Below are 52,725 nucleotides of genomic sequence, written 5' to 3'. Positions count from 1 at the left end.
GAACTCCCGGCTGCGTCTCCGTTCCGGGTCGATGGTCGCTCCGACCAGGTCGTCGAGCGAAATGCCGAGCTTGTCCAGCGCAAGCTTCTGTCAGTCAGATTTCTCTGCGTCGTCCTGGGACGGGACATCTGGCGGATCGGTCCTTTGCGGGCAATCCTCATAGCGGTGGTCGCGGCTGCCGCAGAAGGAACAGCACATGGCTTCGCGGCCTTCGTTTCCAGGCCACCATTGCGGTGTTTCGTAAGGTTTCCTGCTGTCCATGCCCAGCAATGCGCGACGCGTGATTTGGTTGCGCGGCGGCCCGCCGCGTCTGACCACGCGCATTCGACGCCCTGTCATGGAACCAGCGGTCAGGTGCCGGGTTTTGCAGGGCAATGCATGTCTTCTGGGAGCAGTTCCAGAAAAAGTGAATCGGTTTCCTCGGGAAAAACGCGTAGCGCTTCCCGGGGAATTGCGCCAAGACAACAAGACAGGGAGAATATGTGATGTCTGCTCGCCTTATCCTGTCGGTGACCTTGGGCACCGTGCTTGCGGCGACCGGGTTGGCCGAGGCGCGGCCCGACAGCCGCAGCATGAGCTGCGGCGAGATCCGGGCCATGATCCAGAGCCGTCGCGCCGTGGTGCTGACCACCGGCCCGAACACCTATGACCGCTATGTCCGGCAGTTCGGCAATGAATGCGACTGGCCTGAAATTCCGATGTCGGCCTATATCCCGGCGCGCGACGGGCACTGCCCGGTTTACCGCTGCAACGACCCGGGAATAGACTTCCCGGATTGACGGCCCGGCGTCCATTGAATTGAAAGCCCGCGCTCTCGGCCAGAGGGGCGCGGGCCGATCGGAGGCCCGATCTTCGGCAGGAGATGGAGGGCACCACCTGCCGCCAGGCAAAAACTTTTAGAGACGGCTAATGTTCCATCAAGCTGGTGGCCCAACACGATAATGTTGCGATTACATTAGCCTCCGTGCATATTATAAGTGCCGGGGGGCTCTCCATTTCCCGGCATGGCCCGGCTGCTATCTCCCCGAAGGAATGCGCAGCCGGGCCGCCTGGCCGTGGAAAGCCTTCCGCGTTCACACCCTATCAGCCCAAATTCAGTCTGCTATTGATCCTCCACGGAGCGGCCCTATGTCGTGCCGATCAACTCCGTTCTCAACTGGAGGAAGGCAGGACCAAGGTCTTGTGCCCTTGCTTTCTAAGGTCCGGCGTTACCGCTTTGGTTCCGGTAACATTCGTTGGACGTTCCGGTACTTTAGTCAATGCGCACATAGGGTTGTGACGCTGCGTCACCTCCATATTCGAGCCAAGAAACGCTGCGAAGCGTCGTCCGACAATTTCCCGAATTGACGGCACGCCGTGCCGGCTCCATAACCGTCCCCACTTCTCCCGCTTCGTCTAATGGTAGGACAGCGCCCTTTGAAGGCGTGAATCGTGGTTCGAGCCCATGAGCGGGAACCAGACAAAACCTCACCATTGGTTTTTTGTCGTCCCGGCCGTCGAGCGGCGGTCAGGAGTCTTGTCTCCGTTTGGATGGGTGCCGGCGCCTCTCGTACGTCTCGCGGTGGCTGATCGACGTGTCGGGGCTCTGGCGACGCTTCCTTGTCGGGACGACGGACAGGTGTCTTCTTCGGGTCGGGTCGCAGTGGGTCTTTGATCCTGTTTGGCATATCCATTTCCTCCCATCCTCAGAAACCGGCCCGCTCCTCTCTTGTTCCCGTCGGCCATTTAAGAGGGCCCGCCCCTGAAGCCAGCCGGCAGTCAGCCCGGTGCAACAAACATCGGCATAGCGCGTTGAAGCTTGTCCGAATGGAGCTTCAAAAATGGATCTGGCAACTTCCGCGGTGATGGTTCTGCTCTCTTGCAACCCTGGCGCCCCATCCGTCTGCAAGCCGGCTGAGATGGCTCCCACTAGTTTTGCATCGCTTGACGAATGCCATCTGGCATTGGCTGACAGGCTCGCGGCCGCCCCTGACGGGGAAATGGTCGGGCGGTGCCGTTCGGTCGACCCGGCCGCAACAGGTTCACTGCCTGCCGGCTACAGGACGGTTGTCGTCACACGGGGCAAAGGGGCGGATGCCGTGAGCAGCCGGTATATCGTCCTGCACAAAGACTGAAGCCCGCCACAGGCCCGCCGAGAAAACCCCAACGAAATCTCAGCGAGCCAGCCGCCCCGGTACAAGGGACAAAAGGGCGGCCAATTGATTTACGAGTCCGTCGTCCACAAAGTTGCCGGAAATCGTCATGCCGCCTCGAGGGCAAAGCTCGGCTTCCGCGATCACACCATAGGCTAAGGCGGTCATGTGGTTCACAGTACAACCACAAGCGGTCGATTCCTCAGGGATGTAGCCACTTAGAAAGCCCGCCGCAGGTCGCTCCTGTGGCGGGCTTTTCCTATGGGGACCAAGGTCCCAGCGCCCTCGGGCAAAGGTCCGACGTAACCGCTTTGGTTCCGGTATCGTCCATTGGACGTTCCGTTATTTTATCCAATTGCAATATAGGGTGATCAGGCTTTGCGGCAGAGACCCGCCGCCCCATTCACGGCGGCGGCGGGCGCCCCTAGGGATCGCGGGACTTGCCGGGGCGTTGGAACCCCCGCCGCAAAAGTAACTCTCAGCGCCGCCCGATGTTCCGGCGCTCATCCTTGGCGGACGCCTTCAACGCGTCTTTGGCTTCGGCGTGATCTCATTGACCCGCACCTTGTCGCCAATCTCTTTCGCCATCGCCAAGGCCTTGGTTTTGTCCTTCGTGGTCAACACCGTACGCCAGCTGGGCTTTTCAAAGACGCTCACGACGTAGGTTGTGGCCTGCTTTTCAGTCATCGACGGCCCTCCTCCTTCGTCTGCATGCTTCAAATATATTAGCATGTTCGCATATAATTGTCAGCCATCCGCCCAGGCCGGCCAGGCACGGCCAACTCCTTGCCCAACCAGCTCTTTGTGCGCGGCCGCCGCCCCTTTGCGCGAACTTTGAAGGCGTCAAGCGTGGTCGAGCCTATGAGCAGGGAGCAGCCCTCCCGCAGGCGTCCCCGGCGCCTTGAACCGGTCTTCCTGAAACCATTTCATCGACCCTGCGTTGACCAACGGGGCATGGCCAGCACAGGAGATATTCATGACCGTCAATTGCCGCATATCCATCGACAACCGGCCGGACGCCACCGACGCCATTTTCCAGGCGGTGCCGCGGATTGGCGAAAGCGTTTCGCTGACGGTCGACGGCAGCCCTCAGGATCTGCGGGTCTCACGTGTCGTGCATGTCCCCGGCGGCACGTCGGAAAACGCCGCCATCATCGTCGAGGTGACGACCAACATCCTCTGAGGCATCTGGGGAAAGTGTCTGATAAAAGTGGTTCGGCGTTCCCCGGTGAACCGCTCTAAATGCCGAAACCCAGCGCGGCGCCGTCATCGGGTTCGACGCCAGCTTGCGGCACGATGATCGATGCCAGCGGCGCGCTGAGGCGCCAGCTGAGATGGCCGGGCGAGCGCTCCAGTTCGGCCGAGCCGCCCAGCGACTGCGGCGCCACGCGCTGCAGGACGACGGTGCCGAACCCCTTGCGCGCGCTGTCGTCGCGGCTTTCGCCGGCGCGCGGCGTGGATGTCTCGGTCCAGAGCAGCTGAAACTCACGCCCGCCCGGAACGCCTGAGCCCTGGGCACTTGCGGCACCAGAGCCCAGACTACCCGAGTCTTGGGCGCCGGACTCGATTGTCCAGGTGATCTCGACCCGGCCGTCTTCGCTGCCCAGCGCGCCATATTTGGACGAGTTGGTGCCAAGCTCATGGAAAGCCATGCCGAGATTCTGGACCGCATTCGACTGCAGCGTCAGAACTGGGCCGGCGAGGAGGATCTGCTCCTCGCGGCCGAACGGCTTCAAATGCTCCTGGATCAGGTCGAACAGGCTGGCGCCGGCCCACTCCGAGGTGACAAGCAGATCGTGCGAACGCGACAGCGCCATGATGCGGGCACGGATCAGTTCCTCGAATTCGCGCGGATCGCTCGAGCGCTTGCTCGTTTCCCTGACCATCGAGAGGATGACCGCGAACTGGTTCTTGACGCGATGGTTGACCTCCCGCATCAAGAGCCTGATGCGGCGCTCGCTTTCCTTGGCGGCGGAAATATCGCGGGCGATTTTCGAGGCCCCGACGATCTCGCCAAGGGCGTTCTTGATCGGCGAAACCGTCAGCGAGACGGAAATAAGCGTTCCGTCTTTGCGCTTTCGTGTCGTCTCATAACTCGCCACGCGATCGCCGGCGCGAACCTTGCCGATGATCTCGGTCTCCTCGCTCTTGAGGTGATCGGGGATGAGCATGAGGATCGACTGGCCGACCGCTTCCGCGGCGCTATAGCCGAACATGCGTTCGGCCGCCAGGTTCCAGCTGGTGATGATGCTGGTCAAATCCTTGCTGATGATGGCATCGAACGAGGAATCGACGATGGCCGCGAGGCGTGCATCGGCGGTCGCGGTCTGTTGTGAGTTGCTTGTTGCGATGTCAGCTGTCGCCGCCACGATGTCGCTCATTTGCATGAGGTAGCGCGCAAGCGGATCAAGGCAATCTCTCCCGGCGCAATTCGCACAGGCGGCGCGTCACAACCGAAGCTGGATTCACTCCGCAGGCCGATCGTTGGTCTTGCCGTCACCCTCAGGCAGCACACCGAACTCCTGCGACTTGACGCCCTGCTCGGCCATCAGGAATCCGTCCGAGGCCAGGCCGCGCCGCAGCAGTTCCCTGACCGCGGCCGAGCGGCTTGGCATCCGCTTTTCGAAGCGCCAGTTTTCAAGGGCCGCCAATTCGTCCGCGGTGAGCATGATTTGCAGTCGTTCCGGGCGTTCCAGTTCAGCCATGTGCGCGCTCCTCGCTCAGGACTAAAAATACGGTGAGTTAGTATCTAACTCATTCGGCTTATAATTAAGGTAACTCTCATAAGGCGTCAAGACCTGCCAGTGAGCGCTCCACACGTCAAACTCATGATGCGCATACGACGCCGGATGCGCATTCCTGTAACTATCCTATCTAATTGATTTTATTTGGATATTATGATAATTTCGCTTGCCAGGCCACTACGCCCGGCGCATGCTCCAACCTGAACAGAAAACCGTTCCTTTGGGAGGTTTCGATGCGGTACGAATACTCCACGCGCCTGCGCGACGACGTCCATTCGGCGGTCCAGAGGGCATTCGCCATCGCTGGCATCGTCAACATCTCGGCGACGGCCGAACAGGTCAGGGTCAGAAACCTGGCCGAGAACGTCGCCCTCGAGGACATTGAATATCTGGTTCTCCAGGCTGCCCAACTGCTTGGCGCGGCAATCGAATTCGACGCCTTGGGCAATGGGTTGGCGCTGTCTGGAAATGACATTGTCGATGGTGAGGAGCCAGCGATCAGCACGCTCGCTTTTTCGCAGCCGGCCTCGATCCAGTAATATCGACCTGACGCGGTGCCTCCTGTCCCGGCGCCGCTTCCGGCATGTGAATCATCGTACGGCTTTCCGGCCTGGACCGCCCGGTGCCTCGCGCCACGGATCACAGTCGGTTGAGACCGCGCCGAACGGCTTTGGGAATCGAGCGCGCGCTCTATATGGTGCTGCAGAATCTCAACCGGAGCACCGCGGCCATGACCCTCGCCACACGCAAACTCGGCAGCCAGGGACTGCAGGTCTCTACCATCGGCCTCGGCTGCATGGGCATGAGTCAGGTCTACGGTCCTGCTGACGAAGCCGAATCCATAGCCACGCTGCATCGCGCCATCGAACTTGGCTGCACCTTCCTCGATACGGCGGAAGTCTATGGCCCATACACCAACGAGGCACTGCTCGGCCGGGCGCTCAAGGGCAAGCGCGACCAGGTGACGATCGCCACCAAATTCGGCTTCCGCATCGAAAACGACAAGCAGGCCGGGGTCGACAGCCGGCCGCAACATATTCGCGAAGTCGTCGAAGCCTCGCTCGGCCGGCTCGCCACCGACCATATCGACCTGCTCTACCAGCACCGCGTCGACCCTGACGTGCCGATGGAGGATGTTGCCGGCGCTGTCGGCAGGCTTGTCGCCGAGGGCAAGGTGCGCTTCTTCGGCCTATCGGAGGCGGGTGCCGCCAACATAAGCCGGGCGCATGCCGCCTTTCCGGTCTCCGCGGTGCAGAGCGAATACTCGCTGTGGGAGCGCAATCTGGAGCCCGAGATCATTCCGCTGCTCCAAAAACTCGGCATCGGCCTGGTGCCGTTCTCGCCGCTCGGCCGCGGCTTTCTTACCGGCGACGTCAAGCGCGCCGAGGAGTACCCCGAGAGCGACTACCGCCGCAACGACCCGCGCTACCTCGGCGAAAACTACGACGCCAATGTCGAAGCCGCCGCCAAGGTGCGCGACATCGCGACGGCCAAAGGCGTCAAGCCAGGCCAGATCGCGCTGGCCTGGCTGCTCGGCAAGGGCAGCGATTTCGCTATCGATATCGCGCCGATCCCCGGCACCAAGCGCAGAAAATATCTGGAGGAGAATATAGCGGCGGCGGCGCTGAAACTGGACGCCGCCGAAATGGCAGCGCTGGACGAAGCACTGGCGCCAGGAAAAATCGCCGGCCCGCGTTATGGTGAGCGTGGCATGGCGATGGTGGATCGGTAGGGTTTTCGTGTCCCGGACATCCGGCCCCGCCGATGGGTGACGGGATCAAGCGGGAATATAGGTCAACCTGATCACATCCCCGGCAATCCGATCATGAGCCATGAGGCGGAGCGGCGGCCGTGGTCCGGCGAAATACGGCTTGCCGCCACCAAGCACGACGGGATGCAGGTAGATCCGATACTCGTCGATCAGGCCAAGGTCCGTGAGGCTTTGCGCCAGGTCCGGGCCGGCAACTTCGATCTCCCCGTCGCGCCCGGACTTGAGCGCGCGGATCGCACTCTCCAGATCACCTTCGACAAGCCGCGCGTTAGGCCCGACCGATTTCAACGTGCGCGAGACGACCCATTTCGGCTGCTTGCGCCACGCCGCCGCGAAGGCGTGCTCATCCGCATTCCATTCGGGACGATCATCGTCCCAGTAACGCATGATCTCATACATTTGGCGACCGTACACACTGCCCGCCTGCCGCTCCGCCTCCTCGACAAAGTGTCGAAACAGCGCGGGGCCTGGCGCGAATCCCGTATGGTCGACGTAACCGTCCAGCGACTGGTTCATTCCGAACACAAGCCTGGCCATGCTCACTCCCTTTCCTTGTGCGCCGTAACTGAGCGAAATCTGATTGCATTATGCAATCGGTTATAAGCTATATCGTTGGATGTTCGCAATTGGTTTTTGGCGTCCATGAACGCCTTACGAGCCTGGTTGGCCGTTACCGTGTCCTGAAGATCGACCGCTCCCGGTGCACCCCGTCGCGACCGCCCCAGGCGACAAGCCAGGCCAGATTGATCCGACCTGGCTGCTCGGCAAATGCAGCGACTTCGCCATCGTGCCGATCCCCGGCACCAAGCGCAGGCAATATCTGGAGGAGAATGTCGCGGCGGTGGCGATCAAGCTCGATAGAGCCGAAATGGCCGCACTGGACGAGCCGCTGGCGCTGGGGAAGATCGCCGGGCCACGCTATGGTGAGCGTGGGATGGCGATGGTGGATCGGTAGCGTTCACCGGCTCGTTCCATTCATCGCAAGGGGCAATGGGACTGGAAGCGGGCGCTTTGCCGCAGAGTGCTCAACGTCTCGATCTGGGCAGGTAGCGAACGTCGGCCTTAGGGATGGCGGGGCTAGAAAGCCGACCTTAGCATCCTGGGTAGCGCCGACCGCTTTGCGCCAGAAGCGGGGCGCTCGCCACGGCGACAACGACCCCTACAGGCGATCGACGCGACGGGCGCTAAGGGCCATACCTGACTCTATGTTCCCTTCACGATTCTCGGTTTAGCCGGTCGGCGGGATTGCGTCTCGCTCTCGAGGGCCAAGGCCAACCGCTTCTCGTCTTCGATGGCGCGATCGACTGCCTCAATTTCCTCTTGGAGCGCCTTCAATTCGGCTCCGTAGCTGGCGCCATCGCTGTCCCCGATCTGAAAGCCACTGGCCCGCATTGCGTCACGAGTATGGTGCACGTTGCGGACTCCTTCGCGTCGAGTCGCGACCAGGATTTCCCTGAACTCTCCAAGACGTTCAACGTGATTACGAGTCATTGCGTTCTCCTATTTCGTCGTCATCGTCGCCGACGGCGATTCAAAACGGCTAAACTTACGGCGCAGACGGTTTAAGTGATTACAGGGGTACCCTCGACAAAGCATGAGTGCGGAAGCTCAAATTTGAACGTTTTGCAATAACGTGGAGCGCGGCAGGCGGACATTGGCTTGGGAGGAGCGCACAGCGACGTTGGTCTCAATGCTCGAGACAAACCCCGGCCGAGGCGCCCTACGATGGCACTTTGCCTGTGTTTCCTGAGCCTCGCAGGTGTGGCCTTAAGTCGCAAACTATTGGCCTAAGAAGCGGGGCGTCGGGCTTCATTGACGGCGCGACAAGCACCATATGCTGATCCAAAGCCCTCCAAAACGAGAGAAGCTCGCCCGACGTCGCACTGCGGTCGTCAGCCAGCAATGGCTATGAACCAAAGGAACCTGGAAACCATCATGCCTGAAAATATCAGACCAACGTCAAGAGACGTCCCCCTCATTCAGCTCGGCGTATACCAGTGCCGCTTCCCGGTGAGCGAAGACCCGTCAGTACCTGGCGGCTACCGTTTTTGTGCCGGGCCAACTTCGCCTGATCGCGTCTACTGCGATCACCACCACAGCATCGTGACTGCCGTCGACCCTCGTCGAGCCCGCTCTGGTCTCCATTTGCCCCAACGGCGCGCCGCGTAGATTACGTTTTGAGCCCTCCGCGCGCTGGCAGTCGGCGTCACCTCATCGGTATGATGTTGTCCTCAAATCTTTTTTGCAATTCGGCAACCCCATTTCAATCAACGAAGCGCGTCCTGTCAGACTTGAGGACGACGGTGGCGAACTCGGGCATTTCCAGACCTTGGCGCACCTTGGCATCAAGATCCTGCTCGGCCGCCTTGATGGCGGCGAGCCGCGCCAGCACGGTCCTGGCCTCCACGCGGGGCACCACGGCGACGCCATCGCGGTCGCCGATCAGTATGTCTCCCGGCGAGATAGTCACGCCTCCCAGCACCACCGGAAATCCGACTGTGCCTGGACCATTGCGCGCCGGCGAGTTCGCGATGACGCCAGCACAGTAAACCGGCAACCCGACCGCCTCGATCCCGATAACATCGCGTACGAGGCCGTCGGTGACGAAGCCGGCGACCCCCTTATTGCGCGCCATGCCAAGCACAAGATCCCCGGTGACCGCCGCCCCGGCAAAGCTGTCGGTGGCCGCAACGATGACATCGCCACCTAGGGCGGCATCCAGCGCCCCAAACAGCGCGAGATTGTCGGAAGGGCCGCACTGACAGGTCACGGCGACGCCGACCAGCGTAGCAGCAGCTGGCGATAACGGCTTGATCGCATGGTGCAAGGCTCCGCGCCCGCCCATGGCGTCGACGACCTGACTGACGGGCACGCCGGAAAAGGCACTGATGATGTCTGCCGCAGGCCGTTCGAAACGGCGCTTGATGGTGAGCAGCGGCGGGTCTTCAATCATGTGGCGGCCTCGTAGCTTGAACGAACGAAAGACAGTCTGGACCGAGGTCGCTAAGGCTCCGTGCCCCCATCAGCCCCATGACCCGGTCGATCTCCTTGCGGTAGAGTTCGAGCACGTGTCGCACCCCATCTTCGCCGGCGACCGCGAGCCCCCATAGCTGTGGCCGGCCGATCAGACAGCAGGACGCTCCGAGCGCCAACGCCTTGACGACGTCGGAGCCCCTCCTAACGCCGCCGTCAATCAGTACAGGTATGCGGCCATTGACAGCCGCGACCACCGCAGGCAGCGCGTCGAGCGACGCGACGGCACCGTCAAGTTGGCGTCCGCCGTGATTGGACACGATGACGCCGTCGATACCGCGCGCCACGGCCTCCGTGGCTTCTCCGGGATGCAGGATGCCCTTCAGCAACAACGGTCCGGACCAAACGGTGCGCAGCCAGTCGACGTCGGCCCAGGACAGCCCGGGGTCGAGCAGTGCGGCCATGCGGCCAGCCAGCGCGCCAACCGTCGCCGTCTCGCCGGGACGCAGGTAGTTGCCGAAGGTCAGTTTCGGAAGCCGGGTGCGCATGCGCAGCAGCCACGCCGCCTTGGTGGCGGCCGCCAGCGTCCCTGCCACACCGAAGCGCGGCGGGATGGAAAACCCGTTGCGGATGTCGCGTTCCCGGTTGCCGAGCAGCTGGTTGTCGACGGTGAGCACCAGCGCGCCGTATCCTGAGGCACTCGCCCGATCCACCATTTCCCGGGTGAAGCCGCGATCGGTGTAGACGAACACCTGCATCCATCGCGGGCTGGTCCCGGTGGCTGCTATGTCCTCCAGTGTGCAGGCCGAGCCGTGACTGGCGCAGTAGAAAGTGCCAGCGGATGCCGCTGCTCGGGCTGCCGCGCACTCGCCGTCGGGCCAGAACAGACCAGCCAGGCCAGTTGGCGCGATACCGAGCGGGATGGCGAGCTTTGCGCCGAAGAGATCAAGGGAGAGATCCCGTGTCGCTGCACCGTTGAGGGGCCGCGGCAGGATAGCAACGTCGTTGAACGCCTGTTCGTTGCGGCGCAGCGTTCGCTCATCCTCGGAGCCGCCGTCGGCGAAGTCGAACACCGGGCGCGGCAAAATCCGCCGCGCTGCGTCGCGGACCGCGGCCACGCTGTACAGGCGCTTCAGCGCTGCCGTCGAAGCAGGCGATGCCGCAAAGCCGGCACCGCCGTTGGCCCGAGGGCCTATGTTCGAGATAATCGAGGAACTACTCACGGTTTCTTACCGCCGATGCGACCGTAATGCGTCGGTCCTCCGCCCCCCGGAACACGCACACAGCAGAGCGTGCCCTCGAAGGAGGGGGCGCTGCCGGTCGCCAGCACGCCGGCATTTGTCACCCAAAGCATCTCGCCGGAGAAGACGCAGTTGGTCGTTGCCTTGCCGCAGATGAAGAAACCTTCCGCGGTACCGTCGGGCTTCAGCACATGAATACCATTGGCGGCAATATCCGTGACATAAAGGCGGCCATCGGCGCCGACCTTCAGCCCATCCGGGATCGGATTGGCCCCAGGCAAGCGGCCGAGGTCTTCGACGCAACCATCGGGACGCTGCCGCTTGACGTGCCCCGTGTAGGACTCAGCCCAGACGATCGAGCCGTCCGTCTCGATCGCCACTCCATTCGGGAAGGTCGGCTCGTCGAAGCCGACAGCAAGGTAGGCACTGCCATCGGGGTTGACGGCAAAGATGTAGCTGGGGTCCGGATTGCTGGGGTTGTATGTGCCGGGATCGCTGAAGATAAGCCGGCCATCAGCAGCAAACACGAGATCGTTTGGGCCATTGACCCGAATGCCCGCAACTTCCGTCAGCAGGATTTCCGGCTTTCCGCCTTCGGCAACTCGCTGGATCGATGGCGTTGTCATCTCCGCGGCCCGCCAAGGTCCGGTCGTGCCACCATTCTGGCAGACGTAGAGCAGGCCATCCGAACCGAGAACGCATGCATTCGGCGCTCCCGCAACATACGCGAACTGCCGAGCAGTTCCTTCACGATCGATGGCGGTCAGCTGGCTGCGATAGCTTTCGACGATGACAACGCGCCCATCAGAAAGCATCGTCGGACCCTCGGGCCAGCCGAGGCCAGTCGCGACCACCTCGACTGCGAGCTTTTCAACCTCCTTCATGGTGCGATCTCCAGACCGGCAGCCTATCAAGATTTGTCGGGTCTAATCCAGCCGTCTACGCGTTCGTTGAATACATTGTGCGGCGATTGCAGGCATCGACGCATGGCCGCTTTGGGGCGCGAAGTCGACAGGAGCGTCGGCACAAGCGATGTCCGCTTCTAGAAGCCGGACGGTGGTGCGGGAATGGCGGACATGCGGCGCAAAGCGGTATTGTCAGCTCCGCCCAGGCGTGAACTCGTCGGAGCCTAACCGGGGCCTCAGGTTCTAACCAGGTCGCTCGCGCTGATCGAGCTGTGCCCCTAGCCCGCCGCCGCTGCAACCTTCCTCGGCGCCGCCCTTTGCCGCCGCGCGCGCCGCTTGGCAACCAGCTTCAGCGCCACCGCCGGCTCGCTCGACAGCGCGCCCGTCACCGCATCCACCATGCCATGCGCGACGAAATCCGCGTTGATGTCATGGGCAAGCTTGGCGGCGGCTTCCTTGTCGTCGTTGCCGGTTTCCGACCAGAACACGATGCCCACCCGAAGTGCCGCCTTCGCCCGCTTCAGGCGGCGCACCAGGAAGCGGGCGTGCTTGACGGAATCACGGTTGAGGAAGCCGACCACCACGGTGTCGATGGTTTCGAGATCGAGGCCGCGGATGCTTGACGGTTCCATGTCGGCAAAGCCCACCTTCGATGCGGTCGCACCCTGGACTTCCAGGACCTGCGCCAGCATCGCGGCGGCGGCATCGTCGAGTTCCCCTCGCCCGCCGGCGCAAAGCACCGACAGGCCGGTGCCGTCGGGCAGGTCGGCCGCGTCCTCGCCGGCGGCATCGCCGGCCTCGCCCGCCTCCCCGGCCTGCGTATCCTCCTCACTCGCTTCCTCTTTCGCATCGTCGTCGAGATTGGCCACCAGCGTCAGGGCGCTGGCCGCGACTTGCCGCCTCTGCAGGTCGCCCATGACGCCGCGCACCCGGTCGCGCTCGCCCAGCAGCAGCGCCGGAATGGCGACCTTGTCGTAGAAGTCGACCAGATATTTTTCCTCAAGCATCTCCTCGGCATGGTCGGTGGCTTCTTCTGGATCGCCGGCCAGAAGCCGCTGATAGAGGCGCGCATGCGGTTCGAGCACCGGTTCGTTGCCGAACAGCACGTCGAGGAACTCGAACTGCGGCACGTGCCTGCCCAGCACCACCAGGCAGACGGTGAGCGGCGTCGACAGCACCAGCCCAAGCGGCCCCCACAGCCACGTCCAGAAGATCGCCGCGACGATGATCGCCAGCGGCGACAGTCCGGTTCGCGATCCGTAAAGCCAGGGCTCGACGACATTGCCGGTGACCAGTTCCATCACCACGAACAGGGCGGCCGTCCACGCGACGAGTTCCCAGCCGGGCGCCACGGCCAGCGCCAGGAACAACGGCAGCAGCGCCCCGATGACCGGGCCGATATAGGGAACGAAACGCAGCGCCAGCGCCAGCAGCCCCCACAGCAGGGCATTGGGAATGCCGAGGATCCACAGCCCGATCGCGATCGGTACGGCGTAGACGATGTTGACCACCAATTGCATGAGCAGATAGAGGCCGACGCGCTTGCCGGCATCGCGAAGCGCCTCTGTGGTGCGGTGAAGGTCGCCATAGCCGACAAGCCGGATGAAGCGGTCGCGCAGATCCTCCCGTTCGAGCAGCATGAAGATGACGACGACGATAATCAGCCCCGCCGATCCGAGCGGACTGATCAACGGGCCGACGATGTTCTGCAGGACTTCGAGCGGCCTTTCACGCGCAACGATCTCGACCGGCACCGGCTCGCGCGGCGGCTTGTCCGGCGTGGCGGCCGGCAGCGTGGCATCCTGCTTGTCGATCTCCTGGCCGACACGCTCGACCACCTTGCTCAACCTGGCGATGATCCCGCCCCCGACGCCGGTTTCCTTGAGCGAGCGGATCTTGGCCAGGATGTTGGTCTGGTAGACCGGGATATTCTGCGCCAGTTCGCTGACCTGCGTGGCGACGACGAAACTGAACAGGGCAAGGGCCGCGAAGGCGCCCAGCACGCTGGCGATGACGGCGGCGATCCGGGGAATGCCGACCCGCTTGAGCGCCGAGACCAGCGGCGCCAGCGCGAAGGTCAAAAGCAGCGCGATGGCGATCGGCAGGAAAACCTCACGCCCGAAATAGAGTGCGGCCACCGTCGTGACGGTGGTCGCCACATTGGGCAACGCGGTTCGCGGGTGGGGTGCTGCGGCCGCAAGAATGTCATCCAGCCCATGCGCCTCGGACGCCGTCCCGTTTCGACGATTGGCCACTCTTGATGTCTCCCTGCCGATTAGCATGGTCTGATATATTGAGCCGGCGCGCAACCTTGGCACACGGCAAGGCGCCGATACCCGGCACCAAGCGCATACAAAATCTGGAGGAGAACATCGCCGCCGCCTCACTGCAGCTCGACGGCCGCGCTCGACGAGGCACTCGCGCCAAGAAAAGTCTCCGACCCGCGCTATGGTGAGTGTGGGATGGCGATGGTCGGTCGGTGAGAAAATAGATACAAGGCATACCCTGTCAGGCGAAATTGGAAATATTAAGCGACGTATCGCTTATTTTAACCTGAAAGAATTGGCCGTTTTCTCAAGTTGCTCGTAGATCCTTGGGTTTGTAGTTCCATCAGGAAGGATTCTCTCTTCACCGATGAACATCTTGAATCGATCCACCCATGTAATTATGTTGTTCCTCATGCTCCGTATAAGCAGTTTTTCATCAAGATCGTTGGTCTGATATCCAGCGCAGATAAATTCATAGTAAGCCGATATGTAAGATATATCATGCTTTAGTACGAATTCGACATCCTTTGGAAGGCCTTTCTGCACTCCAGAAATGAGATTATTGGAGATATCTCCTGGATATTTATCCAAAATCAACCTACTTATTCTCATATACCTCGAAGTAAATTCCGAACTGTTTCTCATTTGCATAAGAATATTTAACGTATGAGCCTTCCTAGCATTGTCAACCGTAATATAGTGCCCAAGAAACCATCCAGCTACCGCGCACCAAGCGGAGAACATAATATAGAATCCAGTATTATTGTTAGAAATAAACGGTATGACAATGGCGGGACCAACAATTAAGAATGCCGACATCGCGCAAAACCCTATTGCGAATTTCACCCACAGCCGCATTCTCGCTTTCTTACCAACACGAATAAATCCGGCGACACTTAGCATAAGAAAAGGAATATACAGCAATGTTGATAGTGATGCGAAATCATTGTATTTAGTTATAAACAGTCCATTATGAAATACGTTCCAAACTATCACTGACGTATATACAGCAATTCCAAACAGTATATATATGGCAAGATTCATTTACCCCCCCGTCGCGTACCAAAGAATGTTGGAAGCAAGCCTCTTAGTTCCCACCCCTCAAGGCACCCAAGATACCTAACTATTGAATTTTTAAAAGTATTAGTAAAGTGATACGTGAAAAATTTGAGGGACTGCTGCCGCATATGCTGCCGCCAGCGTGTGCGGCGAGAGATGCAATCGTCTGGCTGCCGAAAGTGAAAACCGGCAGTTCCCGACATGCCCTTGACACTTTACGCACGCCTTCATAAGTGAGTGATCACTCACTCAACTCGGTTCCAGCATGGCCCGCCCCCTCAGCGAAGAAAAGCGCGACGCAATCCTGGCATCCGCCACCACCCTGGTGTCGACGCTGGGCACCGGCGCGGCCACGGCAAAGATCGCCAGGGATGCCGGCCTCTCCGAAGGCACGCTCTTCAACTACTTCGCCAACAAGGATGAGCTGCTCAACCAGCTCTACCTCGAGATCAAGGCCGACCTCGGCAAGGCCTTGCTGACGTCGTACCCGTCGCAAGCCAGCCTGCGCGAGCGCAGCCGCCACGTCTGGAACAACTTCATCGACTGGGGAGCGGAATATCAAATGAAGCGCAAGGCCATGCGCCAGCTCGGTGTTTCCGAGCGGATCACGGAGCAGAGCAGGCAGCAGGGCAACGCGGCCTTCGGCGACATCAATGAGATGATCGAGGAAAGCCTTGTCGACGGCGGGCTGAAGGACTGCTCGATGAGCTTTGCCGGAGGCATATTCGAAGCGCTCGCCGAGACGACGCTCGAATTCATCGCCCGCGATCCGGGGCGACGCGAACATTACAAGCAGTCCGGCTTCGCGTTCTTCTGGAACGGCATCTCGAAGTAACAACCGCCACCTCAGCCAGCGCGGATCACCGAAAACCAACCATCAATCCAACTTCAAAAATGAGTGCCTACTCACTCTTTTATTTACAACCCTCTGAAAGGACAAGACAATGCCAAAAATCTGGCTGATTACCGGCAGCGCCCGCGGACTCGGGCGCGATATTACCGAGGCGGCCCTTGCCGCCGGCGACAGCGTCGTGGCGACGGCCCGCGATATCGGCCGCCTCGCCGATCTCGAAAGCCGCCACCCCGGGCAACTGCACAGCTTTGCGCTCGACGTCACCGACGCCAGCGCCGCGCGGGCCGCGGTGGACTTTGCGGTGGAAACGTTCGGCCGCCTGGACGTTCTCGTCAACAATGCCGGCTTCGGCCATATCAGCCCCTTCGAGCAGACCGAAGAGGCCGATTTCCGGGCCCAGATCGACACCAATCTCTACGGCGTCGTCAACCTCACCCGCGCCGCGATCCCGGCCATGCGTTCGCAGCGTTCGGGCCACATCATCAACATCTCCTCGGTCGGCGGCCGCGTCGGCACGGCGGGGCTGAGCGCCTACCAGGCGGCCAAATGGGCGGTGGGCGGCTTCACCGAAGTGCTGGCGCTGGAACTCGCGCCTTTCGGCGTCAAGATCATCGCGATCGAGCCGGGCGGCATGCGCACCGACTGGGGCACCACCGCCATGGCCAACGCTCCCGCGCTGCTGCCCGATTATGAGCCGAGCGTCGGCGCCATTCTCGGGATGCTCAAGGCCTATGCCGGCAATGCCATCGGTGACCCTAAAAAGGTGGCCGGCGTCGTCGTCGATCTCACCACGCATGACACGCTGCCCGTCCACCTGATCCTCGGCAGCGACGCCTTGCATGTGTTTGGCCAGGCGGAAGCGGCGCGCCAGCAGGCGGCGAAGGAGTGGGCGCCGGTCAGCACCTCCATCGATATCGCGGGCGTCGACCTGTCGTTCCTGTCGCAGGAAAGCCAGTCATGAGCACCTGGACCACGCACGACATCGCGCCCCAGCAGGGACGCAAGGTGGTCATCACTGGCGCCACGGGCGGCCTCGGCTACGAGACCGCGCTGGCGCTGGCAAAGGCCGGCGCGGACGTGCTGATGACCGGACGCAACGAAGCCAAGGGCAAGGATGCGCTGAGCCTCGTCCGGGCCGCCATTCCCGGCGCCACCGTGCGCTACGCCCATCTCGACCTCGCCGACCTCGCCTCGATCGAAGCCTTCGCTAGCCAGCTTGCCGGCGAATGGGAGGCGATCGACCTGCTGGTCAACAATGCCGGCGTGATGACCCCGCCGACCCGCCACGAAACCGCCGACGGTTTCGAATTGCAGTTCGGCACCAACTATCTCGGCCATTTCGCCCTGACCGGACGCCTGTTGCCTATGCTGCGCAAGGGGCAGAAGACGCGCATCGTCAATCTCAGTAGCGGCGCCCACCGCATCCAGGCGGCGATCCATTTCGACGATTTGCAATGGCGGCAGCGCTACCGGCCCTGGGCCGCCTATGCGCAGTCCAAGCTCGCCATGATCCTGTTCGCCTTCGAACTGCAGCGCCGCAGCGATGCCAATGGCTGGGGATTGCTCAGCAACGCCGCACATCCCGGCTACGCCCTCACCGACCTGCAGACCAGCGGCCCGCGCATGGGCCGCGACGGCCGGTCGTCGCCATTCGACTGGCTTGGCGTGCTGCTGGCGCCTGTTCTGTCCCAGTCCGCCTCCGAGGGCGCACTGCCGACGCTGTTCGCCGCAACGGCGCCGGATGCCAAACCGGGCGGCTATTACGGCCCGCAAGGCCTGTTCGAAATGAAGGGCGCGGTCGGCGAGGCCAGGATCGGCAGGCACGCGCAGGACAGAGCTGTCGCCGCAAGGCTGTGGGATGTGTCGCAGGATTTGACCGGTGTGACGTGGCCGGATGCGCTTGATGGAACTGCCCGCTGAGGACGCGCAACCAGGCGCGGCTCAGCTCATCAGCCAGCCCCCGGCCCGGTCGAGAAACGCGTCGCGCTGCCCGACCGCCGCCGGTGTGCCCAGCCCGAACGCCGCCGTCAGCGTCGCGATGTTGGACGCGATGAGATCGGCGAAGCGCTTCATGTTTCGCTTGGCGAGGCCGTCCAATTGCCGCGCCAACGACCCTGCTACATCGGCCGTGTAGCCCGCCCGCATGCGCTTTCGTGCAGCGGCACTATCGATGCCGAGCGCCTGCAGGAAGGCTGAAAAGTCGGCGGCGGAAATTGCTTCCAACCGATCCGCCGAACCGATCCTGAAGGCAAGCTCATCGGTCAGGTTGGTGTCGAGCCGCGTCGGCAGAAGGTCGTAGCGTGGCGCCATGCGGATGCGCCCGCCTGCCTCGTGAAGCAGCGCGAAGTTCTTGGCGTGGCCATCGGTGTTGCCGATCATCAGGTCGAACAGGGTGGCTCTGACGAAAATCTCCTTGGCGTCCAGCGGGTCCGCGGTCGCCTCCAGCACACGGCGGATGGCAGGCGCGTCGAAGCGCCGGCCAGGCATTCCACGCCGCTCGTATTTCAACGCCGCCGGCAAGCCGAGTGCCTGGGCAAAGTCCTCCTGATGGATACGCACGATCCGGCCGTCGCGGGTCCGCGCGCGGTCGAAGCGGGTGATCAGTAGAGCGGCGACCGCGTCGAACGGCACGACCACAGCGTCGGTCGTCTCGAAGCCGAGCGCCCGCGACAGCGAGAGCGCCTCGGCCTCGTCGCGGGCGTCGTGGAGATGACCCTGATCGGGAACCTTCAATATGTGCGTGGTCGGCGCGCCCGAACCTGGCCGCGGCTCGCCAAAGGAGCCGTCTGGCAGCATGGTCAGCGCGATCTTGCTCTGAACGCCGGCCAGCGGCGACGGATCGGCAGTGCCATCGGGCAGTCGACGGCGGCGATGCAGCGCATCGACGATCTGCTCCATCCGCTCCGCGCCGACCGGTATGTAGTCACGACCATAGTCGCCGGGTACTTTGACCGGAGGCGCCCCCGCCGGCAGCACTGACAAGGCGCCGGCGCAGTCCTTGCCGAGATGGAACAACAGGCCGGCAATGTCGTCCCGCGCGAGCCCCTCGCGGGCCATGATATCGGCCAGTGCCGCGTCACGCTCCTGCAACAGATTGTCGAAGAACGGCCTGGCCGCAACATCGCCATAGGGCTCGTCGGTCAACGGCAGCGAGAGCGACAAGGCAACGGCATCGGGATTGGCGACATAGTCCGGCCGGTAGGCATAGGCGACAGCGCCATTGTCGTCTCGCGCCAGAACGCCGATCGGCTCGGCGAACCCGTCGAGCCGGACATCGAGCGCCAGCGCGTCCATCAGCGTTCCCTGGCGAGGAGCGTGATGCCGGCGGCATTCGCAACCTTCAGCACCTTGCCCAGTTCCAGCGTCGGCTTGCCATTCTCAAGTTCGGACAGGAAACGCCTGCCGACGCCGGCGAGATCGGCGAACTCCTGCTGCGAAAGCCGCCGTCCCTCACGCACCTTGCGCACCAGCCGGCCGAGATCCGCCGGCGATCCGATTGTGGTGTGTTCGGCCTCAGCGACCTTGGCTCTGGGTGAGGTCGTTACCTGCTCCTCCGCATCGGATTCGAGCATGCGAGGCAGCGTTACCCGAACGTCCGGCGAAAAGGCCCTGATCTCCACCCCCTTCACAGGGACGACAACATTTCGCTCGCCGTGAACCGGCGCCAGCGGCACGCCGCCTTGTTCGGCAAAGCCACCGGGCGTGCCGATATCGGATCGGGCGGCACGGCGCGCGATTTCTATCGCGCTCAGCGGCGCGGGCGTCGGTGCAGGCATGGTGGTCTTCGGCATGTTTTTGATCCCGAACGGGAACATAACACCCAAAAGGCTCAAATTCAAGCAACCATGCTACCGATCGGGATCAATAACCGAAAATTAGATACCGTACGGGAGCAAACAGCAACACAAGCGCCTATACAGAGCGCTTTGTTCCCGAGCGGGAGCAGATTGCTACCGCGCGCCATGGAGACTGGCTTGTCGGATCAGCGCGCCCCATGCCTGGCCAGCGCATGCTCGATCAGCACGTCAATGACCTGGCTATAACCGATGCCGATCGCCGCCAGCGCCTTGGCGTACATCGAGATATCGGTGAAGCCGGGCAGTGTGTTGACCTCGTTGATCAGCAGCGAACCGTCGGCGCGCAGGAAGAAGTCGACGCGCGCCATGGCCTCGCAGCCGAGCGCCCGGAAAGCTTGGCGCGCCATCTCCGTCGTCCTGGCGCCGACATCAGCCGGGACGTCGGCGGGCACTTTCATCACTGCGCCGTCGGCGTCGAAATACTTCGCTTCGTAGGTGTAGAAGCCATGCTTGTCGGCCGGGATGATCTCGCCGGGCGGCGACACGGTGAGTGAGCCATCGGCCCGCTCCAGCACCGAGCACTCGATCTCGCGGCCGGCGACGAATTCTTCCACTAGGAGCTTGCTGTCGTGCCGGAACGCCGCCGCGACGGCTGTGGCGAAGCCGGCGCTGTCGGCAGCCTTGCTCACCCCGAAGGACGAACCCTGGCGCGCCGGCTTGACGAAGACCGGCAGGCCGAGCCGAGCCGCGATATCCTCGAAGGCCACGGGCTCGCCGCGCCGCAATGTGACGGAGCGGGCCACAGCAAGCCCGGCCTCGCGCAGCAGCCGCTTGGCGGCATCCTTGTCCATGGCGGCGGCGGAAGCCAGGATGCCGCAGCCGACATAGGCGACATCGGCGACCTCGGCATAGCCCTGCACCGAGCCGTCCTCTCCGAACGGCCCATGCAGCACGGGAAAGACGACGTCGACCGGGTCAAGCTGTTCGCCACCCTTGGTGAGAGCCACCAGCCGGCCCTTGCCGCCAGGCAGCAGGGCAACCTCCACGCCATCCTCCGACACTGCAGCACCTGCCCCGTCGCTGCCGGCCTCTGACGACGGTTGCAGCAGCCATCTGCCATCCCTGGAAATGGCGATCGGCACCACCGCGTAGCGCGTCCGGTCGATCGCCTTCAGTACATTGGCCGCCGACAACCGCGACACGTCATGCTCGGCCGAGCGCCCGCCATAGAGGATGGCAACCCTGATCTTGTCCTTCATCGAAAATCCCTCGAAATCAAATGGTGACGGCAATGCCGCGATTGGCAAAGAAGCGGTCGAAATCGGCAGGCGCCAACACTGCGTTTTCCTGTGTGGCGCTGGTATGGCCGGATGGGTTGTGAAAGCGAAAACCGTCATCCGACGCCACTGTGACCAGTACCAGATGGCCGCCCTTCGACGGCGGCTCGCGCTCGGGCCAGCGGATCGAACTGCTGACCGAAGCGATGAAGAACCGCGATCGCTGCAGGATCGCCGGAATGTCCGCTGTCGCGACATTGGTCATCACCTCAGCCTGCAGGCCGAATTCCGCCTGCACGAAGGTGACGAAGGGCGCGTAGATCAGGCCCTTGATGGAGCCTTCACTGACGACATAGCCGCCATATCCGGTGCAGCGTCTCGCCAGCTCTATCGTCGGCACGATCTCGCCGCGCGTCGCCAGGATCATTTTCAGGCACGCCATGCCGCAGATATTGGCGGCCCAGACCGCGTATTCGTCGAGCGTGTCAGCGCCTGAACCCTGCCACAGCGGATCGCGCCTGAGCGCCGCCTCGGCGCCGTCGGCCAGCACCGCCAGGGTCATGTCGGGCGTTTCCCACTGGCTGAAAAACGGCACGGTTTCAGGCAATGGGTTCATGGATTTCTCGGGCAGCTTTTCATCAATCTCGTATACGAGAATACGAGATTGATGAAAAGCTGCTTAAGGTCTGTTTCGAAATTCGCTTCCAGTTGCCGCCCGCGCGCCGCCTACTCAGCCTTCGTCCAGCCGAAAACCAGCCAGGCGTATTTCGATTTCTCGTCCGGCTCAGTGGTGTAGGTCATCTGGATATCGCCGTCCTTGGCATAGATATCGAGCCTGGGCGCGGTATCCAGCTTGAGCCACAGCGAACTCTTGCTGAAGGACCAGGTTCCGCACCAGACGCAAGCGCCCGAATTCGGGTCGCCGGGCTGATGGAAATTGTAGCGGCCGTCCGCCGTGATCTCCAGATAGTCGAACGCGCCGTAGAAGGCGGTCACCGTCTGCTGGAACTCGGCGGCGGCCGCTTCCTGTTCCGGCGTCGGCGCATCGGTCATGTCGCGCGGCGGCCGGATGGCGGAGCCACTCAGTTTCCATTTGCCGACAAAGTCCTTCTCGGTCGGAAGATATTCTTCCTGAGCCCGCGCGGACGAAATATAAGCAACAGATGATATGATAGGCAGACCCGTGGCCCCAGCCGCAAGTAGAAGCGCGGCAGTACAGATCGCCCTGATTGGATTTTGCATAAAAAATAGCCCTCGACGGTAAGGTAATGGATGTCAGCTTGGGAGTTCTATTGAGCAATTTTTGGCGCGCGTTGCCTCGATGCCGATTCCCGCCGCCAATTGCACGGTTAGCATCGGGGCCACCAATCTGGCAACGCAAAGCCCCCCGCAAGTCCGGCCGCCACACTGCAAACGAAAGCCCGCCAGGAGGGGGATCCGGCGGGCTTTGGGAAAGCTGATTTCCAGCTTTCAGATGTCTGACGGGGGATCAGACGTGGCTATAACTTTTATTGGCCGCAGAGGTTCCACCCGAAACAAAAGAATGCCAGCGGCTCGTTCAAATCCACGGAATTCAAACGGTGGCAGCGATTTCTTTTCGCGGGACGACGTCGCGCTGGAACCTTCCACTCCCCGACCGAGTTTTGTGGCGCGGTGGGAGGACTTGAATTGGACAGTTTTCAGAGGCTCGAAGCGCTGCTCGATAGCGCCGGCGGCGATGGCATCGACGAAGCGAATGCCTTGCTGCGCCGGTTCAAGGGCAAATCGCAGGAGGTTGCCGCAGCCATCGACGAGTTCATGCTCGACTTCAAGACATTGATCTTCGTTGTCGAGACCGGCGAGGAAGGGTCCCAGAAATCGCTACGCGAGCTGGCGCGCGTCAGGCTTTCCAATCTCAGGCAGCTCTTGAACGTGGCGGCATAGGGACACCATCGCCAGCCCTACCCCTTCAGCAGCGCCGCCAACCGTGGAATACCCTCGGTCACCGCGCGCCGGTCGGCCAGCGTGAAGGACAGCCGCAGCGTGTTGCGCCCGGTGCCATCGGCATAGAAGGCATTGCCGGGCACGAAGGCAACGCGCGCCTCCTTCACCGACCGCGCCAAAAGCGCGGTGGCATCAGCCCCTTCCGGCAGCGTCGCCCAGACGAACATGCCGCCTTCCGGGCGGCTCCAGGTCACGCCTTCCGGCATGTGGGCTTCCAGTGCGCCGAGCAGGCCATCGCGGCGCTCGCGATAGGCGCCGATGAGTTTTTCGACCTGGCCGTCGAACACGGCTTCGGCGACGCGGTGCATCACCAGCTGGTTGATCGACGGGCTGTGCAGGTCCGACGCCTGCTTCATCAGCACCAGTTTCTCCACAACATGGCGCGGCGCGCAGACCCAACCGACGCGCATGCCCGGCGACAGGATTTTGGAGAACGAGCCGCAATAGAGCGTGCGCGCCTTGTCGATGCCGCCGGAGCGCGCGCAATCGAGCGCCAGGATCGGCGGCACGCCCTCGCCGTCATAGCGCAGCGCCCGATAGGCGGCGTCCTCGATGACGGCAATGTCGAGTTCACCGGCAAGGTCGAGCACCGCTTCGCGCTGTTTTTTGTCCAGCGTGTTGCCGGTCGGGTTGGCGAAATCGGGCACCAGATAGGCGAACTTGACCTTGCCGCCATTTGCCGCTGCCGCCGCGCGATAGGCATCCGGCGTCATGTTGCCGCCTTCGGGCCGCAGCCGGTCGTAGCGCGGCTCATAGGCGTTGAAGGCCTGCAGCGCGCCAAGATAGGTCGGCCATGTCACCAGCGCGGTGTCATTGGGCGACAGGAACAGTTTTCCCAGATAATCCAGCGCCTGCTGCGAGCCGGAGGTGATGAAGATGTTGGCCTCGTCGCAGGCAACGCCGAGCTTGCCCATCTGTCCGGCGATCCAGCGCCGCAGCGGCAGGTAGCCTTCCGAGACCTGGTACTGCAGTGCAGCCCCCGCCTCCGCACCGCCCAGCACCTCGGCATAGGCATCGCGGATGGCGTCAGCCGGAAACAGCGCCGGATCGGGAATGCCGCCGGCAAACGAGATGATATCCGGCTGGTCGAGCAGCTTCAGCAGTTCGCGGATTTCGGAGGCTTTCATGCGCGACGAGCGCGAAGCCAAGAGGTTCATAAGGGTCAAGTCACGCCTCCCCAGACGATTTTCATATAGGTCAACCTGGCTGACCTATATCCGCTTTGTCAGGCAATTTGAATAGTGCCTGAAAGCCTTGCGGTATACGCCAGTCGCGGCTGAGGCGGAACGCTACAGTGCCTTCTTGTAACCAATATGGCTGCCGGTGAAGCCGAGGCTGTCATAGAAACGATGCGCGTCCGCCCGCCCCTTGTCGGTGGTGAGTTGGACGAGACTGCAGCCGCGCGCCCGGCATTGTTCGATCGCCCATTCGAACATCAGCCGGCCGATGCCGCCCGCGCGCCGGTGGCCGGTAATCCGAACGGCCTCGATTTGCCCGCGCCAGGCGCCCTTGCGCGACAGGCCGGCGAGGAAGGTGATCTGCAACGTACCGATCACCTCGCCGCCATCCACCGCCACCGCCAGCAACTGGTTCGGATCGGCGTCGATGGCGTTGAAGGCATCGACATAGCCTTGCGCCAGCGGCAACGAAGCATCTTCGCGGGCGGCACCGAGCGGATCGTCGGCCAGCATGGCGACGATGGCAGGCAGGTCGGTGGCTTGCGCCTTGCGGAAGGTGATCATGGTGCCGGAATAGCGCGAGGCGCCAGCCGGGGCAACGTGCCACTTGAGCCGGACGCGATCGGCTGCAATCATGCCCGTCCCACCATCTCGCAAGAGGGCCGGCATGCATGCCAAGGAACCGCTCTACCGCAAAGTGAACACCCGAACCCGCCTGGTTCATCATGACCGGGGCGGCGAGTACAGATGGTCGCGAAACTCAGGCCGGGAAGGCTCGACCAACCGGGGTTCGATGCATGGCGGACACCACCGTGGTCTGGATTACACGCCGCTGTTCAAATTCCTGCTGTCGCATCTCGGCGACGACTGGGCCGCGGTTCACAGCGAGGCGGTGGCACGCCTGGACCGTGCCGATCCGATCTTCTGGATGGTCGCGCGCAGCGAGGCCGAAAGAAAGCCGTTCATCAGGGTCGGCGAAAGTTCCTACTATAGCGGCCTCTATGTCGACGGCGACAACCGCCTTGCACGCGTCGATCCCGACTTGCGGGTCGAGGATATGGAACCATCCTGTTCCTGCTGTACCCACACATTCAACGGCTTGCCGTTCACCAGAGCCTTCAGGCCTTTCGCCTAGAATGCAGCGTAGCTGGCGGGAGCCAGCTTCAACGCAGCCGGTCGCGGGCCTGCATCAGCGCAAACCCCAGCAGGTTCTCGCCGCGCCACAGAAGCGGGTTCGCCGCTTTCTTGTCATCGGCGGCGAGGCCAATGCCCCACACTCGGTCCATCGGGCTCGCCTCGACCAGGATCTGCTCGCCGGTCGCCAGCAGATATGTGCGCAAGGCGGCATTCTGCCGGAATTTCTCAAAACTCCCCTCGCCGACGATGCGCCGCTTTTCGGCGTCCCATCTGGCTTCGTCGAAACCGCGCACCTGCCGGCCGAACTGCTTTGCCTGCTTGGGGCTTCCCGCCTGCAGGATCTGCGCCGCCGTCTCGTCATCACCAAACAGCCGCGCCTTCTCGGCCATCATCCAATGTTCAGCTGTCGGATAGCTGCGGCCAGCCACTGTGAACCGGGCCGGCCACCACTGGCTGAAGCAGGACGCGGTGACGCTGCCGTCCTTGGAGACCTGATGTCCCCAGAATAACAGGAATTTGAGCCGGGACTTTGCCCGGAAGGCGTCTTCGAGTTGCGAACGATCGTAAATCATTGCGCGACAGAACAGAGCGTGCGGGTGGCCTGTCAATACCGATCCTGCTGTGCCGGCATCGGCAGGCTATCAGCTTATGCCTCAGCCTCGCCCTCATACACCGCCTGCGCCTTCGTCAGCGCCCGATCCAGCCTCTCGCCCTCGGCATAGCCAGCCAGATTCCCCGGCCGCTCGATACCAGGCAGCAGCCTCGGGCATGGCTCGGCCGCACCAATCACCATGCGCACCGGGATGACGCCGGCCCAGACCGGATGGCCGTAATCCTCCTCATCGTCGCCGACACCCTTTGCCCGCACCTTGGCCGACGCCTCTTCGATGCGCATGCCGATCACCGTCGTCGCCTTGGCCTCCTGCGCCGAGATCGGCCGCAAGGTCTCGCTACGGCCGGGATAGAAGCGGTCGACGACGCCGGCCAGCGCCTTCATCTTCTCCTCTGGGTCATCAACGATTCGCGCGGTGCCAAAGCACATCGCCGAGCGGTAATTGGCGGAATGGTTGAAGCCCGAGCGCGCCAGCACCAGCCCATCGAGATGCGACACGGTGAGACAGGCCGGTGTGCCGCCACGCAGCTGGCGCAGCATGCGGCTGGCCGATGAGCCGTGCCAGTAAAGCATGTCGTCCTCGCGCCAATGGATGGTCGGCGTGCAATAGGGCTGGCCGTCGAGCGTGTAGGCGACATGGCAGAGCAGGCCGGCATCCAGCACCGCGAACACCGATGCGTGGTCATAACTGCCACGATCATGCCGGCGCTTCACCCGGTTGCGCTTGCTGGTCGGAAAGCTGGCGGCGACGTCGTTCACGGCTTGCATCCTTGTCTCTGGTCTGCCAACCATGCGCTGTGATATTGGTCGATAAAAGGACCAATCCAATGGATAAAAATCAGACCAATATGCCGGATTGGTCGGCGCTGATCCCGGTGCTGCCGGGCGACGGCCCGCGCAGCCGCGAGCTCTATGCGGCGCTCAGGCGGCTGATCGAGACCGGCGCACTGGCCGCCGGCGCCAAATTGCCGACCACCCGCGACCTTGCCCGGCGTTTCGGCCTGTCGCGTTCGGCGGCCGTCGCATGTTTCGAAATGCTGATCTCGGAAGGCTTTGCAACAGCCAAGGTCGGCGCCGGCACCTTCGTCGCGCCAGATGTGCCGCATTTGCCGATGACACTGATCAAGCCGCGCCCGCCGGAGATCGATGCCGCCACGTCACTGCCTTGCGGCCTTGGCGTGGCGGTATCCGACCCGCGTACGCTTGATTTGTTCCGCATCCTGTTGTCGCGCCACCTCGCCCGACCCGGCCCCGAGCATTTCCGCTATGGCGACCCGCGCGGCGGCCTGCCGCTGCGCACCGCGATTGCCACGTATCTCAGAACCGCGCGCGGCGTGCGCTGCGACGCCGGCCAGATCGTGCTGACATCGGGGACACAGCAAGGGCTCGACCTCCTGGTACGCGCCGCACTTCGCCCCGGCGACGCGGTGTGGATCGAAAACCCTTGTTACCCCATGGCGCATGCAGCTCTGGCCGGCAGTGGCGCCAGGGTGGTTGGCGTGCCGGTCGACGCCGAAGGGCTCGACCCCGACATCGGCGAAAGCCTTTGCCCGAACGCACGCGCGGCCTATGTCACGCCCTCGCACCAATATCCGCTCGGCGTGACGATGACGATGCGCCGCCGCCTGGCCCTGCTCGACTGGGCGCGGCGCAACGATGCCTGGATCATCGAGGACGATTACGACAGCGAGTTCCGCTATGCCGGCCCGCCGCTGACCTCGCTGCAAGGCATGGATGGCGCGAACCGCGTCGCTTATCTCGGCACGTTCTCAAAGGTACTCTTCCCCGGACTGCGCATCGGCTATGTCGTGGTGCCGGAGCCGCTGCTCGATGCCGTCATGGCGGTCAGGGCACGGTCCGATCGCTACCCCTCGACACTGGCCGAAGGCGCGCTGACCGATCTCTTCAACGAAGGCCATTTCGCTGCCCATCTCAGACGCGTCCGCCGCCGCGTGCAAGCCGCGCGCGACGTGCTGGTGGCGGGGCTCGAAGCGCATTGCGGCAATGCTCTGGACGTGACGGTGCCGGAACAGGGGCTGCATTTGATGGCGATGCTGAAGGGCGGCGGGCCGGACACGGCCATTGTCGAGGCGGCAAAGGCGGTGGGCGTTGGCGCGCGTGCCCTGTCCGCCATGTTCATCGACGGGACGCCGAGGCACGGGCTGGTGTTGGGTTTCTCCGGGTTTTCGGATGAGGAGTTGAGGGCGGCTACGGTGCGCTTGGGCGGGGTGATGGGATAGAAGGATGCAGAAAATTCGTTCTGTAGCGATCCTTCACACCCCCCTCTGTCCCGCCGACATCGAACTGTGGAGCCCCTAATCCGCATCACCGGCAGGCTTCGCCTTGCCGCACTGCGCCAGCACCTTGCCTATGGCCCCGCTCGACCCCTTCAGCGGAAAGCTGATCGCGCCAAATTTGGCAGCGCTGACCGTCACATCGCCCTTCGAACGCAACAGGTCGAGCAGCGGATCGGCCTTCGCCAGATTGACCACGAAATAATTGTACATTTCCTCGAGCTGCAGCGTCTTGGTCACCGTCTTGCCGTCGGCCTTGAAGTCGAACGCGCCGCTGATTCCGGGCTCCGTCTGCTGGCCGCTGGCGCCCAGATCGTAGCTCAGCACCGGCGTTTCGAAACAGGTCAGCATCAGATACGCATCGCCCTTCGGTCCGCCGCAGACCGAGGCTGTCAGCACCTTGCCTCCCTCGTCTACCTCCATCTTGGCACTCCAGCCGCTGCACGACGCGGCAAAAGCCGGTTGCGCGGCCTGCAATGCGGCCAAGGCACCGGCGACGACGAGATATCTCCTCATGACTTCCCCCAAATTGACTGCCTGCAAGAGATTTGCAGCACCGGCCGGCAGCATATAGGAAAAGCCTTCCGGTGGCATGCCTGTTCGGCAAGGTCGTTCGGTCCCGATCTGGAGAGAGTGGTTGCTGAGAGCCTGTGTTCGTCTGTGTATCGTGCTGGCCGCCCTGGTCACCTTGCCGCTCACGGCCCATGCAGAGTGGAAGCCTGTCGAGAAAGTCGAAACCTACGCCATTTCGGGCCAGTCCGGGCTGGAGCTCTACCGGTCGATCGGCGAGAACGGGCCGAATGTCGGTATTGCCCGCGCCATCGCCTACACCAACTTCAAGCTGACCTGGGGGGTCAGGGACTACAAGCCCAGGGGCAAGGACTGCGTGCTGACGGCGGGGAAGCCGAAACTGATCATCACCTACACCTTGCCAAGCCCTTCCGCGCCGCTGCCACCGGCCGCCCAGAAGAAATGGGAGGTGTTCATCGCCGGCGTCAGCGCCCATGAGAAGGTACATGGCGCCAGCATGATACAAATGGTCCATGACATCGAAGCCGTGACGGACGGCCTGACCGTCGCCGATGATCCCAAATGCAGCAAGACCAGGGCCGAGGTGGTCAAGCGACTCGACGCGATCTCGAAGGCAAGGATACAGGGCAGCCGGGATTTCGACCGCGTCGAGTTTGGCCAGGGCGGCAATTTGCAGAAGCTGGTTTTCGCTTTGGTGAATGGCGGCTGAGCGCCCTCAAGCCTCGGACACCAGACCCTCGAGCAGCGCCAAACCTTCCGGCCAGTCACCCAGACCGCTATCGGCGTTGATGTGGCCGAACGGCCCAATGACGGCGATGCGGCTGCCCCATTGCGTCGCCCGCGCCTGCGCATAGTCCGCCGAGCCATAGGGGTCGTCGGTGCTGGTCACCACCAGCGACGCAAAGCGCAGCCGGCCCTCGGGAATCTTGGCAAAGGCCATGCCGTATCCCGGAAAGACCGCGGATGCCGGATCGGGAACACCGACCAGCAAGGCCGCCCTCACCGCCCTCTGCGAAATCTTCTGCCAGTGCGCGATCAGCAGGCAGGACAGGCTGTGCGCGACCAGCACCGGCGGCCCCGGCGCCGCGATCACCGCGGCCTCCAGCGCCGCCAGCCAGTCGGTGAAACCGGGCAGGTCCCAGCTTGACGGCTGGAAGCGCCGCATCGCCGGATTGGCGCTTTCCCAGCGCGATTGCCAGTGCGCCGGGCCGGAACCGCCGCTACCCGGCAGGATGATGAAATGCGTCATGTCGCCTTGCTCCTATCGATCGTGGATACATGGTGGCGTCTTGCGCTGGCATCGAGAATGGGAAACCATCGGAAAAATCACTGCATTGCCGATGGATTCAAGGTTCCCCATGAAGACCAACGACGAGCGCACGCCGCTCGACCCGACCGACATCGCCATCATCGAGGCCATGCAGGAGAACGGCCGCATCGGCATATCGGAGCTTGGCCGGCGGGTCGGCCTGTCGCAACCGGCAACCTCCGAGCGGGTCAAGCGGCTGGAGGAGCGTGGCATCATTGCCGGCTACACCGCGGTGATCGATCCGGCAGCCCTCGGCCTCGGCATGATGGCCATCATCCGCGTGCGCACCACGCATGAGCACATCCCCCCGTGCCTGAAGCAGTTCGCCGAAATGCCCGAGATCACCGAGGTGCACCGGCTGACCGGCGAGGATTGCTTCATCCTGAAAGTGGTCGTGCCCTCGCCCGCCCACCTTGAAACCATCGTCGACGCCGTGGCGCGCCATGGTGCGGTCACCACGGCGCTGGTGCTGCGCAGCGAAACGCCGAAGCCGATCGGCCGCGCGCTGATCCGCAAATCAGGCGGTTAGCGGCCCAAGCCTAGCGGCTCAGATCAAGCGCCGCGCTCAGGTCGCCCATCGGCGGCTGATCGTTGTTGCGCAGCGCCTTGTCGCGAGCGACGATGCCGGAGAGCACCGGCAGATCGTAGCGGGCGGTGATGAAGCGCAGGATCGACGTCGTGTCGTATTGCGTGTGGTCGACCATACCCATCTTCGCATAGGGCGAGATGATGAAGGCCGGGATGCGGTTGCCCGGGCCCCAGCGATCGGCCTTGGGCGGCGCGACATGGTCCCAGAAGCCGCCATTCTCGTCATAGGTGACGACCACCAGCATGTGGCCCCATTGCGGGCTCTTCTCCAGATGCGCGACGAGGTCGGCCAGATGTTGGTCGCCCGATGTCACATCGGCATAGCCTGAGTGCTCGTTGAGATTGCCTTGCGGCTTGTAGAAGCTGACAGCCGGCAGCTTGCCGTCGTCGATCGCCTTGATGAACTCGGCGCCGTCCAGGCCGCCATCCCTGAGATGCGCGGCCCGCGCGGCGGTGCCCGGCGCATAGGCGGCGAAATAGTTGAACGGCTGGTGGTGGAACTGGAAGTTCGGCACCGGCGTCGCGTTCTTGCCGTCGAGCGCGGCCTGCCAGGCGCCGGCATACCAGGCCCAGTCGATGCCTTTGAGCGACAGGAGATCGCCGATGGTGATGTCGTGCTGCGGCGGCAATGTCGTCGGCTGCGTCGGATCGGCAAGCGCCTTGTCGCCGCCTTCGACCGGCTTGTTGGCGCTCGGCTGATAGGGCGGCTGCATGGTGTTGACGGCGTAGAAGTCGGGCGTGATGGCGCCGTCATTGACGAATTTCGGCGCGCCGCCGAGCGCTGAGGCCGGCGAATTGTCGGCCAGCTTCAGCGTCTTGCCGTCCGCCTCGACGCCGGCGATCTGCCCCTTCACCGGGCTGGTGTCGGCGTTGGGATAGATCGGCGCGCAGGCGCAAGCGAGCATGATGTGGTTGAGGAACGAGCCGCCAAAGGCGCCCTGGAAGAAATCGTCGGCCAGCACATACTTCTTCGCCACCGCCCACATCGGCAGGTTGGAGCCGTCGTAATGGCCCATGACGAGACCGCCGGAATCGGCCCAGGCGACAAATTTGTCGTTCCGGCCGCCATCGATCTGCATCTGCTCCTGATAGAAGCGATGCCAGAGGTCGCGGATGACGACGGAAGTCTTCTCGTTGAAGCCGTTGGCATCGTCGATGGCGAAGCTGGCATTGGCGAGATGCGCCGACTGCGCCTCGGTCACAACAGGCGTCACCCCCTTGCCGGTCAAGCCACCCCAGGCCGGCGGCAGTTCGGCAAGCGGCTTGCCGTCCCGGTCAAGCTGGCGCGCCTGGTCGGCCGAAGCATTGGCCAGCCCATTGGCGCCGGGGAAGCCGCCATAGAGATTATCGAAGCTGCGATTCTCGGCATAGATGACGACGACGGTATCGATCTTGTCGTAGCCGGGAGGAGCGGCGGTGGCGACGCCGGCAAATGATGCGAAGGCCGTGGAGGCGAGGCAAAGCGAGAGAAAGGATCTGGTCATGGTAAGATGCCTCGTGGCTGGGGTATGGCTGGAGGACGACATGCATGGGCAAGGAAAACGCACGAATGGAGCTACTTGCGTGCCTTGTCACCTATGTGACATTTGCCGACCCATCGAACACGGTTTCGTGAACGCCGGGATGGGTCATGAATCCGTTGCACAGGATACTTAGTTGCGGGATCGAAAACGGATTGCAGCTATGGCGACGGGACGATGGAAAAGCCGGGCGGCAGTGATCGCCACGGCATCGATGGTATGCTTCGCCGCGCCGGCAAACACGGCGGCACCGGATGGCGTCCACCCCGGCCCCCTATCGCGCGCCGACGCCTTCGCTAGGGCGCAGGCGCTGACCGCGCTTGGCAGAAAAATGTTCTTCGACCCCGCACTCTCGGCATCCGGCAAGCAGGCCTGCTCGTCCTGCCATGATCCGCGCCACGCCTTCGGCCCGGCCTCGGCCTCGGCGGTCGAAATGGGCGGACCAAACCTCGACCAGCCTGGCGTGCGCGCCGTACCCTCTTTGCGCTATCTCCAGGCCGCACCCGCCTTCACCGAACATTTCTACGATTCCGAGGACGAAGGCGACGAGAGCGTCGACAATGGCCCGACAGGCGGCCTGACCTGGGACGGCCGCGCCGACCACGGCAAGGACCAGGCCAAAATTCCCCTGCTCTCGCCCTTCGAGATGGCCAACAAGGATGAAGCCGCCGTCGCCGCCGCCTTGCGCAAGTCAGCCTATGCCGACGCGTTCAAGGCCGCCTTCGGCACCGACGTGTTCGACCATCCGGGAGACGCCTTCGACGCCGCCGCCGAGGCGCTTGGCACCTTCGAGCAGAGTGCTGCCGATTTCTATCCCTATTCCAGCCGCTACGATGCTTTCCTCGCCGGCAAGGCTGAGCTCACGGCGCAGGAAATGCGTGGCCGCGCGCTGTTCGAGGACGAGACCAAGGGCAATTGCGCCAGCTGTCACCTCAGCGAACCCGCCAATGACGGCGAGCCGCCGCAATTCACCGATTTCGGCCTGATCGCCATCGCCGTGCCGCGCAATACGGCGATCCCGGCCAATGCCGATCCGGCCTATGTCGATCTCGGCCTGTGCGGCCCGCTGCGCACCGATTTTCACGGCCGCAGCGAATATTGCGGCCTGTTCAAGACGCCGACCCTGCGCAACGTCGCGCTGCGCAAAAGCTTCTTCCACAATGGCACCTTCCACACGCTGCGCGACGCGGTCGCCTTCTACGCCAGCCGTGATACCGATCCCGGCCATTGGTACCCCAAAAATGCCGACGGCACGGTCAAGCAATATGATGATCTGCCAAAGGCTTACTGGCCGAACTTGAATCAGGATCCGCCCTTCAACGGCAAAAAGACCGGTGACAGACCGGCGCTCAACGACACCGAGATCGACGACATCGTGGCGTTCTTGCAGACGCTGACGGATGCGGATCAACAGGCGGCAACAAAGCTCGGACAATAAGAGAGGCGGCGGCCAATCCGATCATCCGGCAGACCTACGAGCCCATTGCCAGAATGGATCGTCCGAAAAAGCTGCATCCATATCCGCCACCCGTGTGACGATCTCGGAAGCAGTCCTCAGCACGGTCACATCAAACGTGGATTCAACCCAATGCCTGAACTCGACAGGCGCGCGATAGGGGACAACATGTTCATCTCCGCGATGCTCATTCACATAGGCGTCTTCGGGCGTCAGCGCGAAGACCTCTGGCCAGCAGGTTTCCTCGTAGCCGATGGCCAGCAAACGCAAGAAATCGACGGCATTGTTTGCAAGCACGCAGGACAAGGTAGATCCGGATCCGGATCCCAGATGTACGAAGCGCTGCACGCCCTTGTCGTCCACCCAGATCCCCGCCTGCGATCCCTCGCCACCTGTAACGATGAAGGGCGCAACTCGTCCCGGCGCGGAAGCATCATCATTGCCAAGCCAAGCTCTCATCAAGTCAGGATCGACGACCGTGAAATGGGTACGACTTATTCCCTGTCTTTGCTCCACGGTAGCCGGGTAAAGGGAGGCATAGCGGATAGCCTCGTTTCGGACGAAGCCGTTATCCTCCATCCAGCGAAACGTCATCCACAATTCTTCCGGCATTCGCAGCATCGAAGGAAACGTGCTTTCGACCTCGCTCAAAAAGCTCGTCACGCCATGCCTCCGATGCCTGCCTGTGCTATCGGCTGAGACGCGTTCGACAATCTCACAGGCGCTGCCAGATCACCTTCAGCGGCGCGCCCATGGCTTGCTCGATCGTCCGCAATTGCTCGCTGGCGAGCGATGCCACACCGGGATTCACAACGGTCAGCGCGCAGACCCCGAACGCCGCCGGCCAGACATAGCGCAAATCGTTCAGCGACGAGGCCTTTTGACAGCATGGCGTGGTGACCGAAAGGTCTTCGAAGCGTGACACGGCTGCCTGGTCCATTGCCTCGCCCCACCAGTCCTCCAGGTCGCTGCCGCAAAACGGGCAGTGGATGCTTTCCGTGTTGGCTCCGGCGTCGAAGAACGTCACGCCTTCCTCGTATTCGACGGCGACATGCTCGGCCAGTGGGAACAATCCGCGCGCAATCTTCACGGCTGCCGTGGCAGCCGCTTCGTCGGGATGCCAGTGTGGATCATAAGGCACCAAGTGCAGAAAATTGTCGGACATGGTCCCTCCTCTTCATGGATTGAGGATGACCGTTCGAAGCATGTCGCGCAATGGTCGAACACCGATTGCCGGGCCCGACCACCACTCGATATCAGTGCCCGCCGAGATGCGGCACCTGCCTGCCTCAAACCGCGCGAATAATCCCTCCATCGACTCGGATGTTCTGCCCAGTGATATAGCCAGCCCCTTCCGAAGCCAGGAACGCAATCGTCGCGGCGATCTCCTCGCTCGTGCCGTAGCGCTGCATCGGCACGCTGTCGCGGCGCTCTTCGGTCGCCGGCAGGCTGTCGATCCAGCCGGGCAGCACATTGTTCATGCGCACATTGTCAGCGGCATAGGTGTTGGCGAAGATTTTGGTGTAGGCGGCAAGCCCGGCGCGGAACACTGCCGAGGTCGGGAACATCGGGCTCGGCTCGACCACCCATGCCGTCGAGATGTTGATGATGGCGCCGCCCTTCTGCTTCACCATCTGCGGCGCCACGATGCGCACCGGCCGGATGACGTTGAGCAGATAGACGTCCATGCCGGTATGCCACTGCTCATCCGTGATCTCGAGGATCGGCGCGCGCGGGCCGTGGCCGCCGCTGTTGACCAGCACGTCGATGCGGCCATAGCGCTCGATCGTCAGGTCGACGAGGCGCTGCAGATCGTCGTTCGACTGGTTGGAGCCGGTGACGCCGAGCCCGCCCAATTCATTGGCCAGCGCCTCGCCCTTGCCCGAGGACGACAGAATGGCGACCTTGAAGCCGTCCGCCGCCAGGCGCTTGGCCGCTGCCGCGCCCATGCCGCTGCCGCCGGCCACGACAACTGCTACTTTTTCTACACTCATTGGATTTTCCTCTTCGGGTTGGCGGGCACCGCAAGCGGCGTTTTCGGGATTTGAGCGGTGATATAGCTGGTTTTTCCGCCCGGTTCGAACCAGAATGCCTGAAATCAACCAGTAGAAAAACTCCTGCATGCCCGAAGCCTTCCTCAGCCTACCGCCGTTGAATGCGCTGCGCGCCTTCGAAGCCTCGGCGCGCCATCTCAACTTCCGCATCGCCGCCGAGGAGCTGAACGTCACGCAAGGGGCGGTGGCCCAGCATATTCGCGGGCTGGAGGCCGATCTCGGCACGAAACTGTTCGAGCGGCTGCCGCGCGGCCTGGCGTTGACCGATGAGGGCCGCGCCTATGTGCCCAACATCCGCCGCGCCTTCGACCTGATCTCGGAGGCGACGCTGCTGCTGCGCCCTGAACCGGCGCGGCTGACGATCAGCGTGACGCCGAGCTTCGCCACCAAATGGCTGATCCCCAGGCTGCAGGATTTCATGGCCGACAATCCGCTGGTTGACCTGCGCGTGCTGGCCAGCGAGAGCCTGTCGAGTTTCCAGGCCGACGGCGTCGACATTGCTGTCCGGCAAGGCCGCCCGCCCTTTGGCGCCGGCCTGATCGTCGACCTGCTGTTTCCCCAGCAGATCGTTGCAATCTGCAGCCCGGCCCTGCTACCGGCCGGCACGACCGCAATCGCGGCGGCCGAAATCCAGCATCACGTCCTGCTGCACGACGCGCACAATCTGTGGCCTGAATTCATGGAAAAGGCCGTCGGCCTGAGGATGACGGCCGAGCTCAAACGCATGCGCTTCAACCAGACCAGCCTCGCCATCGACGCCGCCATCGCCGGCCAGGGCATAGCGCTGGCAAGCCGCTTCCTCGTTGCCGCCGATCTCGCCGCCGGCCGATTGGTCCAGCCGGTCAGCGGCGAAATGCGCGGCACGCAGGATTTTTATGTCGTGATGCCGAGAAAACAGCGCCACCCCGAGCCGACACAGGCCGTGCGGCAATGGCTGCTGGACGCGGGGGAACGGCCACCGGCCTAGATCGGCAGCAACGCGTCCGGCTTCACATTGGCGATCGAGGCATAGGTATGCGTCTCCCGGACGCCCGGCAGCGGCAGGATGACCCGCTGTAGGAAATCCTGGAACATCGCCATGTCGGCGATGCGCGCCTTGACCAGATAATCGAAGCCGCCGACCACCATGTGGCATTCGATGATCTCGGGCGCTCGCAGCACCGCCTCGGCGAAGCGGTCGAAGACATGCGGCGCCGTATGATCGAGCCGCACCTCGATGAAGACGAGTTGTGCCTGCCCGATCCGGACCGGGTCGAGAACGGCCCGCACCGCCCGGATGAATCCTTCGGCGAACAGCCGCTTGATGCGTTGCGCCGCCCCGGTCGGCGACAGGCCGACGCGGCGGGCCAGATCGAGCGTCGTACGACGCCCATCCTCCTGCAACAAGCGCAGCAGCGAGCGGTCGATACGGTCGAGATCGTCCATTCAGGATTCACACTTCTTGGCGATAAATGGCGTGATTATCACGCTGAAATTGCGAAAACAGCATATTTCATCACACTATCGTGCGGCAATACCGTTAGCGGGCAACGCAACCCGACCAAGGCAAAATCCCATGATGTCAATCATACCAACTTCCCGCAGCGCCCAGACCAAGGGCGACACATCCGTGCTCATCCTGAGCGAAGCCGAGGTGAAAACGAGCATCGACCTGCGCCGGCTTCTCGATGTTTTGGCAAAGGGCTTCAAGGCATTGTCCGGCGGCGAGATCGTCAATCCGGCACGGCCGCAGCTCGACATTCCGCAGGCCGGCTATTCGCTGGCGATGCCGGCCTGGATGGCGGGCATGCATCTGACGGTGAAGATCGTCAACGTGTTCGAGGGCAACATCGCCAAGGGCATCCCCAGCCATCTCGCCACCATCCATCTGTTCGACCCGGAAACGGGCATGCCGGTCTGCGTCATGGACGGCACCTATATCACCGCCGTGCGCACCTCCGGCTCGGCCGTGCTCTCGGTGCGGGAACTGGCCCGCCGCGACGCCAGGGTGGCGACGGTGGTCGGCGCCGGCGTGCAAGCCGGCCAGCACTTGCACCTTCTGCCGCTGGTGCGGGACTTCACCGAAATCCGCGTCGTCTCGAAGGAATTCGCGGACGCGCAGGCGCTCGCAGCGCAGCATCCAGGCGTCGTCGCCGTCAGTGATCTCGAAGCCGCGGTGCGCTCATCGGATGTCGTCTGCCTGGCAACGCATTCCTACCAGCCGGTGATTTCAGCCGAATGGGTGCGGCCAGGCACGCATGTCTCGTCGGTGGGCGTCGCGCCGCCCGGCGGCGAGTTGCCGGTCGAGCTTGTCGGCCGGGCCAGCCTGTTCGTCGAGACCAGGGACGCCTTCGCGCCTACTCCGGTCGGCTCTTGCGAACTCAACGGCTTCGATCCGCAAACCGGAACCGAGCTTGGCGAAATGCTGCTTGGGGAGCGGCCGGGAAGAACCAGCGCCGACCAGATCACCGTCTACAAGGCCATGGGTGTTGCCATGGAGGACATGGTGGCGGCGGATCTTGCTTATCGCGAGGCAGTTCGGCGAGGCTTGGGGCAGGCTGTTGCCTTGTAGAGGATGCGCAAACGACCGAGGCAAGGTCGCGCCGTTTGACTGGATGCGAAATCATTTTTAGGACTGATGGATGCAGTCGAAATCTTCCAAAAGAATCATCGTCATCGGCGGCGGCATTGCCGGGCTGTCGCTTGCCGCCGCCGTGCGGGATTGGGCGTCCGTCACCGTCATCGAGCGCGAGCCGCATCTCGGCTACCACGCCAGCGGCCGCTCCGCCGCTCTGTTCACCGAGACCTATGGCAACCGGCTGGTGCGCGCGCTGACGCTGGCCAGCCGGCAAGCGGTGGTCGAGGGCGGCTTCGTCGCCCATCGGCGCGGCGCGCTGCATGTCGGCTGGGCCGGTGACGGTGCGGCAATAGACCGGCTGGCCGGCGAATTGCAGGCGCTGGTGCCCAGCGTGCGCCGCCTGTCGGCAGCCGAGCTGCATGAGATGGTCCCGGTCATTGCAGCCGAGGCCAGCTGCGGCGGCGTCTATGAGCCGGACGCGGTGGATATCGACACGGGCAAGATGCTGGCAGCCTGCGCCTCGGCGCTGAAGGCGAGCGGCGGCGTGATCCGCACCGGTGAGGAAGTCCGCGCCATTTCGCAAGACGACGGCGGTCTGCGGGTGGAAACGAGCGCCGGTGTCTCCTCGGCCGACATCGTCGTCAACGCCGCCGGCGCCTGGGTCGATGTCGTCGCCGGCATGGCCGGGCTCTCCGGCCTCGGCTTCCAGCCGAAACGCCGCACCGCTTTCCTGTTCGACCCGCCTCTAGGCACTGACATCGCCAGCTGGCCGCTGGTGGTCGATTTGCATGAACAATTCTACTTCAAGCCGGATGCCGGCAGGCTGATCGGCTCGCTCGCCGACGAGACGGATTCCGAGCCTTGCGACGCGTATCCGGAAGACCTCGACGTCGCCATCGGCGTCGACCGCATCGAACAGGCGACCTCGATGCGCATCGGCCGTCCCTCGACGCCGTGGGCGGGCCTGCGCACTTTCGCGCCCGACCGCACGCCGGTCGCCGGCTTCGACCCGCGCCTGCCCGGCTTCTTCTGGCTCGGCGGCCAGGGCGGCTACGGTTTCCAGGTGTCGCTGACCTTGGCCAGGCTGAGTTCGGCGCTGATGCGCGGCGAGCCCTTGCCCGAGGATGTCGCGGCCCTCGGCGTCACCGCAGCGGCACTGGCGCCCGATCGTTTCCTGGCCCCGGCGACGCCATGAAGTTCAAGCCCCTTCGCTCGGCGCCGCCTATGCCGCACTCGTGACGGCAAGGTCCCGAACGGAGGTGGAACGCCTTGCCGGGATATGAGACGCTGTCTGATCCCCTGACGCGAGATGCCGCCATGAAACCCACGCTGCCGCTGCTGTTGAGCCTCAATGGCGGCTATGTCGACACGGCCGGCTTCCTGGCGCTGCAGGGCCTGTTCACCGCGCATGTGACGGGGAATTTCGTCACGCTCGGCGCCTCGCTGGTGCTAGGCATTTCGGGCGTCGCGGCAAAGCTGCTGGCGCTGCCGGTGTTCTGCATCGTCGTCATCCTCACCCGGCTGGCCGGCGAACACTTGCGCCGGCGCGGACACCAGGCGCTCGGGGTCCTGCTGGCGACCAAACTGGCGCTGCTTGTCGTCGGCGCCGCACTGGCAATCCGCTTCGGCCCTTTCGCCAGCGGCGACAGCGCGGCCGCGATCGTCACCGGCATGGTGCTGGTCGCCGCAATGGCGATCCAGAACGCCGTCCACCGGGTCCATCTGGCGGCCGCCCCGCCCTCGACGCTGATGACTGGCACCACCACCCAGATCATGATCGACCTCGCCGATCTCATCGGTGGCCCGGCACCGGAGGCCCGCCCGGCGCTCATTGCCCGCTTGCGGCGCATGGCGGCGGCAGTCGCCGTCTTCGCCGTCGGCTGCGCCGCAGCTGCACTCGGCTATGCCTTCGCCAATGTCTGGTGCTTCATCGTCCCGCCGGTGATCGCGCTCGCCGCGCTCGTGCTGCGGCTTTCCGCGCCGGACGCGGAAGCGAAATAGACAGCTCTCAGTCTTCGTCCGTCCAGATCAGGCGCAGCATGCGCAGCAGCGTCGCCCGCTCCTTCTTCGTCAGCCGATGCAGGAACCGGTCCTCGTGCCGGCGAACCTGTTGCCGCCACCCAGGCATGGCTTCTCTTGCGGCCTGGGTCAGGGTGAGCATCCGCACGCGCTTGTCCTGCGCATGGTCGTCGCGTTCGACCAGTCCGCGCTCTTCCAATTCGGCGAGCAGCGGCGCCATGTTGGCGCTTTTCATGCCGAGAAGGCGGCAGAGTTCGGCGGCGCGGATGCCAGGCCGTTCATCGATCAGCGCCAGCATGCCGTAGGTCACCGGGCGCAGCGCCGCATCAGCCAGCTCGACCGCAAAATCGTTGAGCGCGAAGGCCGAGGCACGCCTCAGATTGTAGCCGATCTGCGCGTCGAGCGCGTCCTCGGGCCTCAGGCCTGGCGCGCCGCTGCTGGCGTGAACCTCTGTATCATCCATGCTGCAACCGATCGCCGCGATCACCCCTCTTGTCAAGCGAAAAAGACTATGCGACATAGCAATCTAGATAGCTATCCTTCATAGCAATTCTCAAATGCCAGAAGCGAAACGGGAGGACACCGACCATGACCGACGAGACCGTTGCCTTCGATGTCGAGAGCGGCATCGCCTGGGTGCGCTTCAACCGGCCGGACAAGCGCAACTGCATGAACCCGGCGCTCAACCGGCGCATGATGGAGGTTCTCGACGAGCTCGAGTTCCGCGACGATGTCGGCGTGCTGGTGCTGTCGGGCGAAGGCAGCGCCTGGTCGGCCGGTATGGACCTCAAGGAATATTTCCGCGAGACCGAGGCCAAAGGCCTTGGCGCCATCCGCAAGGCGCAGGCGGAAGCCTATGGCTGGTGGCGGCGGCTGCGCTGGTACGGCAAGCCGACCATCGCCATGGTCAATGGCTGGTGCTTTGGCGGCGGCTATGGCCCGCTCTTTGCTTGCGACCTCGCCTTCGCCGCCGACGAGGCGCAGTTCGCGCTGTCCGAGATCAACTGGGGCATCCTGCCCGGCGGCGGCGCCACCAAGGTGGTGGTCGACCTCCTGTCGATGCGCGATGCCATGTACCACGCGCTGACCGGCGAGCTCATCGACGGCAAAAAGGCCGCCGCCTGGAAGCTGGTCAATGAAAGCCTGCCGCTGGCCGACCTGAAGGCGCGCGTCACCGAGGTTGCCAATACCTTGTTGAAGAAGAACCCGATCGCGCTGAAGGCGACGAAGGATGCCATCCGCCGCGTCGCCGAGATGACCTACGACAATGCCGAGGACTATCTCGTCCGTGCCCAAGAGGCGGCGAACTTCCACGACAATTCGGGCCGCAAGGAAGGCATCCGCCAGTTCATCGACGAAAAGAGCTACAAGCCCGGTCTCGGCGCCTACGACAAGGCCAGATAACGCCATAGACTACCGACGCAATCTGGGAGGAGATGCGAATGCCGGCCTGGACGACGCCCGATCCCGTGGCCCTGCATGCCAGCGCGCAGCCGGATCGTCTCGCTTGTGTCGACCTCGCATCCGGCCGGCGCTGGACATACCGCGCCTTCGACGAGGCCATCCAGCGCGCCGTCGGCGTTCTCGAAACCAGCCATGGCGTCGAGCCGGGGCAGCGGATCGCCACGCTTGCCCGCAACAGCGCCGATCTGCTGATCCTGCAACAGGCCGCCATGCGGCTCGGCGCCATCTTCGTGCCGTTCAACTGGCGGCTCGCCGCCGCCGAACAGCAGGCGATCCTCGAGGATTGCGACCCGGTGCTGCTGCTGCATGACGCAGCCCTTGAGGCGGCGCTGCCCAAAGGCTGCATATCGATCGAAGTCGCAGCCTTCGCCGCGGCGGTCGAGGCGCAGGTCCCGGCGCCGCGCCGTCCCTTGCCCGCCAGCGATGCACCATCGATCATCCTCTACACCTCAGGCACGTCGGGCCGGCCGAAGGGCGTCATCGTCACCGAGCGCAACGCCTTGGCCACCGCGGTCAATTTCGGCGTGCTGGCTCGCGTCGGCAATGCCAGTGTCTTCCTCTGCGATACGCCGATGTTCCATGTGATCGGCCTCGTCACCAATCTGCGGCCGCCGCTGCTGCAGGGCGGCACGGTGCTGATCTCGCCCGGCTTCGACGCACGCGCCACCAACCGTCGCCTCGCCGATCCCGCGCTGGGTGTCACCCACTATTTCTGCGTGCCGCAGATGGCCAAAATGCTGCGCGATCATCCGGATTGTACGCCTTCGCGCTGGACCACCCTCACCGCCATCTTCACCGGCGGCGCGCCCAATCCGGCCGCCGACATCAACTGGTGGCTGGCGCAAGGCGTGCGCATGGCCGACGGCTTCGGCATGACCGAGGCCGGCACCGTGCTTTGCATGCCGGTCGATGCCGACCGGATCGCAGCCAAGGCCGGCTCGTCCGGCCTGCCGGCACCAACCATCGGCCTGCGCATCGTCGACGACTCCGGCCGCGACGTGGCCGTTGGCGAACCCGGCGAGATCTGGCTGTCCGGCCCCTCGATCACGCCAGGCTACTGGAATCGGCCGGAAGAGACGGCCAGCGCCTTCACCGCCGATGGCTGGTTGCGCACCGGCGACATCGGGCAGCGGGACGACGAAGGCTTCGTCACCATCGTCGACCGCCGCAAGGACATGTTCATCTCCGGCGGCGAGAACGTCTATCCCGTCGAAATCGAGATGGTACTGCTCGCCCATCAAGACATTGCCGAGGCAGCGGTGATCGGCATTGCCGACGCGCGCTGGGGCGAAGTCGGCCGCGCCTTCGTCGTGCTGAAGCCAGGCCGTGTTGTCGACCCTGGCGCGCTGGCAAGCTATTGCACCGCCCGCATCGCCCGCTACAAGGTGCCGAAGGAGTTCCTGCTCACCGAGGCGCTGCCGCGCACCGCCTCCGGCAAGGTCCAGAAACACATCCTTCGCACATGGACAGCACCGGCCGGCGGGCAGGACCGAGCATTCAGCCGGCCGACCGGAAGATAGCAACGACTGCCGCAACAATTTGCGCATTGTCCTTCGCCACCGTTCCGTCGGGCAGCGTCCTGCCGTCTTCCAGGCCGACGCGCGTCGACCAGCGCTTTTGCTGCGCCAGCTCCACGAAGGGCCAGACCTTGGCGTCGACGCCATGCAGCAGGATCGGCCGCCGCACTTCGGCGCGCTCCAGCACGGCGGCAATGCCATGCGCCTCGTCGAGTGCGGCGGCAAGATCCTGGATGTCGATCTCGATCAGGATGCGCAGCACCCGGCCGTGGTCGGCAAGCGCCACGAAGCGCTCGGCATCGGCAATCGTGGCAAGCCCGGCCTCGATGCCGACGCCGCGCTGGCGCAACAGCTCCATCACGGCGGGCGCGTCGGCCTCCGACAGGTTGACCGAGGCATAATCGGGCAGCTCGCACCAGGCGGCGATCGCTGTGCGGGTGCGCGAAACATCGTTCTCGATCCAGGCGCCGGTCGACACGCCGACAAATGTGCCCGGGCAGGCGTTGCGCACGGCAAGCACCGTCGCGTCGACGGCGGCCAGGCTTTCGCGCCCGTCGGCACCGCGCGGATGGATGTGCAGTTCGGCGGCACCGGCGGCAACGCAAGCGGCGGCATCGCTGGCCATGGCCTGCGCCGTCAGCGGCAGCTTTGGATGGAAATCGCGCGGACGCGCGCCGTTGATGCAGGCCTGGACGATCATGAGTATCACCTCGGACAAGGAGGTGGCAGTCTAGCCGCGCGGCAAGGCAGGGCAAAGAGTTGGGCGGTGTCACTCCTGACAGCGCGGCCAGGATCCAACGGCATTTGAATAAAACGCCCCTGTGGATATTTACCCCGCGTTCCGCCGGGCCGGCCAAGATACATTAGGGCGGGATCATGGAGGGACCATTGACCAGCGATTTTTCAGCCGCCCGCATCCATCTCGAACGCGCCTACCACTATCTGCGCGGCAATGACGAGACGAGCCGCCTGACATGCGAGGCCCTCGACCTCTTGATCGAGACGGTGGCGGAAGCACAGCACAGGCGGCCCGAGGCTGGAGTGGTGGAATTTCCGCAAGCGACGATGCGGCAATCCAGCTGATCAGGATGCCTTGCGGGCCGGTGCCCGGTGTGCCGGCCCGGTTGCACGCGCCACGATCTGCTCCAGCGGTTCCGGCCGGTGCAACAGAAAACCCTGGCCGAAATCGACGCCCATCGCCTGCAGGATGCCGAGCGTCTCCGGTTCTTCGATCTTCTCGGCCACGACGGCGCAGCCGACGCTGCGGGCAATGCCCGATATGGCCGAGACGATTTCGCGGTCGAAGCGGCTCTCGGCGATGTGCTCGATGAAGGAACCGTCGATCTTGATGGCATCGACCGGGAAGCGCCTGAGATATTCGAACGAGCTCATGCCGGCGCCGAAATCGTCGAGGCTGACCTTGCAGCGTCGCTCGCGTGCCTTGCGCACGAACGCCTCGGCGGCGTCGAAATTGGTGACGGCGGCGGTTTCGGTGATCTCGAAGCCGATGCCGGAATGCGGCGCCCCGGTTTGCTCGATGATGCTGTCGACGAAGTCCCACAGCCCGGGATCGCTCAGCGTCTGCGCCGACAGGTTGAAGCCGAGCGTCAGCGCGCCCAAGCGCAACGCCGCACCATGCCGCGACAGCGCGGTGCGGATGATCCAGCGATCGAGCCTGGCGGCGATGCCGAACCGCTCGGCCACCGGAATGAATTCGCCGGGCGGCACCAGCCGGCCGTTGCGCGCCGAAAGCCTGGCCAGCACTTCGACATGCCGGCTCTCTTGCCAGGGCTTGCCCAGCAGATGGATTTCCTGGCCGAACAGTTTTAGCCGCCCGTCCTCCATGGCGTCGACCGTGTCAGCGGCAATGCGGGCGGCGTTAAGCCCACCCGACCCCGATTCCACCGTCGCGGAAAACACCGCGAAACGGTTGCGCCCAGCAGCCTTGGCCGCGTAGCAGGCATCGTCGGCGCAGGCCAGCGCATCGGCCACCGTGGTGTTGGCGTCGTCGATGAAGGCGATGCCGATCGACGCCGCCAGCTTGCGCGATGACGTGGCTGGGCCGAGATCGGCCTCGCGCACCGCGCCAAGCACGGCTGTGGCAATCCGCTCGGCCTGCGACGCGTCACAATGCGGCACCAGCAGCGCGAATTCGTCGCCGCCCAGCCGCGCCGCATGCGCCGATGGCGGCAGGCAGGCGCGAATGCCTGCGGCAACACTCTTCAGTGCCAGGTCGCCGGCGGCGTGGCCGGCAAAGTCGTTGAGCGCTTTGAAGTAGTCGAGATCGACGTAGAACACCGCAAGCGGCACACCCGCCGCGATATGGTCGGTAAGCAGCCGGTCGAAGGCGGAGCGGTTCCACAGCCCGGTCAGCGCATCGTGACGGGCCGCATAGGCAAGCTCCTGCTCGCGCAGCTTGTCCTCGGTGATGTCGCGCACGGTGCCAAGGACCTGGCCGGCAGCACCCGCAGCGGCAATAAAGCGTACCAGTGATTCGACATGGCGGACATCGCCGTTGCGCTTGACGATGCGGTACTGCGAGGCGGTGACTCCGTCCGAGCCGGGTGCCGGCTGGTGCGCGCGCTCGGTGGCTTCCTTGTCGTCTGGGTGAAGGAAAGTATGCCAGAGGTCGGCCGTCACCTCGTCGGTGTCGGCGACGAGGCCGAATATGTCCCTGGTGCGGGCGTCCCAATAGCTCTTGCTGGTGGCGATGTCGTGGTGCCAGATACCGGTACCGCTGGCGGCGAGCGCCAGCCGGAAGCGCACATTGACCTGCTCGAGCTCCGCCTCGGCCGCCTTCTGCTTCGAAATGTCGGTCTGCACGCCCATCAGCCGCAGCGGCCGTCCGTCCGCGCCGCGCTCGACGATGCCGCCGCGATCGAGCACCCACACCCAATGGCCCAGCTTGTGCTTCAGCCGGAGTTCGGTCTCGATGGCCTCGGTCTGACCGGTAATATGGGCGTCACCGCTGGCCAGTGCCCGCTCGCGGTCGTCCGGATGCGTCAGTTGCAGCCAGAGGTCAGCCGTGTCGGCAAGCTCGCCCTCCTCATAGCCGAGCATGCGCCACCAGGTCGGCGAATAGAAGCAGCTGCCGTTTGCAATATCCCAGTCCCAGACGCCAAGATGAGCGCGTTCGAGCGCCAGCGCCCAAAACTCTCCATTGCGACTTTTCTCGTCCTGACGCGCCATCTTCTGTTTTCGCTCATCCCCGCCAAGCGGCAATCTGCAGCAAAACCAGAGAAGAAAGCGTTACTTGATGCCAAGAAGGCACGTCGTGCTTCGCCGAACAGCCGTCTCTTGGTGAGCGTCTTTCGATTGGCCGGCAAGAACCGGAGTTTTGCGCGCAGCCAATCGTCCTATTGCTGGCCCAGGTCATCGGCAACCGCCGATGATCCCCAGGTCATCGGCGTCATCGGCGCGCCGATGACCCTGCGAAACAAGAGGACCCTCCCAATGACCAAACAAGAAGACAACAAGGCCGTCGTCGTCAGATGGTTCACCGACTTCTGGGGTGAAACCTGCGATCTGTCTGTCGTCGACGACATCGCAGCACCCGACATGCTGCTCAGATATTCCCTGCACGAGCCGCGCCGGGGCCGCGACGACATCAAGGCCTTCATGACCGATTTCCGCGCCGCCTTCCCGGATCTCAACTTCTGGGCCACCGCCGACCTCATCGCCGAGGGCGACTATGTCGTCGGCCAGTGGGAGGGCGGCGGCACGCATACCGGCCCGGCCTTCGGCGATTTCCTCGCAGGCTCGCTGCCCGCCGCCACCGGCCGCGCCATGCGCTTCACCGGCACCACCGTGCTGAAGGTGATCGACGGCCGGATCGTCGAGGAGATCGGCCTCGACGACGGCGTCGCGGCGCTGACCCAGCTCGGCCTGATCAAGGCCGCCTGAGGCAGTCAAGCGGAGCGATCGTTTTCGGGCCAGGCGGCATCAATGCCGCCTGGCCTCATTCCCTACTGGCTCGGCGCGATCGCGTGTTCGCACGACACTTTCGGGTTCATGTCGGCGAAGGTGCCGGTCGGGTTGCCCTTCCAGGCCCAGACATGCAGTTCGTAGAACTCGCCCAGGCCATAGCGGTTGGGCGCGCTGTTGAAGTTGAACAGCTGTCCGTCGAGCGACGCCGGGCCCTTCGAGGTGATGTATTCGACCGCCACCAACTTAAGCCGGCCGTCGGCCATCGGCTCGTACATCACGGCTTCAGGCCGGGCGATGTCGATCTTGTCATCCCTGAGATACTGGCCATTGACGTAGTGGATGCCCATGGCGCCGCCGGTGATGCCGCTGGCGCAGGGAATGGGCGCATAGCCCTCGGCCGTCGCCGCCTTGACATCAAGGAACCGGCTGTTGGCGGCCCGTACCTTGTCGGCCAGCGGGTTGGGGCCGGATACAGCTTCAGCCGCTTGCTGATGCGCCCATGCGAAGCCGGTGCAGACGGCCAGCGTGGCCCCCGCCATGACGAGCCTGTTGCGAAGGTTTGATTTCATATCCATTCCATTCTTCTTGAAAAAGCACAGCGGGCCGGCCGCCGAAAATACGGAGGCCCGGCAGGCAAGCGCCGTGACTGTTGTTGCTTGTCGATCCCGAAATCGATGTGACGACTGCCGGGAAGGATCATCCCTTCGGCAGATACGGGATCGTCCCGGCCAGATCGGTGTCGTCGATCAGCTGGAAGCGGCTGTCGCTGCCACCCTGACGCGCCGAAACGAAAGGCGCGTAGGCCGGATCGTTGGTGAAGGCGCGCGCCGCCGCTTCCGACGGGAACGCCATCAAGGCGATCAGCGTGGTGTCGAGCGGCTTGCCTTCAAGCGTCTTCACATTGCCGCTGCGCGACAGATATTTGCCGCCATGCTTGTGGACGATGTCGTGCACCGAGGCCGCGTATTCCGGCACCCAATTCGGGTCCTTCATCTTGATGTCGGCGATAACGTAAGCAGTCATGGTCGTCTCCTGGTTGCGGCGCACAGGGGTATCCAGTGCAACCGTCCAAAGGGCTCGCATGGCACGGCCTCTGCCAACCAGTCCGCGATCTGTACTGGGCCGGTACAGTTTCTGTACTCGCCGCTTCAATCACGAAGGGCTAATGTTCGCCCAGCTTCGAGGGAGGGACACCAATCATGACCCAGCACGGATACAAGCAGTTCTGCCCGCTATCGATGGCCGCCGAGGTGCTGTGCACTCGCTGGACGATGGTGCTGATGCGCGAATTGGTGGCGGGTTCGACCCGCTTCAACGATTTGCGCCGGGGCGTGCCAAAGATGTCGCCAACCCTTCTGTCGCAACGGCTGAAGGAGCTCGAGCTGGCAGGGATCGTCGAGCGCAAGGAGATCCCGGGCGAGAAGGGGATCTTCGACTACCGGCTGACCGAGGCCGGCCGCGATTTGCGCCCCGTCGTCGAGGCGATGGGTTTCTGGGGGCAGAAATGGGTCGAGTCCCGGCTGTCGCTCAAAAACCTCGATCCGTCGCTGCTGATGTGGGACATGCGGCGCAATCTGAACCCCTCGCCGCTGCCCGAGGGACGCACGGTGATACAATTCCTGTATCAGGATCTCCCGGCATCCAAACGCTCCTGGTGGCTGATCGTCGAGAAGCATGGCGAGGTCGACCTGTGCTGGTACGATCCGGGCTTCGATGTCGACCTCTACGTCTCGACCGACCTGCACACGATGACGGCGATCTGGATGGGATTGCTCACCGTCGAGAAGGCCGGCGCGAAGGTCGCCCTGACCGGCGACCAGGCCATCGGCAAGAAGATGCAGACCTGGCTTGGGCTCAGCCCGTTCGCGGTGGAGCCCAAACGCGCGGCGTAGCAGAGCTGAGAGCCAAACACTTATCGCCTTTGGGTGGCATGTCACGAAAACAATGGCTTACAGCGCGTCTTTGAATCCGATTGGATGCGACCGGTCGACGGGATCGGGTGCTTCAATCGGGTAGTGCTTGTCCTCATAAGCCTCGATCAGAGTCGCGAGAACGTCGAAGCGATCACCTTCGGGAGAGCCGACCTCCGGCTCATTCTCGAAATATCCGGCGATCCTGGCGATCGCCCAATCGTGATCGGCTTCGGTCTTAATGGGTCGAATGTTTTCCATCACACCTTCTCCGGATCGATCCTCTCATACTCTTTGTGTGTCCCGACGAACAGGCTTGCAGCTGACAGTTGTCAGGAAACGGGTGGCGGAGCCGGCTTCCGGCGGCTTCAATGCGGCCATGTTCATCACTCTCGCCAAAGACCTGAAATCCATGCCGTTGCCGGTCACCGACGACCCGCGTTGGGCGCGCATCGTCGCGCGCGACAAATCGGCGAACGGCGAATTCTGGTATTCGGTGGCGACGACCGGCGTCTATTGCCGGCCCTCCTGTCCGTCGCGGCGCGCCAACCCCGGGAATGTGCAACTGCACGACACGCTGGCTCAGGCGAAGGCGACCGGTTTTCGCGCCTGCCGGCGCTGCAATCCGGATGGCCCTTCGCTCGACGCCGGCAATGCGACGATGGTCGCCGATGCCTGTCGCAGGATCGAGCAGAGCGAGGCGGAACCCTCGCTCGCTGAACTGGCTGATGCCGCCGGCCGCAGCGCCGGCCATTTCCACCGCGTCTTCAAGGCGATCACAGGGCTGACGCCGAAGGACTATGCCGCCGCGCACCGCGCCGCCCGGGTCCGCCAGGGTCTGGAAGACGGCACCAGTGCCACCACGGCGATCTACGATGCCGGCTTCAGTTCGAGCGGGCGTTTTTATGAGAAATCCACCGGCATGCTCGGCATGACGCCGACGCGCTACCGCGCCGGCGGCGCCAACGAGGACATACGCTTCGCCGTCGGCGAATCCTCGCTCGGCACCATTCTGGTTGCGTCGAGCCAAAAGGGCGTCGCCTCGATCCTGCTCGGCGACGATCCGGACGCGCTGGTGCGCGACCTGCAGGACCGTTTCCCCAAGGCACGGCTGATCGGTGGCGACAGCGATTACGAAGCGCTGGTCGCCCGCGTCGTCGGCTTCGTCGAGGCTCCACAGCTTGGTCTCGACCTGCCGCTCGACGTGCGCGGCACCGCTTTCCAGCAACGCGTCTGGCAGGCCTTGCAGGATATTCCGGTCGGCAGCACGGTTTCCTATGCCGGGATCGCCGAGCGCATCGGCGCGCCGAAGGCCACCCGCGCCATCGCTGCCGCCTGCGCCGCCAACGCCCATGCGGTCGCCATCCCTTGCCACCGCGTGATCAGGAAGGATGGCGCCCTGTCGGGCTACGCCTGGGGCGCCGAGCGCAAGCGCGCGCTGTTTGACCGCGAGGCCGGCGGAGCGGCGAAGGCCGCCGACAGGGCGGCCCGGTCTTTGCGGACCTGACGAGGGCCGGCGATGCGCACGATGGCAAGGTCTTCCACCGCCGGTGCGAATATCGAGATCGCCAACGGTGTTGCCGTCAGTCGCGCCGAAGATGCGAAGTCAGAGGTCCTGGCCGCCATCGGCGAACTGGTCGATGATGGCAAGGCCGAATGGAGCCGCACCGCGACGGGCGAGGTTGAGTTGCGGCTGTTGTCAGGCGAGGTTTTTCTACTCGGCGATGTCACCGTCACGCGTGTTGCCTGACATCCTCGGGCGAAGTGCCAATGATCTAAATCAGCGCTCTACGGCGCCCCCCTCTGTCCTGCCGGACATCTCCCCCACGAGGGGGGAGATCGGATGTAGTCACGGCCTTCGCCAATCTTCGACGTTGCAGGAGGAGAGCCGACGCAAAAGCTGCCGATCTCCCCCCTTGTGGGGGAGATGTCCGGCAGGACAGAGGGGGGCGCCGTAGAGTGCTTACCTTGGCGTCCTTCATCCTCGGGCGCCAAGATTTGAATTTGAAAGCAAGCACCGGAGTGAGCGCCAACCGGTACCTCGCTAGGGTTTAGGCACAGAAGGAGTGAAGGCAATGAACCTCATGCAAACCCACATGCAGGCGACAGCACCCAAGGCTGCCAGCCTCGACACCATCACCTATGCCATCAGCCAATCCGCGATCGGCAACATCTTGGCGGCGCGCAGCCGGATCGGCATCTGCGCCATCCTGATCGGCTCCGACGCCGACACGCTGGAGCAGGACCTCGCTGACCGTTTCCCCGGCAGGGTGCTGGTCGAGGATAAAAACGCGCTCCGCGACGATCTCGCCGCAATCGCGCGCTTCATCGAAATGCCCCGCGCCGGCCTCGACCTGCCGCTCGACATGCGCCACGGCACGCCGTTCCAGCAGCGTGTGTGGGACGCACTGCGCGCCATCCCGTGCGGCGCCACCATCACCTACACCGCGCTTGCCCGGCGGCTTGGCCAACCGAACGGCGCCCGCGCCGTGGCGACCGCCTGTGCCGCCAACGCCATCGCGCTCGGCATCCCCTGCCACCGCGTGGTCCGCGCCGACGGCACGCTGTCAGGCTATCGCTGGGGCGTCGAACGCAAGCGCGCCTTGCTGAACCGGGAGGCCACCATATGAACGCCCATGCCAGGGTTGCCGCATCCGTGGTGGAAGCCGCCGAGACACGCATCGCCGCTTACGACTGGCCGGCGCTGACCACCGAACTCGACGGTTTCGGCTGTGCGGTGATGGAAAAGCTGCTCTCACCGCAGGAGTGCCGGCAGATCGCCGGCCTCTACCCCGAGGAACAGCATTTTCGCAGTCATATCCACATGGCCAGGCATGGTTTCGGCAAGGGCGAATACCGCTATTTCCGCTATCCCTTGCCCGACCTCATCGGCGGCTTGCGCAGCGCGCTTTATCCCAGACTGGCCGAGGTCGCCAACCGGTGGAACGAGCGTATGGCGATCGCCTTGCGCTATCCCGCGACGCATGCCGAATTCCTCGACCAGTGCCATGGCGCCGGCCAGGTCAGGCCGACGCCGCTTTTGCTGCAATATGTGCCCGGCGACTTCAACTGCCTGCACCAGGACCTTTATGGCGACCTCGCCTTCCCATTGCAGGTGGCGGTCCTGCTCTCGGAACCGGGCGAGGATTTCACCGGCGGCGAATTCGCCCTGACCGAGCAGCGCCCGCGCACGCAGAGCCGGGTGGAAGTGGTGCCGCTGCGCCAGGGCGACGCCGTGGCCTTCGCCGTCCACAACCGGCCGGTACAGGGAACCAAGGGCAACTACCGCGTCAATTTGCGCCACGGCGTCAGCCGCCTGCGCTCAGGCATGCGCCACACGGTCGGCATCATTTTTCATGATGCGAAGTGAGCGTGACGGGGCGCCTTCCCTTCTCCCCCTGGGGGACTGTTGCGTAATTCGGTGGTTGTGATTCTCTGAGATTGACGCTCGGAGGGAATCACGATGGCAGTGAAGCAGACGGGTCAGTTGAGCTTGGCGGAAGCCTTTCTGGGCGGCAAGTTGGCAGGCGGTTCTTCGCCACTCGATCGATTGTCAGGTCTGGTGAAGTGGGACCGCTTCGAGAAGCTACTCAACCCGCTGCGCGATGGTGGACCGGGTCGGGCTGCCTGGCCACCGTTGGTCCTGTTC

At 63.6% G+C, this 52,725-nt stretch carries 60 protein-coding genes, 1 tRNA gene and 1 pseudogene; 30 read left to right on the top strand and 32 right to left on the bottom strand.

The window, feature by feature from the left end; genetic code table 11:
• Window positions 1-485 precede the first annotated feature (485 nt).
• Window positions 486-779, top strand: a complete 294-nt coding sequence (locus AC1DX4_RS33150; protein ID WP_477224330.1) for a hypothetical protein — start codon at window positions 486-488, stop codon at window positions 777-779.
• 605 nt (window positions 780-1,384) lie between these two features.
• Window positions 1,385-1,458, top strand: a tRNA-Gln gene (locus AC1DX4_RS33145).
• Between the two features lie 1,196 nt (window positions 1,459-2,654).
• Here the strand turns inward: AC1DX4_RS33145 and AC1DX4_RS33140 are convergent.
• Complete coding sequence (locus AC1DX4_RS33140) at window positions 2,655-2,819, bottom strand: hypothetical protein (RefSeq protein ID WP_477224329.1); 165 nt, start codon at window positions 2,817-2,819, stop codon at window positions 2,655-2,657.
• Between the two features lie 289 nt (window positions 2,820-3,108).
• On the opposite strand from AC1DX4_RS33140, the gene AC1DX4_RS33135 reads away from it, so the two are divergent.
• Window positions 3,109-3,315: a hypothetical protein gene (locus tag AC1DX4_RS33135; RefSeq protein WP_477224328.1), complete on the top strand. Its 207-nt coding sequence runs from the start codon at window positions 3,109-3,111 to the stop codon at window positions 3,313-3,315.
• Window positions 3,316-3,370: 55 nt separating this feature from the next.
• On the opposite strand, the gene AC1DX4_RS33130 is transcribed toward AC1DX4_RS33135, so the two are convergent.
• On the bottom strand, window positions 3,371-4,519 hold the full coding sequence (locus tag AC1DX4_RS33130; RefSeq protein WP_477224327.1) for a sensor histidine kinase: 1,149 nt from the start codon (window positions 4,517-4,519) through the stop codon (window positions 3,371-3,373).
• 78 nt (window positions 4,520-4,597) lie between these two features.
• Window positions 4,598-4,837, bottom strand: a complete 240-nt coding sequence (locus AC1DX4_RS33125) for a hypothetical protein (RefSeq protein ID WP_477224326.1) — start codon at window positions 4,835-4,837, stop codon at window positions 4,598-4,600.
• 272 nt (window positions 4,838-5,109) lie between these two features.
• Here AC1DX4_RS33125 and AC1DX4_RS33120 point away from each other — a divergent pair, with 272 nt between their 5' ends.
• Both AC1DX4_RS33120 and AC1DX4_RS33115 read left to right on the top strand, forming a co-directional pair.
• Entirely contained in the window at window positions 5,110-5,415 is a 306-nt protein-coding gene (locus AC1DX4_RS33120; protein WP_477224325.1) for a hypothetical protein, read from the top strand.
• A 191-nt stretch (window positions 5,416-5,606) separates the two neighbouring features.
• Window positions 5,607-6,608: an aldo/keto reductase gene (locus AC1DX4_RS33115; RefSeq protein ID WP_477224324.1), complete on the top strand. Its 1,002-nt coding sequence runs from the start codon at window positions 5,607-5,609 to the stop codon at window positions 6,606-6,608.
• Window positions 6,609-6,653: 45 nt separating this feature from the next.
• Here AC1DX4_RS33115 and AC1DX4_RS33110 read toward each other — a convergent pair whose 3' ends face one another.
• On the bottom strand, window positions 6,654-7,184 hold the full coding sequence (locus AC1DX4_RS33110) for a dihydrofolate reductase family protein (RefSeq protein ID WP_477224323.1): 531 nt from the start codon (window positions 7,182-7,184) through the stop codon (window positions 6,654-6,656).
• A gap of 163 nt (window positions 7,185-7,347) precedes the next feature.
• On the opposite strand from AC1DX4_RS33110, the gene AC1DX4_RS33105 reads away from it, so the two are divergent.
• Window positions 7,348-7,602 carry a hypothetical protein gene (locus tag AC1DX4_RS33105; protein WP_477224322.1) on the top strand — a complete coding sequence of 85 codons (255 nt, stop codon included), beginning with the start codon at window positions 7,348-7,350 and terminating at the stop codon, window positions 7,600-7,602.
• Between the two features lie 248 nt (window positions 7,603-7,850).
• On the opposite strand, the gene AC1DX4_RS33100 is transcribed toward AC1DX4_RS33105, so the two are convergent.
• Window positions 7,851-8,138 carry a hypothetical protein gene (locus AC1DX4_RS33100; protein ID WP_023785323.1) on the bottom strand — a complete coding sequence of 96 codons (288 nt, stop codon included), beginning with the start codon at window positions 8,136-8,138 and terminating at the stop codon, window positions 7,851-7,853.
• Between the two features lie 321 nt (window positions 8,139-8,459).
• Here AC1DX4_RS33100 and AC1DX4_RS33095 point away from each other — a divergent pair, with 321 nt between their 5' ends.
• Window positions 8,460-8,816: a GcrA family cell cycle regulator gene (locus AC1DX4_RS33095; protein WP_477224321.1), complete on the top strand. Its 357-nt coding sequence runs from the start codon at window positions 8,460-8,462 to the stop codon at window positions 8,814-8,816.
• A gap of 94 nt (window positions 8,817-8,910) precedes the next feature.
• Here AC1DX4_RS33095 and AC1DX4_RS33090 read toward each other — a convergent pair whose 3' ends face one another.
• The 5 genes from AC1DX4_RS33090 to AC1DX4_RS33070 form a co-directional block, all read right to left on the bottom strand.
• Window positions 8,911-9,600: an RraA family protein gene (locus AC1DX4_RS33090; protein WP_477224320.1), complete on the bottom strand. Its 690-nt coding sequence runs from the start codon at window positions 9,598-9,600 to the stop codon at window positions 8,911-8,913.
• Window positions 9,593-10,843, bottom strand: coding sequence for an alpha-hydroxy acid oxidase (locus tag AC1DX4_RS33085; RefSeq protein WP_477224319.1), 1,251 nt, complete (start codon window positions 10,841-10,843; stop codon window positions 9,593-9,595). Before AC1DX4_RS33085 ends, AC1DX4_RS33090 begins: the two co-directional genes overlap by 8 nt.
• Entirely contained in the window at window positions 10,840-11,745 is a 906-nt protein-coding gene (locus tag AC1DX4_RS33080) for an SMP-30/gluconolactonase/LRE family protein (RefSeq protein ID WP_477224318.1), read from the bottom strand. Before AC1DX4_RS33080 ends, AC1DX4_RS33085 begins: the two co-directional genes overlap by 4 nt.
• A 299-nt stretch (window positions 11,746-12,044) precedes the next feature.
• Window positions 12,045-14,048: an AI-2E family transporter gene (locus AC1DX4_RS33075; RefSeq protein WP_477224317.1), complete on the bottom strand. Its 2,004-nt coding sequence runs from the start codon at window positions 14,046-14,048 to the stop codon at window positions 12,045-12,047.
• A 261-nt stretch (window positions 14,049-14,309) separates the two neighbouring features.
• Window positions 14,310-15,077: a DUF4760 domain-containing protein gene (locus AC1DX4_RS33070; protein WP_477224316.1), complete on the bottom strand. Its 768-nt coding sequence runs from the start codon at window positions 15,075-15,077 to the stop codon at window positions 14,310-14,312.
• 280 nt (window positions 15,078-15,357) lie between these two features.
• On the opposite strand from AC1DX4_RS33070, the gene AC1DX4_RS33065 reads away from it, so the two are divergent.
• From AC1DX4_RS33065 to AC1DX4_RS33055, 3 genes are all read left to right on the top strand, one after another.
• The gene (locus tag AC1DX4_RS33065; RefSeq protein ID WP_477224315.1) at window positions 15,358-15,927 is read left to right on the top strand and encodes a TetR/AcrR family transcriptional regulator; all 570 of its coding nucleotides are present in this window, start codon (window positions 15,358-15,360) and stop codon (window positions 15,925-15,927) included.
• A gap of 109 nt (window positions 15,928-16,036) precedes the next feature.
• Window positions 16,037-16,906: an SDR family NAD(P)-dependent oxidoreductase gene (locus AC1DX4_RS33060; RefSeq protein WP_477224314.1), complete on the top strand. Its 870-nt coding sequence runs from the start codon at window positions 16,037-16,039 to the stop codon at window positions 16,904-16,906.
• Complete coding sequence (locus tag AC1DX4_RS33055) at window positions 16,903-17,865, top strand: SDR family oxidoreductase (RefSeq protein ID WP_477224313.1); 963 nt, start codon at window positions 16,903-16,905, stop codon at window positions 17,863-17,865. The genes AC1DX4_RS33060 and AC1DX4_RS33055 overlap by 4 nt, the downstream gene beginning before the upstream one ends.
• A 21-nt stretch (window positions 17,866-17,886) precedes the next feature.
• Here the strand turns inward: AC1DX4_RS33055 and AC1DX4_RS33050 are convergent, their stop codons facing one another.
• The 5 genes from AC1DX4_RS33050 to AC1DX4_RS33030 all read right to left on the bottom strand — a co-directional run bounded on the left by AC1DX4_RS33050 (window position 17,887) and on the right by AC1DX4_RS33030 (window position 22,261).
• Complete coding sequence (locus AC1DX4_RS33050) at window positions 17,887-19,239, bottom strand: HipA domain-containing protein (protein WP_477224312.1); 1,353 nt, start codon at window positions 19,237-19,239, stop codon at window positions 17,887-17,889.
• Window positions 19,239-19,736 carry a helix-turn-helix transcriptional regulator gene (locus tag AC1DX4_RS33045; protein WP_477224311.1) on the bottom strand — a complete coding sequence of 166 codons (498 nt, stop codon included), beginning with the start codon at window positions 19,734-19,736 and terminating at the stop codon, window positions 19,239-19,241. The genes AC1DX4_RS33050 and AC1DX4_RS33045 overlap by 1 nt, the downstream gene beginning before the upstream one ends.
• A 191-nt stretch (window positions 19,737-19,927) precedes the next feature.
• Window positions 19,928-21,001, bottom strand: a complete 1,074-nt coding sequence (locus tag AC1DX4_RS33040; protein WP_477224310.1) for a D-alanine--D-alanine ligase family protein — start codon at window positions 20,999-21,001, stop codon at window positions 19,928-19,930.
• A 16-nt stretch (window positions 21,002-21,017) separates the two neighbouring features.
• Window positions 21,018-21,635 carry a C39 family peptidase gene (locus AC1DX4_RS33035; RefSeq protein ID WP_477224309.1) on the bottom strand — a complete coding sequence of 206 codons (618 nt, stop codon included), beginning with the start codon at window positions 21,633-21,635 and terminating at the stop codon, window positions 21,018-21,020.
• A gap of 110 nt (window positions 21,636-21,745) precedes the next feature.
• Entirely contained in the window at window positions 21,746-22,261 is a 516-nt protein-coding gene (locus AC1DX4_RS33030) for a hypothetical protein (protein WP_477224308.1), read from the bottom strand.
• A 426-nt stretch (window positions 22,262-22,687) separates the two neighbouring features.
• Here AC1DX4_RS33030 and AC1DX4_RS33025 point away from each other — a divergent pair, with 426 nt between their 5' ends.
• Window positions 22,688-22,942, top strand: a complete 255-nt coding sequence (locus AC1DX4_RS33025) for a hypothetical protein (protein WP_477224307.1) — start codon at window positions 22,688-22,690, stop codon at window positions 22,940-22,942.
• 17 nt (window positions 22,943-22,959) lie between these two features.
• Here the strand turns inward: AC1DX4_RS33025 and AC1DX4_RS33020 are convergent, their stop codons facing one another.
• Together AC1DX4_RS33020 and AC1DX4_RS33015 are read right to left on the bottom strand one after the other, a co-directional pair.
• Window positions 22,960-24,159 (bottom strand): aminotransferase-like domain-containing protein, encoded by a 1,200-nt coding sequence (locus AC1DX4_RS33020; protein ID WP_477224373.1) that lies wholly within the window; start codon window positions 24,157-24,159, stop codon window positions 22,960-22,962.
• A 132-nt stretch (window positions 24,160-24,291) separates the two neighbouring features.
• A complete protein-coding gene (locus AC1DX4_RS33015) occupies window positions 24,292-24,744 on the bottom strand; it encodes an N-acetyltransferase family protein (protein ID WP_477224372.1) in 453 nt (150 codons plus the stop codon).
• A 103-nt stretch (window positions 24,745-24,847) separates the two neighbouring features.
• Between AC1DX4_RS33015 and AC1DX4_RS33010 the strand changes: the two genes are divergently transcribed.
• Window positions 24,848-25,315 carry a hypothetical protein gene (locus AC1DX4_RS33010; protein WP_477224306.1) on the top strand — a complete coding sequence of 156 codons (468 nt, stop codon included), beginning with the start codon at window positions 24,848-24,850 and terminating at the stop codon, window positions 25,313-25,315.
• Window positions 25,316-25,343: 28 nt separating this feature from the next.
• Here the strand turns inward: AC1DX4_RS33010 and AC1DX4_RS33005 are convergent, their stop codons facing one another.
• Together AC1DX4_RS33005 and AC1DX4_RS33000 are read right to left on the bottom strand one after the other, a co-directional pair.
• Window positions 25,344-25,889 (bottom strand): NADAR family protein, encoded by a 546-nt coding sequence (locus AC1DX4_RS33005; RefSeq protein WP_477224305.1) that lies wholly within the window; start codon window positions 25,887-25,889, stop codon window positions 25,344-25,346.
• 74 nt (window positions 25,890-25,963) lie between these two features.
• Window positions 25,964-26,722, bottom strand: coding sequence for a pyridoxamine 5'-phosphate oxidase family protein (locus AC1DX4_RS33000; RefSeq protein ID WP_477224304.1), 759 nt, complete (start codon window positions 26,720-26,722; stop codon window positions 25,964-25,966).
• 35 nt (window positions 26,723-26,757) lie between these two features.
• Here AC1DX4_RS33000 and pdxR point away from each other — a divergent pair, with 35 nt between their 5' ends.
• The gene (gene pdxR / locus AC1DX4_RS32995) at window positions 26,758-28,170 is read left to right on the top strand and encodes a MocR-like pyridoxine biosynthesis transcription factor PdxR (RefSeq protein WP_477224303.1); all 1,413 of its coding nucleotides are present in this window, start codon (window positions 26,758-26,760) and stop codon (window positions 28,168-28,170) included.
• 75 nt (window positions 28,171-28,245) lie between these two features.
• On the opposite strand, the gene AC1DX4_RS32990 is transcribed toward pdxR, so the two are convergent.
• Window positions 28,246-28,740: a hypothetical protein gene (locus tag AC1DX4_RS32990; RefSeq protein WP_477224302.1), complete on the bottom strand. Its 495-nt coding sequence runs from the start codon at window positions 28,738-28,740 to the stop codon at window positions 28,246-28,248.
• 124 nt (window positions 28,741-28,864) lie between these two features.
• Here AC1DX4_RS32990 and AC1DX4_RS32985 point away from each other — a divergent pair, with 124 nt between their 5' ends.
• Window positions 28,865-29,464 (top strand): DUF922 domain-containing Zn-dependent protease, encoded by a 600-nt coding sequence (locus AC1DX4_RS32985; protein ID WP_477224371.1) that lies wholly within the window; start codon window positions 28,865-28,867, stop codon window positions 29,462-29,464.
• A 6-nt stretch (window positions 29,465-29,470) separates the two neighbouring features.
• Here AC1DX4_RS32985 and AC1DX4_RS32980 read toward each other — a convergent pair whose 3' ends face one another.
• Window positions 29,471-30,004, bottom strand: a complete 534-nt coding sequence (locus AC1DX4_RS32980; protein ID WP_477224301.1) for an RBBP9/YdeN family alpha/beta hydrolase — start codon at window positions 30,002-30,004, stop codon at window positions 29,471-29,473.
• 109 nt (window positions 30,005-30,113) lie between these two features.
• On the opposite strand from AC1DX4_RS32980, the gene AC1DX4_RS32975 reads away from it, so the two are divergent.
• A complete protein-coding gene (locus tag AC1DX4_RS32975) occupies window positions 30,114-30,593 on the top strand; it encodes an Lrp/AsnC family transcriptional regulator (RefSeq protein ID WP_477224300.1) in 480 nt (159 codons plus the stop codon).
• Between the two features lie 10 nt (window positions 30,594-30,603).
• On the opposite strand, the gene AC1DX4_RS32970 is transcribed toward AC1DX4_RS32975, so the two are convergent.
• Entirely contained in the window at window positions 30,604-32,136 is a 1,533-nt protein-coding gene (locus AC1DX4_RS32970; protein ID WP_477224299.1) for an acid phosphatase, read from the bottom strand.
• Between the two features lie 250 nt (window positions 32,137-32,386).
• On the opposite strand from AC1DX4_RS32970, the gene AC1DX4_RS32965 reads away from it, so the two are divergent.
• Complete coding sequence (locus AC1DX4_RS32965; RefSeq protein WP_477224370.1) at window positions 32,387-33,610, top strand: cytochrome-c peroxidase; 1,224 nt, start codon at window positions 32,387-32,389, stop codon at window positions 33,608-33,610.
• Window positions 33,611-33,631: 21 nt separating this feature from the next.
• Here the strand turns inward: AC1DX4_RS32965 and AC1DX4_RS32960 are convergent, their stop codons facing one another.
• The 3 genes from AC1DX4_RS32960 to AC1DX4_RS32950 all read right to left on the bottom strand — a co-directional run bounded on the left by AC1DX4_RS32960 (window position 33,632) and on the right by AC1DX4_RS32950 (window position 35,622).
• Window positions 33,632-34,291 (bottom strand): hypothetical protein, encoded by a 660-nt coding sequence (locus AC1DX4_RS32960; RefSeq protein ID WP_477224298.1) that lies wholly within the window; start codon window positions 34,289-34,291, stop codon window positions 33,632-33,634.
• A 52-nt stretch (window positions 34,292-34,343) separates the two neighbouring features.
• The gene (locus tag AC1DX4_RS32955; RefSeq protein ID WP_477224297.1) at window positions 34,344-34,793 is read right to left on the bottom strand and encodes a hypothetical protein; all 450 of its coding nucleotides are present in this window, start codon (window positions 34,791-34,793) and stop codon (window positions 34,344-34,346) included.
• A gap of 124 nt (window positions 34,794-34,917) precedes the next feature.
• Window positions 34,918-35,622, bottom strand: a complete 705-nt coding sequence (locus tag AC1DX4_RS32950; protein ID WP_477224296.1) for an SDR family oxidoreductase — start codon at window positions 35,620-35,622, stop codon at window positions 34,918-34,920.
• A gap of 127 nt (window positions 35,623-35,749) precedes the next feature.
• Between AC1DX4_RS32950 and gcvA the strand changes: the two genes are divergently transcribed.
• Window positions 35,750-36,649 (top strand): transcriptional regulator GcvA, encoded by a 900-nt coding sequence (gcvA, locus tag AC1DX4_RS32945; RefSeq protein WP_477224295.1) that lies wholly within the window; start codon window positions 35,750-35,752, stop codon window positions 36,647-36,649.
• On the opposite strand, the gene AC1DX4_RS32940 is transcribed toward gcvA, so the two are convergent.
• Window positions 36,646-37,107 (bottom strand): Lrp/AsnC ligand binding domain-containing protein, encoded by a 462-nt coding sequence (locus AC1DX4_RS32940; RefSeq protein ID WP_477224294.1) that lies wholly within the window; start codon window positions 37,105-37,107, stop codon window positions 36,646-36,648. The two genes, gcvA and AC1DX4_RS32940, sit on opposite strands and share 4 nt — an antisense overlap.
• A gap of 130 nt (window positions 37,108-37,237) precedes the next feature.
• Here AC1DX4_RS32940 and AC1DX4_RS32935 point away from each other — a divergent pair, with 130 nt between their 5' ends.
• From AC1DX4_RS32935 to AC1DX4_RS32925, 3 genes are all read left to right on the top strand, one after another.
• Complete coding sequence (locus AC1DX4_RS32935) at window positions 37,238-38,233, top strand: ornithine cyclodeaminase family protein (protein ID WP_477224293.1); 996 nt, start codon at window positions 37,238-37,240, stop codon at window positions 38,231-38,233.
• Window positions 38,234-38,303: 70 nt separating this feature from the next.
• A complete protein-coding gene (locus AC1DX4_RS32930) occupies window positions 38,304-39,434 on the top strand; it encodes an NAD(P)/FAD-dependent oxidoreductase (protein WP_477224292.1) in 1,131 nt (376 codons plus the stop codon).
• 122 nt (window positions 39,435-39,556) lie between these two features.
• Window positions 39,557-40,240, top strand: coding sequence for a YoaK family protein (locus tag AC1DX4_RS32925; protein WP_477224291.1), 684 nt, complete (start codon window positions 39,557-39,559; stop codon window positions 40,238-40,240).
• 7 nt (window positions 40,241-40,247) lie between these two features.
• On the opposite strand, the gene AC1DX4_RS32920 is transcribed toward AC1DX4_RS32925, so the two are convergent.
• Window positions 40,248-40,745 carry a MarR family winged helix-turn-helix transcriptional regulator gene (locus tag AC1DX4_RS32920; RefSeq protein WP_477224290.1) on the bottom strand — a complete coding sequence of 166 codons (498 nt, stop codon included), beginning with the start codon at window positions 40,743-40,745 and terminating at the stop codon, window positions 40,248-40,250.
• Between the two features lie 101 nt (window positions 40,746-40,846).
• Here AC1DX4_RS32920 and AC1DX4_RS32915 point away from each other — a divergent pair, with 101 nt between their 5' ends.
• Both AC1DX4_RS32915 and AC1DX4_RS32910 read left to right on the top strand, forming a co-directional pair.
• Window positions 40,847-41,662 (top strand): p-hydroxycinnamoyl CoA hydratase/lyase, encoded by an 816-nt coding sequence (locus tag AC1DX4_RS32915; protein ID WP_477224289.1) that lies wholly within the window; start codon window positions 40,847-40,849, stop codon window positions 41,660-41,662.
• 32 nt (window positions 41,663-41,694) lie between these two features.
• Window positions 41,695-43,242 carry an AMP-binding protein gene (locus AC1DX4_RS32910; protein ID WP_477224288.1) on the top strand — a complete coding sequence of 516 codons (1,548 nt, stop codon included), beginning with the start codon at window positions 41,695-41,697 and terminating at the stop codon, window positions 43,240-43,242.
• On the opposite strand, the gene AC1DX4_RS32905 is transcribed toward AC1DX4_RS32910, so the two are convergent.
• Window positions 43,220-43,939 (bottom strand): 3-keto-5-aminohexanoate cleavage protein, encoded by a 720-nt coding sequence (locus AC1DX4_RS32905; protein WP_477224287.1) that lies wholly within the window; start codon window positions 43,937-43,939, stop codon window positions 43,220-43,222. The two genes, AC1DX4_RS32910 and AC1DX4_RS32905, sit on opposite strands and share 23 nt — an antisense overlap.
• Before the next feature lie 188 nt (window positions 43,940-44,127).
• On the opposite strand from AC1DX4_RS32905, the gene AC1DX4_RS32900 reads away from it, so the two are divergent.
• Window positions 44,128-44,322 carry a hypothetical protein gene (locus tag AC1DX4_RS32900; protein WP_477224286.1) on the top strand — a complete coding sequence of 65 codons (195 nt, stop codon included), beginning with the start codon at window positions 44,128-44,130 and terminating at the stop codon, window positions 44,320-44,322.
• On the opposite strand, the gene AC1DX4_RS32895 is transcribed toward AC1DX4_RS32900, so the two are convergent.
• A complete protein-coding gene (locus AC1DX4_RS32895; protein WP_477224285.1) occupies window positions 44,323-46,428 on the bottom strand; it encodes an EAL domain-containing protein in 2,106 nt (701 codons plus the stop codon).
• 264 nt (window positions 46,429-46,692) lie between these two features.
• Here AC1DX4_RS32895 and AC1DX4_RS32890 point away from each other — a divergent pair, with 264 nt between their 5' ends.
• A complete protein-coding gene (locus AC1DX4_RS32890; RefSeq protein ID WP_477224284.1) occupies window positions 46,693-47,142 on the top strand; it encodes an ester cyclase in 450 nt (149 codons plus the stop codon).
• A 62-nt stretch (window positions 47,143-47,204) separates the two neighbouring features.
• On the opposite strand, the gene AC1DX4_RS32885 is transcribed toward AC1DX4_RS32890, so the two are convergent.
• Together AC1DX4_RS32885 and AC1DX4_RS32880 are read right to left on the bottom strand one after the other, a co-directional pair.
• Window positions 47,205-47,741, bottom strand: coding sequence for a hypothetical protein (locus AC1DX4_RS32885; protein ID WP_477224283.1), 537 nt, complete (start codon window positions 47,739-47,741; stop codon window positions 47,205-47,207).
• 121 nt (window positions 47,742-47,862) lie between these two features.
• Complete coding sequence (locus tag AC1DX4_RS32880; RefSeq protein ID WP_477224282.1) at window positions 47,863-48,189, bottom strand: DUF1330 domain-containing protein; 327 nt, start codon at window positions 48,187-48,189, stop codon at window positions 47,863-47,865.
• Between the two features lie 176 nt (window positions 48,190-48,365).
• Here AC1DX4_RS32880 and AC1DX4_RS32875 point away from each other — a divergent pair, with 176 nt between their 5' ends.
• A complete protein-coding gene (locus tag AC1DX4_RS32875; protein ID WP_027046422.1) occupies window positions 48,366-49,058 on the top strand; it encodes a winged helix-turn-helix transcriptional regulator in 693 nt (230 codons plus the stop codon).
• Window positions 49,059-49,115: 57 nt separating this feature from the next.
• Here the strand turns inward: AC1DX4_RS32875 and AC1DX4_RS32870 are convergent, their stop codons facing one another.
• Window positions 49,116-49,337, bottom strand: coding sequence for a helix-turn-helix domain-containing protein (locus tag AC1DX4_RS32870; protein WP_477224281.1), 222 nt, complete (start codon window positions 49,335-49,337; stop codon window positions 49,116-49,118).
• A 118-nt stretch (window positions 49,338-49,455) separates the two neighbouring features.
• Here AC1DX4_RS32870 and ada point away from each other — a divergent pair, with 118 nt between their 5' ends.
• The 5 genes and pseudogenes from ada to AC1DX4_RS32845 form a co-directional block, all read left to right on the top strand.
• The gene (gene ada, locus AC1DX4_RS32865) at window positions 49,456-50,583 is read left to right on the top strand and encodes a bifunctional DNA-binding transcriptional regulator/O6-methylguanine-DNA methyltransferase Ada (protein ID WP_477224369.1); all 1,128 of its coding nucleotides are present in this window, start codon (window positions 49,456-49,458) and stop codon (window positions 50,581-50,583) included.
• Between the two features lie 12 nt (window positions 50,584-50,595).
• The gene (locus AC1DX4_RS32860) at window positions 50,596-50,826 is read left to right on the top strand and encodes a hypothetical protein (protein ID WP_477224280.1); all 231 of its coding nucleotides are present in this window, start codon (window positions 50,596-50,598) and stop codon (window positions 50,824-50,826) included.
• Between the two features lie 325 nt (window positions 50,827-51,151).
• Window positions 51,152-51,706 (top strand): methylated-DNA--[protein]-cysteine S-methyltransferase, encoded by a 555-nt coding sequence (locus AC1DX4_RS32855; protein WP_477224279.1) that lies wholly within the window; start codon window positions 51,152-51,154, stop codon window positions 51,704-51,706.
• Window positions 51,703-52,446, top strand: coding sequence for a 2OG-Fe(II) oxygenase (locus AC1DX4_RS32850; RefSeq protein ID WP_477224278.1), 744 nt, complete (start codon window positions 51,703-51,705; stop codon window positions 52,444-52,446). Before AC1DX4_RS32855 ends, AC1DX4_RS32850 begins: the two co-directional genes overlap by 4 nt.
• Before the next feature lie 93 nt (window positions 52,447-52,539).
• Window positions 52,540-52,725 (top strand): annotated as a pseudogene (locus AC1DX4_RS32845) (IS5/IS1182 family transposase); the annotation flags it as partial.

The organism is Mesorhizobium sp. P3_A8, assembly GCF_056402995.1.
The sequence above is the reverse complement of the archived record's forward strand: the minus strand, read 5'-3'. Positions and strand labels throughout refer to the sequence as shown.

Coding starts and splice junctions, on each gene's coding strand:
- AC1DX4_RS33150 (WP_477224330.1), top strand. CDS start 486: ATGTCTGCTCGCCTTATCCTGTCGGTGACCTTGGGCACCGTGCTTGCG.
- AC1DX4_RS33140 (WP_477224329.1), bottom strand. CDS start 2,819: ATGACTGAAAAGCAGGCCACAACCTACGTCGTGAGCGTCTTTGAAAAG.
- AC1DX4_RS33135 (WP_477224328.1), top strand. CDS start 3,109: ATGACCGTCAATTGCCGCATATCCATCGACAACCGGCCGGACGCCACC.
- AC1DX4_RS33130 (WP_477224327.1), bottom strand. CDS start 4,519: ATGCAAATGAGCGACATCGTGGCGGCGACAGCTGACATCGCAACAAGC.
- AC1DX4_RS33125 (WP_477224326.1), bottom strand. CDS start 4,837: ATGGCTGAACTGGAACGCCCGGAACGACTGCAAATCATGCTCACCGCG.
- AC1DX4_RS33120 (WP_477224325.1), top strand. CDS start 5,110: ATGCGGTACGAATACTCCACGCGCCTGCGCGACGACGTCCATTCGGCG.
- AC1DX4_RS33115 (WP_477224324.1), top strand. CDS start 5,607: ATGACCCTCGCCACACGCAAACTCGGCAGCCAGGGACTGCAGGTCTCT.
- AC1DX4_RS33110 (WP_477224323.1), bottom strand. CDS start 7,184: ATGGCCAGGCTTGTGTTCGGAATGAACCAGTCGCTGGACGGTTACGTC.
- AC1DX4_RS33100 (WP_023785323.1), bottom strand. CDS start 8,138: ATGACTCGTAATCACGTTGAACGTCTTGGAGAGTTCAGGGAAATCCTG.
- AC1DX4_RS33090 (WP_477224320.1), bottom strand. CDS start 9,600: ATGATTGAAGACCCGCCGCTGCTCACCATCAAGCGCCGTTTCGAACGG.
- AC1DX4_RS33080 (WP_477224318.1), bottom strand. CDS start 11,745: ATGAAGGAGGTTGAAAAGCTCGCAGTCGAGGTGGTCGCGACTGGCCTC.
- AC1DX4_RS33075 (WP_477224317.1), bottom strand. CDS start 14,048: ATGCTAATCGGCAGGGAGACATCAAGAGTGGCCAATCGTCGAAACGGG.
- AC1DX4_RS33070 (WP_477224316.1), bottom strand. CDS start 15,077: ATGAATCTTGCCATATATATACTGTTTGGAATTGCTGTATATACGTCA.
- AC1DX4_RS33065 (WP_477224315.1), top strand. CDS start 15,358: ATGGCCCGCCCCCTCAGCGAAGAAAAGCGCGACGCAATCCTGGCATCC.
- AC1DX4_RS33060 (WP_477224314.1), top strand. CDS start 16,037: ATGCCAAAAATCTGGCTGATTACCGGCAGCGCCCGCGGACTCGGGCGC.
- AC1DX4_RS33055 (WP_477224313.1), top strand. CDS start 16,903: ATGAGCACCTGGACCACGCACGACATCGCGCCCCAGCAGGGACGCAAG.
- AC1DX4_RS33050 (WP_477224312.1), bottom strand. CDS start 19,239: ATGGACGCGCTGGCGCTCGATGTCCGGCTCGACGGGTTCGCCGAGCCG.
- AC1DX4_RS33045 (WP_477224311.1), bottom strand. CDS start 19,736: ATGCCGAAGACCACCATGCCTGCACCGACGCCCGCGCCGCTGAGCGCG.
- AC1DX4_RS33040 (WP_477224310.1), bottom strand. CDS start 21,001: ATGAAGGACAAGATCAGGGTTGCCATCCTCTATGGCGGGCGCTCGGCC.
- AC1DX4_RS33035 (WP_477224309.1), bottom strand. CDS start 21,635: ATGAACCCATTGCCTGAAACCGTGCCGTTTTTCAGCCAGTGGGAAACG.
- AC1DX4_RS33030 (WP_477224308.1), bottom strand. CDS start 22,261: ATGCAAAATCCAATCAGGGCGATCTGTACTGCCGCGCTTCTACTTGCG.
- AC1DX4_RS33020 (WP_477224373.1), bottom strand. CDS start 24,159: ATGAACCTCTTGGCTTCGCGCTCGTCGCGCATGAAAGCCTCCGAAATC.
- AC1DX4_RS33015 (WP_477224372.1), bottom strand. CDS start 24,744: ATGATCACCTTCCGCAAGGCGCAAGCCACCGACCTGCCTGCCATCGTC.
- AC1DX4_RS33010 (WP_477224306.1), top strand. CDS start 24,848: ATGCATGCCAAGGAACCGCTCTACCGCAAAGTGAACACCCGAACCCGC.
- AC1DX4_RS33005 (WP_477224305.1), bottom strand. CDS start 25,889: ATGATTTACGATCGTTCGCAACTCGAAGACGCCTTCCGGGCAAAGTCC.
- AC1DX4_RS33000 (WP_477224304.1), bottom strand. CDS start 26,722: ATGGTTGGCAGACCAGAGACAAGGATGCAAGCCGTGAACGACGTCGCC.
- pdxR (WP_477224303.1), top strand. CDS start 26,758: ATGGATAAAAATCAGACCAATATGCCGGATTGGTCGGCGCTGATCCCG.
- AC1DX4_RS32990 (WP_477224302.1), bottom strand. CDS start 28,740: ATGAGGAGATATCTCGTCGTCGCCGGTGCCTTGGCCGCATTGCAGGCC.
- AC1DX4_RS32980 (WP_477224301.1), bottom strand. CDS start 30,004: ATGACGCATTTCATCATCCTGCCGGGTAGCGGCGGTTCCGGCCCGGCG.
- AC1DX4_RS32975 (WP_477224300.1), top strand. CDS start 30,114: ATGAAGACCAACGACGAGCGCACGCCGCTCGACCCGACCGACATCGCC.
- AC1DX4_RS32970 (WP_477224299.1), bottom strand. CDS start 32,136: ATGACCAGATCCTTTCTCTCGCTTTGCCTCGCCTCCACGGCCTTCGCA.
- AC1DX4_RS32965 (WP_477224370.1), top strand. CDS start 32,387: ATGGTATGCTTCGCCGCGCCGGCAAACACGGCGGCACCGGATGGCGTC.
- AC1DX4_RS32955 (WP_477224297.1), bottom strand. CDS start 34,793: ATGTCCGACAATTTTCTGCACTTGGTGCCTTATGATCCACACTGGCAT.
- AC1DX4_RS32950 (WP_477224296.1), bottom strand. CDS start 35,622: ATGAGTGTAGAAAAAGTAGCAGTTGTCGTGGCCGGCGGCAGCGGCATG.
- gcvA (WP_477224295.1), top strand. CDS start 35,750: ATGCCCGAAGCCTTCCTCAGCCTACCGCCGTTGAATGCGCTGCGCGCC.
- AC1DX4_RS32940 (WP_477224294.1), bottom strand. CDS start 37,107: ATGGACGATCTCGACCGTATCGACCGCTCGCTGCTGCGCTTGTTGCAG.
- AC1DX4_RS32935 (WP_477224293.1), top strand. CDS start 37,238: ATGATGTCAATCATACCAACTTCCCGCAGCGCCCAGACCAAGGGCGAC.
- AC1DX4_RS32930 (WP_477224292.1), top strand. CDS start 38,304: ATGCAGTCGAAATCTTCCAAAAGAATCATCGTCATCGGCGGCGGCATT.
- AC1DX4_RS32925 (WP_477224291.1), top strand. CDS start 39,557: ATGAAACCCACGCTGCCGCTGCTGTTGAGCCTCAATGGCGGCTATGTC.
- AC1DX4_RS32915 (WP_477224289.1), top strand. CDS start 40,847: ATGACCGACGAGACCGTTGCCTTCGATGTCGAGAGCGGCATCGCCTGG.
- AC1DX4_RS32910 (WP_477224288.1), top strand. CDS start 41,695: ATGCGAATGCCGGCCTGGACGACGCCCGATCCCGTGGCCCTGCATGCC.
- AC1DX4_RS32905 (WP_477224287.1), bottom strand. CDS start 43,939: ATGATCGTCCAGGCCTGCATCAACGGCGCGCGTCCGCGCGATTTCCAT.
- AC1DX4_RS32895 (WP_477224285.1), bottom strand. CDS start 46,428: ATGGCGCGTCAGGACGAGAAAAGTCGCAATGGAGAGTTTTGGGCGCTG.
- AC1DX4_RS32890 (WP_477224284.1), top strand. CDS start 46,693: ATGACCAAACAAGAAGACAACAAGGCCGTCGTCGTCAGATGGTTCACC.
- AC1DX4_RS32885 (WP_477224283.1), bottom strand. CDS start 47,741: ATGGATATGAAATCAAACCTTCGCAACAGGCTCGTCATGGCGGGGGCC.
- AC1DX4_RS32880 (WP_477224282.1), bottom strand. CDS start 48,189: ATGACTGCTTACGTTATCGCCGACATCAAGATGAAGGACCCGAATTGG.
- AC1DX4_RS32875 (WP_027046422.1), top strand. CDS start 48,366: ATGACCCAGCACGGATACAAGCAGTTCTGCCCGCTATCGATGGCCGCC.
- AC1DX4_RS32870 (WP_477224281.1), bottom strand. CDS start 49,337: ATGGAAAACATTCGACCCATTAAGACCGAAGCCGATCACGATTGGGCG.
- ada (WP_477224369.1), top strand. CDS start 49,456: ATGTTCATCACTCTCGCCAAAGACCTGAAATCCATGCCGTTGCCGGTC.
- AC1DX4_RS32860 (WP_477224280.1), top strand. CDS start 50,596: ATGCGCACGATGGCAAGGTCTTCCACCGCCGGTGCGAATATCGAGATC.
- AC1DX4_RS32855 (WP_477224279.1), top strand. CDS start 51,152: ATGAACCTCATGCAAACCCACATGCAGGCGACAGCACCCAAGGCTGCC.
- AC1DX4_RS32850 (WP_477224278.1), top strand. CDS start 51,703: ATGAACGCCCATGCCAGGGTTGCCGCATCCGTGGTGGAAGCCGCCGAG.